A 48940-nucleotide genomic window follows, 5' to 3' on the forward strand; every position below is an offset into this window, starting at 1 on the left:
CGCCGTCTGGATCAATCCGCCCAACAACAAGCTCCAACTCCAAGCTTAATCTATCGCTCCGGCTGTCTCACATTCGTTGACACGCTCCGCCCGTCAGTGAGCGGCGAAGCCGCGAAACTTAAGGACGGGACAGAAAACCGACCCCGCCCTTAAGCTCCTCGCTGGCGGGGGCCCAGAGGGCGGTGAATCGAAGAGAAGCGAAAGAAGGAAGGATCAGTGACGAGGGATGCATAGGCCGGCCGCCAAAGCGGTGCGGGCGATGGCGTGCACCCCTCACCCGGTTCGCTGCGCGAACCACCCTCTCCCCTCAGGGGCGAGGGTGGCGCGCTTCCGCGAGCGCCGCCGAAATGGGCACCGTTCTCCTCCCCACCGGAGGACGCGAGGACGCGACGTTCCATGACGGGCGTCATCCCGGCCTTGAGCCGGGACTCATTCCAAGTCGCTGGAACCGCCAATCCGTTTCCGGAGAGTGTAGAATCGACATTGCGGCATGGATCCCCGGCCTGCGGCCGAGGATGACGAGGCAGGCGGCGTCCGCCGAGTCTCCAGCGCTTCCGCTACCCCCGCCGAACGGCCCGGACCAGCGCCGGGACGCCGTCGATCGCCTCGATCTCGGCCATGGTCAGGCGGACGCCGAATTCGGCCTCCAGCGCGAAGACGATGCGCACCAGGGCAAAGGAATCCCAAGCCGCGATCTCCTCGGCGCGGGTAGCAGGCATGATCGCGCCCGGATCGACGCCGAGGATGTCTGCGACGATCGCGGCGACGCGGGATTCGATGTCGCTGTCGGTCATGGTCGTCATGATTGCCTCGTCTCCGTCATGATGCCTCGCCGTCGCTCGTGTCCGTCATGATCCCGGGCGCCCCGTCGATGATCGTCAGCCCCGTGGGAGCCGCAACGCCGGGCGCCTCGGCCGCCGAGTCGAAATCGAGCACCCAGCACTCGCCCTCCTGGCCGAAACCGGCCTCGGCGAACAGGCCCCGCGCCGGTCGGTTGCGTTCCATCATATCGACTGTCCCGATGATCCACCTCGCGCCCGCCGCCGCCGCGCGCCGGCTGAGCACGGCGAGCATCGCCGTCTCGACGCGCCGCTGCAATGCCCGGCAGGAAAGATAGAGATTGCGGATGACGACCGCGTCGCCGTCCCGATCGGCGAGAAGTAGCCCGACGATGCCGTGGGCGCCGAAGACATCGTCGAGCCGCACCAGAAAATCGAGGGAATTGCTTCGCCGGCTGAGTTCGATCTCGTTGGGCCGCTCGGCGGTGAGCACGAACTGGTTGACCCGCCGCGCCAGTTCCGCCGCGCGCGCCCGGCTGGCGGCATCGAGCGGCAGGATGGTGAGCCGGGTTTCGAGGCGTTCGAGGAACGCCGCCACGTCGGTCTCGGCCGCGCGCAGGCGTTCCACGTCCGCCCGCCGCTGGTAGTGCGTGGCGCGGGTTTCAGAGGCCATCGGGCGTTCTCCGGCGGCCAGCAGCGGATCGGCGAGAAGCATCACCGCGAAGCCATCCGGATCGGCGAAGCGCCGCACGTCCATCGCCGGAAACCGCGCCGCGACCCGCGCGCAATTGACCGGGTCGTCGTCAATCAGGACCGTGTGCTCCGCCGCCAGAGCGAGTTGGTCGAGAAGGCGCGCGACCAGATCCGCCTTGTCGGCCCAGTCGACAGCGAGAGCGGCGAAGCGCGGAACGCCGGACGGCACCGGATTTGCCAGGTCAGCGAGCGCTTCCCGCGCGACCTCGGCCTCGTTGCGGCTCGCCGCCGCGAGCACCAGACCGCGCGCCGCAAGCGCGGCGAGCGCCGCCGCATAGCTTGCGTGCATGGCCAGATCGCCGGTTTCACCGGCGACACCGCGCCACAGCGTGTCGTCAAGGTCGGTGATCAGCAGCTTCGGCGCGCTGCCCATGATCCGGGCGGCAAAGCCGGCCGCGGTGTCGGCGATGGCGTCGGCGCCGCGCTGCGACGGGATGGTGCCAAGGCTGGCGGCAAAACGCGTGTCGAACAGCGGCGAATTATCGACGAGTACGGGTGCGGCCGGACAGGCAAAGACGCCCGCGCCGGCGTCGCCCGTCCCGGCAAAATCAGCCTCGCCGATGATGGCGACCGGGCATTGCAGCGTTTCGGCGAGCCTCGCCGCGACCCGCGCGGTTTCGTCGTGAACGGCCCGGACAACCTGGGCTTCGCCGGTCGCAGCGATGGAGAGGATGGCGCCATCGAAACGCCCCTGCCCGATCTCCTCCCGCGCCCGGCCAGCGGCCTCGGCCAGCCCCTCGACCGTGACGGTCTCGAGGTCGAAGCCGGCGATCGCGAAGGCAAGCCGCAGCGCGTCGTCGATGGCGCGCGGCTGGTAGGAGGTGACGAGGAAGAGCCGCACCGGGCGCAGCGCGGCGCCGACGCCGGCCTCCCGGAGCAGGCTCGCGGCGCGGGCGGTGCCGAGACGATGACGCTCCTCGCGCAGGACCCGCGACAGGGCGCCGCGTCCCGCATCGGCCGCGCGGATGATGGCGCCAGCGTCGGGCGGTTCGGCGGTCGGCGCGAACGACCACCAGCCTTGGCTATCCCTCGGCATCGCGGTGAGCGGTCACGGCTGGAGCGGCTCGATCTGCCGGGTGACGTAGCTGCGCTCGACCAGCCCGTCCGGGCAAAGAAGCCGCGCAATCTCGTCGATCGTCGCGTCCTCGGACATGTCCGGATTGCACAGGAGCACGTCGACCAGCACCATTTTATATTCCGGCCAGGTGGTCAGCATGATGTGCGATTCGGCCAGAAACACCACCAGCGTGATGCCGTGCGGGACATAGCGCTGGGCATGCTCGCCGATGATCGTCGCGCCGCCGGCTTTCGCCCCGGCGAGCGCGGCGTCGCGCAGCGCCAGCTCGTCCTCGATCGCGGCCGAACAGTCGCGCATGTCGGCGAGGACTTGGCGTATTCGCATGATTGCACCTTATGATTGCGAGGACGAATGTCGGCGCTGCCGTCGGCCCTGTTCAATTCGCTCGGCTCGCTATAGTCACGCGCCATGCGGGCCGCAACCCCGCGCCACCACCCGCGCGCGGCCGTCGCGCGGCCCCACTCGACGACCGGAGCGCCCCCGCCATGGCCGACCGTCCCCCCGCCCCAGCCGACCCGAGCGGCCTGGTCCTGCGCGATTTTCGCCTCTCGGATGTCGAGGCGGTCGCCGGCTTCGAGGCCGCGATCGCCGTCAAATCCTTCGCCGACGAGGCGGTGACCGATCCGGCGCATTATCGCAAGAAGCTGACCAAGCTGATCAAATATGGCGGCGACTGGACCAAGGTGGCCGAGCACGGCGGGCATCTCGTTGGCTGGGTCTGGGTGGCGCCGCGCCAGAACTTCATCACCGGCGACACTTACGCCGACTTCCGCTCGATGTATGTCGATGGCGAGCGGGCCGGTCCCACCGCCGCGATCGCGCTCTTGCGCGCCGTCCTCGATCATTGCCGGGAGGCCGGCTACACGCGCATCGTCGGACGCACGGCCAGTTCCAACGACGCGATGCGCGCGCTCTACCGGCTGGCCGGCTTCGAGGAGAAGCACATCGTCTACGAGATGGACATCGCACCGGATTCCGGCCCCGGCACGCCGGGGGGCGCACTGGGCTGAAATGTAACCTAAGGTTGTTATCAGACTGACACCGTGCCATCCTGTCCGGCGACGACGGGAGGCCGGGCATGAAGCGGTTCCTCTACCACGACCTGATTGTCGCCGGGAACTGGTGCAACCTGAAGTGCAGCTATTGCACCAGCGTCGCCGACGCGGGCGATTTCGGCGAGGCCACCTCGGCGTCGGCCAAGCGACGCGGCGCGGCGATCGCAATCCCTAATGTCCTGGCCATGCTCGACGGGCTTCGCCGCCATGTCGACGCGCCGGTGATCAAGGTGAGCGGCGGCGAACTGTTCCTGCTGGCCAATGCCGCCGATCTCGTCGCCGAACTGTCCGCGCGCTACGCCCATGTCCAGGTGCTGACCAACGGCACCGAGCTGACGCCGGCGATCGTCGAGCGCCTGTCCGGCCTCGGCAATGTCGGCTTCAACCTCTCGCTCGACGGCCACACGCCGGAGATGAACGCCATGCGCTGGCGCTCGCCGCGGCTTGGCGAGAGGGTGATGACGGCGCTCGACGCGATCACGGCCACAGGCCGGCCGCTGGAAATCACCATGGTGGTCAGCGATGCCAACGCGGCGCATCTTTGCGACTTCCTGGCGTTCCTCGCGACGCTGCCCTGCCGGGTCGTGCTGATCCCGATTCCGGTGCGCGGCATCCATTCCGAGCGGTTGTTCGGTCTGGAAGCGCGGCGGGCCTTCGCGGAGCTCCTGCGAAGCCTGCCCGGCGCGTTTGCCCCGGTGCTCGGCCCGGCCGCCTACTACCACCGGCTGGCAGATTTTCTCGATGACGCGAACGGCATTCGCCGTCACCGCTGCCATCTGACGGCCGCCGCCGTGCAATTGTTCGACACCGGCGCGATCACCCCCTGCCCGGTCGGCTGGACGGCCGAGATCGCCAATGTCCGCCGCGACGGGATCGACGCCGCGAGCGCGGTGATCGGCGAGCACAAGCTCTACGATCTGATGCAACGGGACCCGCCACGAGTGCCGGTCTGCCGCAACTGCTTCAGCCAGGCGGATGTCCTCAACCTTTATCTCGACGGCGCGGTCGATCTGGAGGAGCTGGCGGTCATGCCGCTCTTCTCCGAGCCGGCTGCATGGCAAAGGCTGGTCGAGCTAAAGACCGCCCGGACGCGAGCACTTCAGGCGGGCGCCGATGCCCGCGCGGGCTTTGCATCGACGGTGGGATCGGGGCCGGCCGGGTCTGGCGCCGCGTCAGCCATGGCCGTCGCGGCCGAGCGATAGACCGCCGGGCTGGCCCCAACGGCCAAAAGCCGCGCCGCCGCGTCGATCGTGTCGCAGGTCGGCAGCAATGTCAGCACCAGGCAATCGGCGAGCCAGGGCGGGTGGGCTCCCTCACCGTCGTCGCGGCCGGTATCGCCCGCGACATGGCGGCAGAGCTCGTCGGCCCGTTGCCAGTCGCCCTCGTCGCAGGCGCGCAGCATCGCCGCGAACAGGGCCGGTCGGCCCGCCAGCGCCATGGCGAAATCGGCCAGCCGCCGCAGCCGCTCGGGCTCAACGTCGAATAGCGCGCGGCCCGCCCCACCGTTCTCGAACAGCGCCACGGCGGCGCCCGTCGCCGCGATCAATCCCTGCACGGTCCGGTTGCGCATCAGCCGATCGGCGAAGAACAGCCGGGTGCGCGGCGACAGGCAGCGATCGGGGTCGGCGCGTCTGGCGACATGGCGCAGGTCGAGCGGCTCGAACACCAGGCTGGCGAAGGTGTCGGGGATCGTGAAGGGCAGATAGACCAGCGCCAGCGCCATGCCGGCCAGCTCCGCCCCGGCGCCCGGCGCCGCTTGGGCAAGCCGTTCCGCGCAGGCATCGAGGCGTATCTCCTCGTCCAGCAGCAGACGCGCCAGGGCGCCGGCATCGAACCGCCCGCTGGCCAGTTCCTCGCAGGCGGCGGCAAGGACGCCGAGTTGCCGGCCGTCGCGCTCCGATATCAGATCCGAAAAGACATGCCCCCGATCGACGATCTGCTGCTTGGCCGCGAATTCGCGCAGCATCGAACGGCCCCAGGCGCGCCGGAGGCGATCGGTCTGAACCGCAATCATCGAACCCTAGGTCTCATGCCGTTACGCTATCTCCGGTTGTATATCGAAGCAACCAGAGATAGTATTTCCCTTGGATGTGTCGGAGAAGTGGGTGAGCGCCATGGAAACCAGTCAGGACGGGATCGCGGCGCGCCAGCTGGAGGATCAACTGGCGCAAATCCTCGAAAGCCTCTGCGCTGCGAACGAGATGGTCCGGCGGGACGCCGATCTGCGCAACGACAGTTTCGGCGCGATCGGGCTGACGTCCGTCGACTATCTGGAGTTCATCCTCAACGTCGAGACCGAGTTGAACATCGACGTGCCGGATGAAGCGCTGATGGACCCCGCGCTCGCCTCCGTGCGGCTCTGGGCCGACTATCTCGCCCGGCACCGCGACGAACTGGCGACGCCGCTGGTCGGCGCTGCGACAGCCTAGATGCCCGGCGCCCCACTTCGGGTTGCGCTGGTGGGACCGCGCGAAGACCCCTTCGCCGACGATCCCGACCGCGAACACCGCGAGCGGATGCTGCGCAGCTTCGAGGAGATCTGCCGGGACATCGTCACCTTCGGCACCGACTACACCCTGTCGCGCGAGTTTCTGGGCATCGAATATCTGGCGGCTACGCTGCGCCGGGAAGGCCGCCAGGTGGCCGTCGTCGGCGCCGGCAATGAAGGGCTCGACGACAAGGCGCTGATCGACCGGCTCACCGCCTTCGCGCCCGATATCGCCGGCTTCTCGCTGCTCTACGATCTGCAATTGAAGAGCGCGCTGACCGCCGCGCGGATCCTGAAACGCGCAAGGCCCGAGACATTCATTGTCTTCGGCGGACCGCTGGCCTCGGCGATTTCGGTGCTGCTGCTGGAAACCTTTCCGTTCATCGACGCTATCGTCGAGGGCGAAGGCGAAACGGCGATCGCGCGGCTAGCCGACGCTGTCGAAGGGCGCTGCGCGCTGGACGCGGTTCCCTCGCTCGTGCGCCGGTCGGACGGCGGCATCGTCAAGCAGCCCCGCGCGATGCCGGCCGACCTCGACACGCTGCCGCATCCCGCCCGCGACATCATCGCCGCGATCCGCCAGCGCGGCCTGCCGGTGCCGAGCGCCTATCTGACGACCTCGCGCGGCTGCAAGGCGTTCTGCACCTTCTGCACGGTTCCGAACATCGTGCGCGGCATGAAGGACGGCGTCTACCGGATGCGCGACCCGCGCGACGTCGTCGACGAGATCGAGGCGGTGACACGCGACCACGGCGTCACGCGCTTCTACATGGCCGACGACAATTTCCTCGGCTATGGCGAGGCCAGTAACCGGCGAATGCTGGCCTTCGCCGACGAAATCCTGGCGCGCGACCTCAAGATCAATTTCCACGCCGAATGCCGGGTCGATTCCCTCGTGCCGGAGACGCTGATCCGGCTGCGCGAGGCCGGATTCGACCAGATCCTCTTCGGCCTGGAATCCGGGTCGGCCAAGACGCTGAAGCGTTGGGCGAAGGGCCAGACCGTCGAGCAGAACGAAGCAGCCGTGGCGCTGGCGCGGGCACTCAAGCTCGACCTGATGCCGAGCATGATCCTGCTCGACTGGGAGTCCTGCCTCGACGAGGTCGAGGAGAGTATCGGCTTCATCGAACGTACGCGCCTGTGGCGCTCGAACCAGCCGCTGTGGCTGGTCAACCGGCTGAAGGTGCATTGCGGCACCGCCGCCGCCAGGCGCCACGACAATGTCCGGGGCAAGCCGGATTTGCCGCCGGTGGACGCCGACGACGCGGTCAGCCTAGCGCGCTGGTGCGCCGCCGCGACCTATCAGCGAACGCCGATCGAAAACCCTCATGTCGCGGCCTTCTGGTCGGCGCTGAACGGTGAGGTGAACCGCTGGTCGGTGCTGACCGACGAAGTGCTGCCGCCGCTGCTCAAGACGCTACGGGAGACATCGCGCGGCGGCGACCGGGTCGACGCCCTCGCCCGCATCAAACGGATCGCCACGTTCCGGCGCTCCGTCGGCGGCGCGCTCGCCGGGCTGATGCGGCGACTGGTCGACGCCGCGCAGGAACAGCAAAACGTAGGTCGCCGCCCCGACGGGCTCGACGGCGTGGCCCGGCGCTTCGTCGAGGAGTTCGAGACCGAACTGTTTTCCGAGGGGCTCGACGCCTGGCTCACGCCGAAGCCGACGGGACTGGTGGCGATGCCGGGCGCGGCCTCGCGGCCGCCAGCGCGACCGGCCGAGGCCATGACGGCGGAGATCGGCTAGGCGAATGAGCGTTCCCGACCTCGCGATGATCGTCCCGACATCAGGCAAGCCGGAGCGGCTCGTGCTGGCGCTGCATTCGCTGATCCCGCAGACGCTTTGTCGGGGTCGCTTCGAGACCATCGTCGTTGCCGACGGACCGGCCCCCAGCACCGAGGCGGCGGTGGCCGTGGCCCGCACGGCGGGGCTGCCGGTCCGCCTCGTCCGGACACCAGCGCTTGGTCAGGCGGCGGCGCGCAATCACGGCGCCGCGCTGGCATGCGCGCCGGTGCTCCTGTTCATGGATGACGACGTGCTGCTGTCGCCGGACTATCTTGCGACCGCCCTCGCCCATCTTGCCGACGAACCGAACCGCGTCGTCCGCGCACCGGTCTATCTGCTGCGCTATCTGGCGCCGTTCCGCGATCCCGAGCGCGGCATTCGCTACGATGGGCGGGTGCTTGCTCCCGGCGCGGCAATGACGCGGCGGCTCGTGTCCCGCCGGACCATCGTCGAGGACTGGCCGTCGATCGCCCGCCAATGCGTCCACCGCAACCGGTTCGAGCGGCTGGTGAGCGACACACTCGCCAACGGTCCAGCGGCCCATCGCTGGCTCGGCTATTCCGGGTCCGGCGTCGCGCTCACAAAGCGGCTGTTCGAGGCGTCGGGCGGTTACGACGAGGGCTTCGGCTTTCGCTGGGGTGCCGAGGCGATCGAACTCGGTTATCGGCTGATGCGGCTCGGCACCGAATTTCGCGACCTGCCCTGCATCGTCTCGGCCCATATGGACCATCCGCGTAGCGCTTCGCTCGGCAGTTTCGCGGCGAGCTTCGACCACTTCTTCGACAAGCACCGCGCCCCGGCGATCCGCGCGGTCGAGCGGCTGAGAGGCCGTTTCGAAACCCCGGAAAGCCGATGTTCGTAGTTTCTCCGCATAACCCCCACGGGCAGGAAACCGGCGAAACTGCATCGCTGACAGCGGCCAAATCTCATTCCGAACTGCGTGGTAGAGAGTTTTGAAACGGACTCTGATTCTCGGAGAAGATCGGCGGCCGGGCGCCCTGTCCGGCTCAGGCGCCATGCCCGCGGTCGAGGAAATCTGAAAGTTTCTCGCAACCCGCCGCGANGATTCTCGGAGAAGATCGGCGGCCGGGCGCCCTGTCCGGCTCAGGCGCCATGCCCGCGGTCGAGGAAATCTGAAAGTTTCTCGCAACCCGCCGCGAAAATCTCCTTCTGGTTCGCCGTCGAAATCCGCACCCAATAATCGCTGGAATCCTCGCGATCGTGATCTACGAAAACGCTCTCGGTGTAGAAGTCGAGGCCGGCGTCGTCGAAGGCCTGCCGCGCGAAGGCCCATTCGTCGAGACCATCGTCGAATTTGACGCAATGGTTGAAGCCGACCGGAGCGGCGATCACCGAGCGCAGCCGGTCGCCGAGCCGGCCCCCGAACGCCCGCCAGTTGGCGGCGCAGATCGCACCGGTCGCGGCCAGATCGGCTTCGTAACGGCGAAACGCTTGCGGCCAGTCGACGGCCGCGTCGAGAAACGCCCAGAGATCGCCGGGCCGGGAAAAATCGTCGGAGTATGGCGAGAACAGCCGCAAGTAGCGCCCGGCCCGCCGCGCCACGCGCGCCACCATGTGATCGATCGCCGCATCGTCTTTCGGATCGCCCAGCACGAACGAAGCATCACGGACCCGGCGCGCGGCGGCCCGCAGCACCATGTCGAGAACGAGGGCGCTCGCCCCGGCGTGGACCGGCGACCAGAGGAGCCGTTCGTTGTGGCGACGGACGAAGTCGACCACCGGCCGGTCGGCGATCAGCCAGCCGGCCCGCAAGCCGGCGAGGCTGCGCGACTTGGAGAACGAGTTGATCCAGATCAGCCGCTTCGGAAAGGCCTCCATATTCTCGGGAAACGGATGCGGCCGCTCGGTCTCGCCGGGATGGGCGAGATCGGGCACCTCGTCGAACACCAGCCAGCTTCCTGTGGTCGCGACCGCCGCGATGACGGTGTTCAGTTCCTCCACGCCGTAGACCTCGCCGGACGGGTTGGTCGGCTGGGTCAGCACGACGATGTCCGGGCAATGCCTGGCGACGAGCGTAACGGCCTCCGTCGCGCTCGGCAGGATGCGGTCGGGTTCCTCGGAACAGCAGGTGCGGTAGGCAATCCGGTGTTCGTCGCAGATGGTCGAGAAGTAGCTGTAGTTCAGCCCGAGAACGAGCGCCGTCCGCGCGCCGGCGATGTCGGCGAGATAACGAAAGGCGAAGGCGAGCGCCCCGGTCGCGCCGGCGGTCATCGCGATATTGGCCGGCCCGATCGCGCCAAAGGCGGAGGCGCCGATCCGCTCGTGGGTCTCGAAGGCGATGGCCGCGACGACGGCGGGCGCGCCGCCGGGCGCGGTATAGTTTTCGACCAGCATCCGCTCTTGCAGCTCGCGGGCGGCGATCTCGAGCAGAACCGACGGAGCCTTCAGATGATTGACCCCGGAGGAGAGGTAGCGGACGCCACCATGGCGCCGCACGGCAGCGGCCCGGCGCGCGGGATCGTAGAAATAGGCGTTCGCCCGCTCCAGCGATCGGTAGGTCACGGCGGAACCCGGCCCGGTTCAGCCGCGGCAGGATGGTTCGGCGATTGCAGCGCCAGCACCTCTTCGAACCGCACCCGGCGGGCGATCAGCCGCTCCTCGTCGCCGTCGACGAGGATCTCCGGCGGCCAGTCGTGGCCGAGGAAGTTCAACGGGCTCGCATGTTTGCCGTAGGCGCCGCAGCCGGAAAAGACGATGAGGTCGCCCGGCGCAAGGGCTGTCGAGAGCAACACCGCGCTGGCCAGCCGGTCGGTCGGCGCACAGAGCGGACCGGTGAGTTCCGTCGGCTCGCTGTCGCCTCCCTTCCTCGGCGGCCCGACGACGGCGACCGGCCGCCGCAAGAAGCGCAAGGTGCCCGACACCACCATCAGATGGTGGATGCCACCGTCGAGCGCCGCAAAACGCCGCCCCGCGGTGCGTTTCACCGCGACGACGCGGGCGAGATAGCGGCCGGCCGGCCCGGTGACGTATCGCCCCATTTCAAAGCCGAGTTGCGGGGGTGGACCGCCGCCGCAGATCGTCTGCATCTCGGGTCCGCGCAGGAAAGCGGTGATCGGATCGAGATCAAGAGCGGAATCGTCGGCATAGAACGGCGCGCCGAAGCCGCCCCCGAAATTGATGAAGCGCGGAGCAAACCCCTTCGACAGACGCCGGACCGCTTCGATGAAGGTCGCGAAGCGCCGAATGAAATCGGCTGCGTTGAGCGATCCCGACGTCGGATGATTGTGAAACCCGACGATCTCGACCGGCGCCAGGCGGTCCCGGGCACCAAGGATCGCGGCGGCGGTCGCCTCATCCATGCCGAAAGACGAGGCGCCCGCCCAGTCGCCGCGCCGCGCGCCGGCATCCTGCGGCAGATCGAGCCGCAAAACCGCTGTGGCCGGGCGCTCCAGCCGCGCCGCGATCGCCGCCAGCCGTTCGATTTCGCCCCGCGACTCGATCTGGATAGCGTAGATGCCAACCTTGACCGCCGCCGCCAGATCGTCGTCGGTCTTGGCCGGTCCCGACCAGACGATCCGTTTCGCCGGGATTCCCGCCGCCATCGCCAATGCCAGCTCGCCCCTGGAGGCGACCTCGGCCCCAAAGCCGAGGCCTGCGAACAGCCCGACGATGGCAGGATTCGGATTGGCCTTGACCGGGTAAAAGAGTGTGGCTCCTTCAGGCAAAGCCGCACGCAACCGCCCGGCGGCTTGCCGCATGACAGCCGCGTCATAGACGAAACAGGGCGTGCCATAGCGCTCGGCGATCTCTTCGAGCCGAGCGTGCGACAGGTTGGCGGCGCCCCCTCCGGCCGCACCGGCGCCGGCATTCGGAATGTCGGGCAACTCGGCCATAGCCGACCTCATGGTTCGCGAACGCTTCACGTTACACAACCATAGGATGCGTCATCAAGACGTCCGTCAACCTTTCGGCCGACGCCTGACCCATGGCCGCGGCGGCGCCCGTCGTTCCTCGCTCAGATCGAGCCGGCCTCGACCATATAGTTGTTGGCGGTGCACATCGCGGCGTCGTCGGAAGCAAGGAACAGGACCATCCGCGCGAGATAGACCGGCTCGATCAGATCCGGCAGGCATTGCCGGGCGCGGTGTTTTTCAATTGCCTCCTCGGTGACCCACAATTGCTTCTGCCGCTCGGTCATCACCCAGCCGGGCACCACGGTGTTGACCCGGATTCGGTGCTTGCCGAGGTCGCGAGCGAAGGAGCGGGTCATGCCGTGGACGGCGGCCTTGGCGGTCGTATAGGCCGGCATGCCACCACCCGCCTCCCACCAGGAATTCGATCCCATATTGACGATCGAGCCCTTGCCGGCCGCGATCATCCCCGGCGCGACCGCCTGGATGGCAAACAGCATGTGGCGCAGATTGGTGGCGATCCGCTCGTCGAAATACTCCGGCGTCAAATCCTCCCAGCCGTGCCGGTCGTCGCGGGCGGCGTTGTTGACGAGGACGCTGGCGGGGCCATGCGCCTCAGCCAGCGCGGCAAAGGCCCGTCTCAGATCGGCGATATCGCGCAGGTCGCAAGCCTGGAAGGCGACGGTCCGGCCATCGGCGACCAGTTCGTCGGCAAGCGCCTCGCCCTTCCCCCGGTCGAGATCGACGAAGCCGATCTTCGAGCCTTGCGCGGCGAAGGCGCGGACCATCTCGGCGCCGATACCGGAGGCGCCGCCGGTGACGATGACGCTGGCGCCCTCAAGGCTCGGATAGCTGGCAAAGCGCATGGAATTCCCCGCTTGGTTTGACGAAAATGAGAGACGCTTCTGGCCGCTTTATCCCCGAAACGGAAGCAGAAATCGAGCCACGACCGGTTTGCGAACGTCCAAAGATAACAGGTGTTCGCCCGGCCCTGCGACGCGGCGTCAGGCGTGCGAAAACGCGCCGGGGTTCCTGCGCCAGACCGAAAGACTGAGGCCAGCGGCGATGCAGACCCAGATGAAATATGGAATCAACAGCAAGCCGGCGACGGCGTCGATGGACCAGAACAGCGCGATGTTCGCCGCGATAGCCATCCCCAGCAGCGTGATATCGACAAATGCGAGATCTGGCCGGTGCAGGCCGAAGAACAGCGGCGACCATGCCGCGTTGAGGACGAGTTGCACGGCGTAGAGGATGAAAGGGAGCGCCGCCAGGCCAACCGTCTCGTAGACCCGCCAGCCGGCGATCGCGATCATCAGGTAAAGTGCCGACCAGACGACCGGAAAAGCCCAGTTCGGCGGCGTCCAGGAAGGCTTGTCGAGACGACGATACCATGCGCCCGGCTTGAAGATCATGCCGCTAAGGCCAGCGGCGCATACCAGCGCCAGAAACCCGGCGAAGCTGACGATGTCTGCGAAACTCATGAAATATTTCCGTTGCGCGCTGGCATTCTGCCTGTCCTATTTAGGCGCCGCTTCAGCTTGGGACACCACCGTCATGCAACGCCTTCTCCTGATCCTTTCGTCGCTCGCGGTCTTGGCGCAGCCGGCATCGGCGCAATCGAAAGACGCCAAGGCCGACCTCGCAACGATCAGGACGTGCCTCTCCGACCAGGTCGACGATCCCCGTTCCTGTATCGGAACCGTCGCCAATCCCTGTCAGGGCGCTCCCGGCGGCGCCTCGACGATCGGCATCGATACCTGCCTCGGGCGCGAAACGGCGGCCTGGGACACCCTTCTGAACAAGAGCTACAAGATCGCGGTCGCCTCCGCCGAAACCATGGATAAGCGGTTAGTGAGCGACGGCATTTACGAGCCGGGTGTCGCCGCCGCCCTGGTGAAGGCGCAGCGCGCCTGGATCGCCTATCGCGACGCCGAGTGCGATCGTCGCTACGAGCTCTTCAAGGAGGGAACGATCCGCACGAACATCGCATCGGATTGCCTGCTGGAGCTCACCGCGCAGCGGGCGATCGAATTTCGTGGGGAGGAATAGCGGGGCCGCTGAACGGCGAATTTCAGCCGTCCGCCTGCGCCGGTGCGCCGGCGCCTCAGTGCGGCGAAACGTCGACCTCGGCCATCATCGCCCGAACCTCGCGCTCGCTTCTTTGAAGAACGCGGAAGGCCTCGTATTTCGCCGCGTGGAAATCCGCCATCGCGCCGTGTGCCGGGTCGATGACGTCGCCGACGCGGCACATGGCGGCGGCGGCCTCCTTCAGGCTCGGCTGCTCGCCGGATGCCACCGCGCCCAGCATGGCGCTACCGAGCAGCACCGGCTCGCCGGTGACCGGAAGCACCACCTTCAGGCCGGTCGCGTCCGCCAGAATGCGCCGCAGCAGCGCCGAACGCGCCGCGCCGCCCGAGACGACGATGGTGCCAAGATCGACGCCCTTCTCCCGATTGGCCGCGACGATCTGGCGGGTGCCGTAGCAAAGTCCGCAAAGCCCGGCGACGAACAGCCGGACCAGACCGTCGGCGCCGCTGTCGAGCGTCAGTCCGGTCAGCACCGCCGTCGCCTTCGGGTCGGCCTCGGGCGAGCGGTTGCCGAGGAATTCGGGGACGATGTGAATCTCGCTCGCCAGCCTGGCCGCATCTTCCAGCGAGCCAGCCATTTGGACCGCGCGGGTTTCGAGATAGTCGAGCACCGGGAGACCCGCGCCGGCGGCGGCTTCCTTGGCTGCCGGAAACGCCGGGTGCATGGCGACGAGATAATCCAGCGCCGCGCCATAGGCCGACTGGCCGCCCTCGAGCAGCCAGTAGCCGGGCAGCAGCGCGCCGTAATAGGGCCCCCAGACCCCGTCGACGAAGGCCGGATCGCGGGTCAGTGCCATGGCGCAGGATGAGGTGCCCATGATCAGCGCCAGTTCCCCGGCGGGGTCCGCGGCGCCATTGGGACCGGTGCCGCCCAGCGTGCCGACGCCGCCGGCATGGGCGTCGATCAGCGGCGCGCCGACCGGCGTGCCGGTCACGAGTCCAAGTTCGGCGGCAGCAGCTTCGGTCAGGCCCGAGCCGAGGGGCGCGGCAATGTCGACGATGGACGCACCGATGCGGGCGAAATCATCCTCGACCAGCTCGCCGAGGCCAATGGTCTTGAAGTAATCCGGGTCCCAGCGCGCTTCGTGGGCGAGATAGGTCCATTTGCAGGTCACCGTGCAGACCGAGCGGTCGCGGCTGCCGGTCGCCCGCCAGGACAGGAAGTCGGCGAGATCGAAGAAGTCGCCGGCAGCGGCGAACACCTCCGGCTTGTTCTCCTTCAGCCAGAGCAGCTTCGGCGTTTCCATTTCCGGCGAGATCGCGCCACCGACATAGCGCAGCACCGGATGTCCCGTCGCGTTGATCCGCGCGGTTTGCTCCATTGCCCGGTGGTCCATCCAGACGATGACGTTGCGGGCCGGATCGTCGGAGGGGCCGACCGGCAACGGCTTGCCGCCCTTGTCGACGACGACCAGCGAGCAGGTGGCGTCGAAGCCGAGGCCCTTGATGTCGTCCGGCGCGGCGCCGGCCTTGTCCATCGCCTCGCGAACGCTGTCGACCACCGCCTGCCAGATGTCCTCGGAGGATTGTTCGACGACGCCGCCATCCTCCTGCCAGATGCGGATGGCGCGCTTGGCCGAACCGAGCAGCGTGCCGGCGGCATCGAAGACACCGGCACGGGCGCTGCCGGTCCCGACATCGACCCCGATGAACACGCTCATGACGATCCCCCCGGACGCTGACAACCTCGCACCCCACCGCGCGAATGGCGTGGAGGGGTGCGAGGCTCAATAGCCCGTTCGGTCCGGGAGGAAAAGGCCGGCGCGGGCTAGGGCGATCCGCCCTGCCAACGATGGCGGTGTTCTACCAGCAGGTGTAACCGCCATCGGCAAGGACGATCGAGCCCGTGAGAAGGCTAGCGGCGTCCGAGGCGAGGAAATGCACGACGGAGGCGATCTCCTCGGGCTGGCCGACCCGCCCCATCGGGGTCATCTCGAGCCAGACCTTGTACATGTCGGGGTTCTCGTCCATGCCGAACTTGGTCAGCGGCGTCTCGATATAGGTCGGCGCAACGGCGTTGACGCGGACGCCGCGGGCGCCCCATTCGGCCGCGAGCGACTTGGTCAGATGATGCACGGCCGCCTTGGAGGCGTTGTAGAATGCCTGCGGCTGCGGCTTGTTGACGATGAAACCGGACATCGATCCGATATTGACGATGGCGCCGGAGCCGCCTTCCAGCATCTTGCGGCCGAACTCGCGGCAGCACCAGAACAGGCCGTCGACATTGACGTCCATGTGGAAGCGCCAGTGCTCGTCTGTCGTGTCCTCGGCGCGCACGTCGGATTTCGCGACACCGGCATTGTTGACGAGGATGTCGATCCGGCCGTGCTCGGCGAAGACCTTGTCGGCGAGTGCGGCGACATCGGGGGATTTAGTGACGTCGAGCGTCGCGCCCTGGGCCTTGATGCCCTTGCCCTTGAGACGGGCGACGCAGGCCTCGACCCGGTCCGCCGCCATATCGGCGACGACCACGGTTGCGCCGGCCTCGCCGAGCGCCGTGGCGCAGGCTTCGCCGATACCCTGTCCGGCGCCGGTGACGACGGCGATCTTGCCGTCGAGCTTGAGTTTTTCCAAATACATCCGATGCACTCCAGGATGATGGTCGGGAATGACCGGTGACGGTCGACGCCTGCCGGTCGGATCATGGGCGACGAGGGTTCTTTCGCAATCGCCTTAGCGAATCGCGAGGCCCTTTTCGTCGAAGCGGTGAATGCGTCCCTCTTCGGGCGTGATCCAGACGGGGTCGCCGTGGCTGACCCGATAATCGCCGCCCGAACGGGCGGTGATGGCCGTGCCGTCATCGAGCTTGACGTGAACGAAGGTGTCGGAGCCGAGATGCTCCGAAACGCCCGCCTTGCCCCTGATGCGGCCGCTATCGGGCGAGATCGTCAGATGCTCCGGCCGAAAGCCCATCGTATGGGCGTTGTGCTCGGCAGCGATCGGACCGGTCAGGAAGTTCATCTTCGGCGACCCGATGAAGCCGGCAACGAACAGGTTTTTCGGATTTTCATAGAGCTCGAGCGGCGAGCCGACCTGCTCGACATTGCCGCGATTGAGGACGACGATCTTGTCGGCCATGGTCATCGCCTCGACCTGATCGTGGGTGACGTAGATCATCGTCGTCTTCAACTGGGCGTGCAGTTCCGACAGCTCCAGCCGCATGTTGACCCGCAGCGCCGCGTCGAGGTTGGACAAAGGCTCGTCGAACAGAAAGCCCTTGGGCGCGCGCACGATGGCGCGGCCGATGGCGACGCGCTGGCGCTGGCCGCCGGACAGTTCGCGCGGCTTGCGCTGCAGATAATCGGTCAAGTTCAGCGTCGCCGCGGCCGCCCTCACCTTTTCGTCGATGACGTCCTTCGTCTCGCCCGCCATCTTCAGCGGAAAGCCGATATTCGCCGCCACGCTCATATGCGGATACAGCGCGTAGGACTGGAACACCATGGCGAGTTCGCGCGCCGCTGGCGGCACGTTGGTGACGTCCTTGCCGTCGATCTCGATCTTGCCGCCGGAGACGTCCTCCAGACCCGCGATGAGACGCAAGAGCGTCGACTTGCCGCAACCGGACGGGCCGACGAAGACGACGAACTTGCCCTCTTCAATCTCGAGATCGAGGCCGGGGATGATGACGGCGTCGCCGAAGCGCTTCTGAACGTTGTGGAGCGTGATGGCACTCATAGCGAAACTCCTGTCGGGGTCCTCGTCATTTCACCGCTCCGAAGGTCAGGCCACGCACCAGCTGCTTCTGCGAGAACCAGCCGACGATGAGGATCGGCGCGATCGCCATGGTCGAGGCGGCCGAAAGCTTGGCGTAGAAATTGCCCTGCGGGCTGGAGAAGGACGCGATGAAGGCGGTGAGCGGCGCCGCGTCGGTGGTCGTCAGGTTCAACGTCCAAAACGCTTCGTTCCAGGCGAGGATGACGTTGAGGAGAACCGTCGAGGCGATGCCCGGCAGCGCCATCGGCGCCAGCACCTGGGTGATCTCCTTGCGCAGCGACGCCCCGTCCATACGCGCCGCCTCGAGGATCTCGCCGGGGATCTCCTTGAAGTAGGTGTAGAGCATCCAGACGATGATCGGCAGGTTGATCAGGAACAGGACGACGATGAGGCCGATGCGGCTGTCGAGCAGGCCGAGATTGAGGAACAGCAGATAGACCGGCACCAGCACGCCGACCGAGGGCAGCATCTTGGTCGACAGCATCCACAGGAGCACGTCCTTGGTGCGCTTAGTCGGGGAGAAGGCCATCGCCCAGGCGGCGGGAATGGCAACCAGCAGGCCGAGGATGGTCGATCCGACCGCCAGGTAGATCGAGTTCATCATGAAGTGGAAATAGTTCGAGCGGGACTGGACCTCGACGTAGTTTTCCGTGGTCCACTCGAAGCCGAGGAAGGTCGGCGGGATCGAGATTGCCGCCAGCTCGGTCTTGAAGGAGGTCAGGAAGGTCCACAGGATCGGGAAGAAGATCAACAGCCCTACCGCCCAGGCAGCGATGGTGACGACGATCTTGCGGCGGGTGGAAACACTCCGTGCCATTGGATCAGGCCTCCAGGTTCTTGCCGATGAGGCGGATGAGGAAGATCGCGACGATATTGGCGAGCACCACGGCGACGATGCCGCCGGCGGACGCCGCGCCGATGTCGGAATTGAGCTGGGCCAGGCGATAGACGAGATAGGTGATATTGGTCGATTGCGACCCCGGCCCGCCGCTGGTCGTCACCAGGATCTCGGCGAAGATCGACAACAGGAAGATCGTCTGGATCAGGATGACAACGGTGATCGCCCGGCTCATATGCGGCAGGGTGATGTAGAAGAAGATCGAGAACGGCCCGGCGCCGTCCATCTCGGCGGCTTCCTTCTGGTCCTCCGACAGCGACTGCAGCGCGGTCAGAAGGATCAGCGTGGCGAAGGGCAGCCACTGCCAGGCCACGATGATGATGATCGAGGTGAGCGGATACTCCGACAGCCAGTCGATGGGCGGCAGGCCGAGGGCACCGAGGAACTGGCCGATCACGCCGTAGACCGGGTTCATCATCATGTTCTTCCACACCAGTGCGGCGACCGTCGGCATGACGAAGAAGGGCGCGATGACCAGCAGGCGGACGATGTTGACGCCGTAGAAGGCCTGGTCGAGTAGCAGCGCGACCAGGATGCCGCCGCCGACGGTGATAACGAGGACGCCGAGCACCAGGATCAGCGTGTTGGCCAGCGCGGTGAAGAATTCGGGGTCGGACAGGAAGTAGGTGTAGTTGGCGAAGCCGACGAAGGGCGTGCTGCCTGGATTGAACAGGCTGTAGTTCAATGTCGAGAAATACAGCGTCATCGCCAGCGGTACGATCATCCACAGGAAGAGGACGATCACCGCCGGGGCCATCATGAGCCGTGCCGCGGATTTCGTGTGCAAGGTCGCCATGAGAATCACCCGAAGACGGCCGGCTCCCAATCGGGAACGCGCGCGGTTTCGACGCAAGGGGCGACGCGACGCGCGGTCCCTCGGTGCGGATCAAGAGCGGCGGTTCCTGCCGCGATTCATGCGCTGCAATACGCGGCCACATTGGCCAAAGGTGCCGGCCGACGCCAGAGCGCCGGCCGACTTTACCCAATAATATTACTTAGGGTAACCCGCACGGGTCATTTCACGCTCGGCCTGGCTCTGCGCCGCGGCGAGCGCCTCGTCGACCGTCTTGGACCCAGAGAGGGCGGCCGCCATCTGCTGGCCGACAGCCGTGCCCAAGCCCTGGAACTCGGGGATCGCCGCGAACTGCAGACCGACATAGGGCTTGCCCTCGCCCATCGATGGATCGGCATTGTTGATCGACTTCAGCGTCTGTTCGGCGAAGGGCGCCGCCTTCAGATATTCCGCGTTCTCATAGAGCGAGGTGCGGGTGCCGGGAGGCACGTTTGCCCAGCCTTCCTTTTCGGCAACGAGTTCCAGATAGGCCTTGGAGGTCGCCCAGCCGATGAAGGTTTCGGCCGCCTCGGTCTTCTGCGAGCCAGCAGGGATCGCCAGTGACCACGCCCACAACCAGTTGGCGCCTTCGTTCGGACAGTTCTCGATGCCGCAGGGCGGCGGCGCGAAGCCGACCTGGTCGGCGACCTGGCTCTGCTTGGGATCGGTGACGAAGGAGGCGGCGACCGTCGCGTCCATCCACATACCGCATTTGCCCTGGCCGAACAGCGACAGCGTCTCGTTGAAGCCGTTCGACGCCACACCCGGAGGTCCCGAATTGGTCAGCATGTCGACATAGAGGCCGACCGCCTTCTTCCAGCCCTCGCTCTCGAATTGCGGCTTCCAATCGGCATCGAAATAGCTTGCGCCGTAGGAGCGGGCCATGTGGCCGAGGAACGCCATGTTCTCGCCCCAGCCCGGCTTGCCGCGCAGGCAGATGCCGTAGACGCCGGCGTCCTTGTCGGTGATCTTCGCCGCCGCGTCGGCGATGAAGTCCCAAGTCGGCTTCTCGGGCATCTCCAGCCCGGCCTTCTCGAACAGGTCCTTACGATAGAGCGTCATCACGCTCTCGGCATAGAACGGCGCGGCATAGAGTTTGTCGTCGGTCGACAGCGCCGCGCGGATCGGCGGAAGCAAGTCGTCGACGTCGTAATCGGCGCCGAGATTTTCCAGTGGAACCAGCCAGTCGTTTTTCGACCAGATCGGAACCTCGTAGGTGCCGATGGTCATCACGTCGAACTGGCCACCCTTGGTGGCGATGTCCGTCGTCACGCGCTGACGCAGGATATTCTCCTCAAGCGTCACCCAGTTCAGCTTGACGTCCGGATGAGCCTTTTCGAACTCGTCCGTCAGACCCTGCATGCGGATCATGTCGCTGTTGTTGACAGTGCCGATCGTCAGGGTCGTCTGCGCCTGCACCGAGGTGGTCGCGAAGGCGAGCAGCGACACCGCGCCCGCCAACATCGTCCGAAAAGTCATGAAAGCCTCCCAGCTTCGAAATTGAGCAATTGACCATTACGCGGGCAATTTCTCACTTCACGTCAAGCGATGTCAAATCAATTGCGTGGTGCGGCGCACCAATTCGACATGCGGCGACGCGCCCGTCCGCTTGGGCCGGCAGGCATCTTGACGCGACATGCGATGAGGAGAGTGAAGCTTCGCCGCGCGCTCAGGAGTCGAGCAGGCGGCGGGCCGTCGCTTCGTCGGTGATGAGTCCGTTGACGAGTTTGCCGTCCGCAGCCGCCCGGATCGCGGCGGCCTTCGCCGGCCCCATGGCCACGCCGATCACCTCGCAATGGGTGGTGGAGGGGATCGGTGCGCTGGCGACACGGGCGTTGAACGGACAATCGAGGATGCGACCCTCGGCATCGAAAACCCAGCCGACGATTTCACCGATGCCGCCGTCGGCGATCAAGCTCTGACGATCTTGCGGGGTAATGAAACCATCGACGACGAGCGGCGCCTCGCGATCGAGCTCTCCGATCCCGACAAAGGCGACAGACGCGCCGGCGGCGAGCGACAGCGTCGATTGCACGACCGTCTGGCCATGCAGCAGGGCCCGCTCCTCGGGCGAGGAGACGACCACGGGTAGCGGCATCGGATAATGCGGCGCCCGCACCCGGTCCGCCATGGAGAAGATGACGTTATAGACCGAGGCCGAGCCGTCCGGTGCCACATTGCCGGTCAGCGAGACGATGCGGTGCTGACGGCAGGTCATGGCCGGGAGGTTCTCGACCGCCGCCTTCAGCGTTCGCCCGGTTCCCATCGCGACGACCAGCGGCTTTTCGCCGCGAAGCCGCCGCTCCATCTCCGCGGCGCACGCCTCGGCAATCCCCAGCGTCGTCGACCCCGACGCCGGATCGGACGGCACCACCTCGACCAGCCCGAAACCGTAACGCGCGCGCAGGGCGGCGGCGAGTTCCAGACAGGCGGCGATCGGATGATCGATGCGCACCCGCACCAGACCGGCGCTGATCGACAGCGACACCAGGCGCTGGGCCGCCTGACGCGAGATCCCGAGCTTGGCGGCGATCTCCTCCTGGGTGTTGCCCGCGACATAATAGAGCCAGCCAGCCCGCGCGGCATCGTCCAACCGTGATCCATCGTCATCGCGCGTCCGCGCCATAGGCCTCGCCTCCCAGCCGCACCTGTTTAAGGCGACAGGCGGGCAATAGGCAAATACAATGAGCAATTGCCCACGGCCTCTCATTGCGGCAGCAGCAGCGGGTGCCCAAGGCCGCGGCATTCTGCCCAAGTCCCGCGCATTTGCCGATCTTCTGGCCGTCAAGGCTTGATTTTCCGGGGTTCCGCTTTCTCTCTAGGGGGAACCCGACTGGAGGATGCCGGTGGAACCGTTCGACGAAATGCTTTTAGGGCCCGACCAGATCCGCGAACCCTACGGCCGGTTCAACCAATGGTTCCGCGAACAGAATGTCGAGGAACTGGTGGCCAAGGCCAACGAGGCGGAGGGCTTCTTCCGCCGCACCGGCATCACCTTCAACGTCTATGGTGAGGACGAGGCAGCCGAGCGCCTGATTCCCTTCGACCTGGTGCCGCGAATTATCGCCCGCGCGGAATGGGAAAAACTGGCGGAGGGAATCGAGCAGCGGGTCCAGGCGTTGAACGCCTTTCTGCACGACATCTATCACGACCAGGAGATCGTGAAGGCCGGTAAGGTGCCGGAGCGGCTGATCGTCGGCAATGCGGCTTATCTGCCGCAGATGGAAGGCTTTAGCCCGCCCGGCGGCGTCTACACCCACATCATCGGTACCGACATCGTGCGGATCGCGGAGAACGAGTTCTACGTCCTGGAGGACAATGCCCGCACCCCGTCCGGCGTTTCCTACATGATCGAGAACCGGGAAACGATGATGCAGATGTTTCCCGAGCTGTTCGCCCAGAACCGGGTGCGCCCGGTCGAAACCTATCCGCATCATCTGCGTCGCTCGCTCGCCGCCGTCGCGCCCGCCGCCTGCGACGGCCCCTGCACGATCGCCATCTTGACGCCGGGCATTCACAATTCGGCCTATTACGAACACGCCTTCCTCGCCGACCAGATGGGCGTCGAGTTGATCGAAGGCTCCGACGTCAAGGAGATCGACGGGCGCATCCAGATGCGCACGACCGAAGGCTACACGCCAATCGACGTCCTCTACCGCCGCGTCGACGACGAATATCTCGATCCCAAAGCGTTTCGGCCTGATTCCATGCTCGGCATCCCCGGCATCATGGAGGTCTACAAGAACGGCGGCATCACCATCGCCAACGCCCCCGGCACCGGCATCGCCGACGACAAGGCAATCTATTCCTACATGCCGGAAATTGTCGAATTCTACACCGGCAAGACCGCGCTGCTGGAGAACGTTCCGACCTGGCGCTGCGCCGAGGCCGATAGCCTCGCCTATGTGCTCGACAATCTCCAGGACCTTGTCGTCAAGGAGGTTCACGGCTCCGGCGGTTACGGCATGCTGGTCGGGCCGGCTGCCTCGAAGGCCGAGTGCGAGGCCTTCGCGGCCAAGCTGCGGGCGCGGCCCGGCAATTACATCGCCCAGCCGACGCTGGCGCTCTCCACCGTCCCGATATTGGCCGACCAGGGGCTGTCGCCACGCCATGTCGACCTTCGCCCCTTCGTCCTCGTCTCCGACAAGGTCCGGATCATCCCCGGCGGGCTCACCCGCGTGGCGCTCAAGCAAGGCTCGCTGGTGGTCAATTCCAGCCAGGGCGGCGGCACCAAGGACACCTGGGTACTGAGGGACTGATCATGGCATTACTCGGACGCACCGCCAACGGCCTGTTCTGGATGTTCCGCTACATCGAACGCGCCGAAAACATGGCTCGCCTCGTCGACGCCGGGCAGCGGCTCTCGCTCACCAACCTGTCGGCGGAACCGGACGAATGGCAATCCGTGCTGGTCTCGGCCGGAGTCGAAGCGGCCTATCGCGCCAAGCACGCCGAATTCGACCCAGACACCATCGTCGATTTTCTCTTACGCGACCGCGACAACCCGTCGAGCGTACGCGCCTCGATCGAAACCGCCCGCACCAACGGCCGAATGGTGCGCACCGCCCTCACCCGCGACCTTTGGGAGACGCTGAACGAGAGCTGGCTGATCATGAAGGCCGAGCTAGAGCGACCGATCGATCCGCGGCGGCTGCAGACGGTCCTCGATCTCGTCAAGCGCCAGACAGCGCTGATCCGCGGCGCCTTCTATGGCACAATGCTGCGCAACGAGAGCTTCGACTTTTGCCATCTCGGCGCGTTCCTGGAGCGCGCCGACAATACCGCCCGCATCCTCGACGTGAAGTACTGGGTGCTGTTGCCCGAGCATTCCTCGGTCGGCTCCTCGCTGGACAATTTCCAGTGGACGTCGATCCTGCGCTCGGTCTCGGCGCACCGTTCCTACGCCTGGGAGTACGATGCCGACTACAAGGCGGTGAACATCATCGACTTCCTGATGCTGAACCGCCGGCTTCCGCGCTCGCTCGCCTATTGCTACGACTGCATCGAGGAGATGCCTGAAATATCTCAACCGTAATTACGAGGTGCAGCACCCCTGCTATCTGACGGCGGGTGCGATCAAGCAGCGTCTGGCCGACAATTCGGTCAAGGAGATCATCGACGGCGGCATGCACGAGTTCCTGGAAGCCTTCATCCTCGACAACAACCGCCTCGCCGGCGAGATCGCCAAGAGCTACCGGTTTTATCCGTAGGAGCCGCAACGGGTATTGTCGAACGACACGAATGCGTAAAGCGTCGGTCGATCGGCGTGCCTTGCGCGTGACTCCCCGTTGATATTTCCGTCTTGCGCTTGCACAAGGCGCGATGCGGGCGATGATTCCGCCGGAGCATCGGCGCCGTCGACGCCATCCTGGAGACCACCCCACCCATGACCTACTGCGTCGGGCTTCTTGTCGATCGCGGCCTCGTCTTCATGTCGGATACCCGTACCAATGCGGGCGTCGACAACATTTCCGTCGTCTCCAAGATGAAGACCTGGGAGGTACCGGGCGATCGTTTTCTCTGCCTGCTGAGCGCCGGCAATCTAGCGACCACACAGGCGGCGATCGCGCTGCTCGACGAGCGCAGCGTCGCTCCCTCGGAGCGCCAGCCGGCGATCCTGACGCAGCCGACGATGTTCCAGACCGCCAAGCTCGTCGGCGAAACGCTGCGCGAGGTGATCTCAGGCGCGGCGACGGGCGGACAGATGGCGGATTCAGTGTTTTCCGGCTCCTTCATTCTCGGCGGCCAGATCAAGGGCAGCCCGCCCCGGCTATTTCTCATCTACCCGGAAGGCAACTTCATCGAGGCCGGCGCCGATACGCCGTTCTTCCAGACCGGCGAGCACAAATACGGCCGGCCGATCATCATTCGCACCTACGACCCCGGAATGTCTCTGGAGAACTGCGCCAAGCTGCTGCTGGTCTCATTCGATTCGACCATTCGCTCCAACCTGTCGGTGGGGCCGCCGATCGACATGCAGTTTTACGAGACCGACAGCCTCGTCGCCGGCTACAGGCAGCGCTTCGACCAGCGCGATCCCTATTATAGCGAGATCTCCGAGGGCTGGTCCGACGCGCTCAAGAGCGCTTTCGACCAGTTGCCGGCCTTCGTTCGATCGTGACGCCGGTGACGGGCCGGCCTTATACCAACCTGCGGTGATAGGAACCCATTCGACCGGGACGATCGCCGATGCGTGGCGAGGAGCGGGACGATGCGCGATGCCGCGCATCGGGCGAGGCCCGCGACGAAGCCAGGCACGGCGAGAGCCCGGCCTTCGGTGGGCTGGACGGGCTTGCCGGACGGCGTCGCACCCGCTTGCCCGATGCGCCGCATCGAACTGCGCGTCGCTCCTGGCCGGACAAGCCCGTTCAGCACCATCGAATAGGTCCCTATCACCGCAGGTTGGTATTACCGCTCGCGCTTCAAGCCCTTGGCCTGCAGCTCGTCGAGATAGACCTGCCAGCGCTCCTCCTTCTCGCGGCCGAGATCTGCGAGATAGGTCCAGGTGAAGATGCCGGAACTGTGCATGTCGTCGAACATGATTCGGATCGCGTAGTTTCCGACCGGCTGGATATCCATGATCTGAACGGCGATCTTGCCGCCGACGGTCTGACGCTGCGACGGCGAATGCCCCTGCACCTCGGCCGACGGCGACATCACCCGCAGCATCTCGGCCGGAAGCTCGATGCGCTCGCCACCCGGCACAACCACGATGAGCGTCCTGCGGTCTGGGGTCACCCGAATCTGCTCGGGTGTCGTCGTTGCGGTCGTCATGGCAAATTCATTCCTTCGTCCAATGGCTTGATCGTCACGAAACGCTTGACCCAGGCCCGTCGGGCTTCCACATTCGGCCACATGGATATGACGAAATTCCCGGCTTCGCCGTCTCGACCGTCTCGGGCGACAGGCGACATAGAACTGCCTTCCACGGCGACGAGCCCGACAGGGGCCCCCGGCGCGGAGATGATCGACCCGTTCGGTCGAGCGATAACCTATCTGCGCGTCTCCGTCACCGACCGCTGCGATTTCCGCTGTGTCTATTGCATGGCCGAGGACATGACCTTCCTGCCGAAGCGCGACCTGCTGACGCTGGAGGAACTCGACCGGCTGGCCAGCGCCTTCGTCGACAAGGGCGTGCGCCGGCTGCGGCTGACCGGCGGCGAGCCGCTGGTGCGCAAGAACATCATGCATCTCGTGCGCTCGCTCTCCCGGCATCTCCAATCCGGTGCGCTGGATGAGCTGACGCTGACCACCAACGGCTCGCAACTCACTCGCTTCGCCGGTGAGCTTGCCGATTGCGGCGTGAAGCGGCTGAATGTCTCGCTGGACACGCTGGATGCGGCGAAGTTCAAGCAGATCACCCGCTGGGGCGAGCTCGACAAGGTCATGGCCGGCATTCGCGCCGCCCAGGCGGCCGGCATCCGCGTCAAGCTCAACGCCGTCGCACTGAAGGGCTTCAACGAGATCGAGATCCCCTCGATGATCGAGTGGGCGCATGGCGAGGGTCTCGATTTCACGCTGATCGAGACCATGCCTATGGGCGAGATCGATGAGGACCGCACCGACCAGTATCTGCCGCTGCGCCAGGTGCGGGAGCAATTGTCCGAGCGCTGGACGCTGTCGGACATTCCTTACAAGACGGGCGGGCCCGCCCGTTACGTGGAAGTCGCCGAGACCGGTGGCCGGCTCGGCTTCATCACGCCGATGACCCACAATTTCTGCGAAAGCTGCAACCGGGTCCGGGTGACCTGTACCGGCACGCTGTTCATGTGCCTTGGCCAGGAAGACGCGGCCGACCTTCGGGAGCCGCTACGCGCCTCCGAGGGCGACGAATTACTATCGAACGCCATCGACGAGGCGATCGGCCGCAAGCCGAAGGGACATGATTTCATTATCGACCGCGCGACGCGAAGACCCTCGGTCTCGCGGCATATGAGCGTGACCGGAGGATAGTTTCATGCGTAACTGGGTGATGTCGCTCGCGGCCGTCGCGACCGCTGCGCTGGTGCTTGCGACCGCGCCGGCAGTGGCCGACCAAGTGACCTATCGCAACGAACGGTTCGGCACCTCGGCGAGTTTTCCGTCGGAAGCGTTCCCGGATCAGCTCCCCGCGCCGACCAATGGCGACGGGTTGGGCTGGACCTCGCCGGAGGGTGCCGAGATCTTCATCTATGCGCGGCCCAATCAGGGCGGCGAGACGCCGAAATCGGTGATCGGGGATCGCGCCGAGGTCGACAAGGTGACCTACGACAAGTCCGGCCGCAGCTGGGCCGTGGTATCGGGCTATCGCGACGGCAGGATTTTCTACGAGCGCTACATCTTTCGCGGCAACCTGATCCACTCGGTGTCGATCCGCTATCCCGAAAGTCTGCGCTCCACCTATGATCCGCTGGTCGGGCCGGTCACGATGACGCTGCGCGGCCCGTCCAGCGGCTGAGTTGAGAGGAAGCGGCGCCGGTCGCGCCGCTTCGATCAGACCAATTCGCCGCGATAGGCTTCCTGGACGGTCTCGTAGCTCGCCTTCGCCGCCGCCAGATCGGTGTCCGGCTGCTCCGCCGCGAAGAGTGCCAACTGCGTCGAGATTTCACCAACACCTTTCACCAGGCTGAGCGTTCTCTGCGTTGTGACATTGTCGATCGCGGCCTGACGCACCTGCTCGACGGACGCCGGCTTCGCCGCCAAATTGACCGAGCCCGGTGCGGTCGCGCCGGTTGTCGGAGCCGAATCACGCGCCGACGATTGTGCGGCTTGCGACTGCGCCGCGGGGCTGGCGGACGTAGCGGCCGAGGCCGTGCTGGAGCCGCTCGGCGCGGCCTGCGAAGACGAACTGGTCGCGGTCGTTCCCGACGATGGGCTTTCGGACGCCGGTGCCGTGTTGGATGCGGACTCTTCGGGGGGCGGCGACTGATAGCTCTGCTGCGGCGACTGCGTGCCGCTGGCCGGCAATAGATTGATCGACAATGACATGCACTATTATCCTCGATGTTACGATGGCGCATGTCTAGCCGTGAGATTATTTCCGCCTGCTTCCGGAAATCCTTAAAGCTCTAGTCAACACTCGGTGAGCGCGGCATTTGGACTGCGACAAGTCGACACATATCCGCTCTCGCTAATCCCCTCCGGGAAGAGTAAGGTCGACTGACGATCCTTCCCGCAACGTCCGGCCTTTTTCCATTGTTCAGCGACAACATCCGCGCCGCGATCTTCATGCTCGTGGCCATGGCCGGTTTCGTGGTCAACGACACGTTCGTGAAGCTCACCTCCGAGGAGCTGTCGCCGCCGCAGATCATGGCGGTACGCGGCGTGGCGGCTTCGCTGCTGCTGTTTCTGCTGGCTTGGCGGATGGGGGCATTGCGCCCGATGCGGCTTGCCCTGCAGCCCCGGCTCCTGCTGCGCACGGGAGCAGATTTCATGGCTACTCTCAGCTATCTAACCGGGCTCAGCCAGATGCCGATCGCCAATGCCTCGGCGATCTTCCAGGCCCTGCCGCTGACGGTGACGCTCGGCGCGGCGGTCTTTCTGCACGAGCCTGTCGGCTGGCGCCGCTGGGCCGCTATCGGCGTCGGATTCGTGGGCGTCATCATCATCGTGCGTCCGGGCACGGACGGCTTCAGCGTCTATTCGCTTTCGGTCCTCGCCGCCGTGGTGTTTTCCGCCATTCGCGATCTGGCCACGCGCCGCATGGACCGTGCAATACCCTCGCTGTTCATCTCGCTGATGGCGGCGGTCGCGGTTTCGCTGCTCGGCTGGATCCTGATCCCGTTCACCGGCGGCTGGCAACCGGTCTCGGCCGCCAATGCCCTGTGGCTATCCTGCGCCGCTGTCAGCATCATCGTCGGCTATATCTTCATCGTCCAGTCCATGCGCACCGGCGATATGGGCTTCGTGGCGCCATTCCGCTATTCGGTGCTGCTCTATGCCCTGGTCATCGGGGTGGTCGTCTTCGATGACTGGCCCTCGACGCCGGTATTGCTCGGCTCGGCCATCGTCGTGGCGAGCGGCCTCTACACCCTCTATCGCGAACGGGTGCGCGGTGTCGCGGCCCCCTTGAAGAGCCAGATCCATTGAGCAAGCAGCCGTTACCGACGATCCTGCCCTCCTCGCCGGCCACGGCACGGGAGGAAGACAGCATGGGCGCGACGATACCGGCCATGGTCGCGCGGCGCCCGATGCTGGCAACGCTGATGATCGCCTCGGCGCTGTCGCCGCTGGCGATCAACATCTTCATCCCCTCGATGACCTCGATCGCGCGCGACCTGCATGCCGACGGCGCGACGGTTGGGTTGGGCCTGTCGCTCTATCTTGTCGCCACGGCGCTCATTCAGCTGATTGCCGGCCCCTTGTCGGATCGGTTCGGGCGCCGGCCTGTCATTCTCGGCGGCATGGTTCTTTTCCTGATCGGTACGGTACTTTGCCTGATGGCGCAGGATGTCAGCCTGTTCCTTGTCGGCCGCGTTGTGCAAGCGGCCAGTGCCACCGGCATCGCCCTGTCCCGGGCGATCGTTCGCGACGTCTACAGCCGCGAGCGCGCGGCGGCGATGATCGGCTATGTCACGATGGGGCTCGCCGTCGCCCCGATGATCGGCCCGGCGATCGGCGGGGCGATGGATACGGCGCTCGGCTGGCGCAGCGTCTTCTGGTTGCTCGCAGCGATGGGCGTCCTCACCCTTGCGCTGCTCGCCTTCGACCTGTCGGAAACCAACCGCGAAAAGGGCAAGCCGGTATTCAGTCAGTTCCAGACCTATGGCGAACTCGTCCGTTCGGGCGCGTTCTGGATCTATGTCGGCACGTCGTCGCTGACCTCGGCGGTGTTCTTCGCCTTTCTGGGCGGCGCCCCGTTCGTGGCCGTCACCATTCTCGGCATGACGCCGGCCGGCTATGGGCTATGGTTCGTCCTCAGCGCGGCAGGCTACATGATCGGAAATTTCGGCACGGCCCGCCTGTCGGAGCGCCTCGGCATCAAGAATTTGATGGTTGTGGGGGCGGCACTGACCGTCGCCGCCACCGCTTTATCGCTGGCGCTGATCGGCGGAGGGTTTCTGTCCCCCTTGACGTTGTTCGGGCCGATGCTTCTGGTCGGAGTGGGCAACGGACTGGCGCTGCCTTCCGCGACGGCCGGCGGGGTCAGCGTTCGGCCCGAGGCGGCCGGGGCAGCAGCGGGCCTTCTCGGCGCCTGCCAGATCGGCCTCGGCGCGATCAGTTCGATCCTCGCCGCCATCCTCGCCACCGGCCCGAGCGGCGCCGTTGGCCTTCTCCTTCTGATGACCGCCTTCGGCGCCGCAGGCGTCGTTTGCGCCCTCGCGGCCCGGCGCGTGCGGCCGGTTTCATAGGGAATCCGCCGGCACGGAACCTGGCCGCCCCGAGCGGACCACGGGCTCAAAGACGCCCATGCGCCGGCGCATCATGATTGACAACGCCTGCCAGAGGCGAAGGTCGCAGTTGCCTAGCGCCTTGAAATAGTGGCAGCATCGCCTCCCTAACCGGCATGCTGCTCAATGGACGACGAACGTCCGGGCCGTGCCGCGCAACACGGAAGAGGTTTTCATGCGTTTCCCCCTCACTTTGGCGCTCGCCGCGTCGATCGTGGCCCTCGCCGCCGCCGGCTCGGCCGTCGCCCAGGAAAGCGATGCCGACAAGGATTGGTCGAAGGTCGTCATCGGCACCGAAGGCGCCTATCCGCCATTCAACTTTCTCGATGCCTCGGGCGAGCTGAAGGGCTTCGACGTCGATATCGCGCAAGCTCTCTGCGACCAGATGAAGGTCGAATGCAGCTTCGTCACCCAGGATTGGGACGGCATCATCCCGGCGCTGCAGAACGGCAATTTCGACGCCATCGTCGCGTCGATGTCGATCACGCCCGAGCGCGAGGAGCAGATCGCCTTCACCAACAAATATTACCAGACGCCGCCGGCAATCGCCGTGCCGAAGGATTCCGCGATCACGGAAGCCACGGCCGAGGCCCTCGCGGGCAAGGCGATCGGCGCCCAGGCTGCAACGACGCACGCCCGCGCCGCCGAGGCACTGTTTCCAGATGCCGACGTGCGCCAGTATCCGACGGCGGAGGAATACAAGCTCGACATCGAGAGCGGCCGGGTCGACGCGGTGATCGACGACGTGGTGGTACTCAACGATTGGATCGGCAGCGACGCCGGTGCCTGCTGCAAGATGTTGGGCACCCTGCCCGCCGATCCGGCGATCTACGGCAAGGGCATCGGCATCGGTCTGCGCCAGGGTAACGACAAGCTCAAGGGCATGTTCAACGACGCCATTGTCGCGATCCGTGAGAACGGCACCTACAAGACCGTCCAGGACAAGTATTTCGACTTTGACGTCTACGGCGAATAAGCCGAGCATCCATCGACGCATGACGAAGGCCGCGGCGGATTTCCCGTCGCGGCCTTCGTCGTTTCAACAGAGCGTGGCGGGCGGTCGGTCAGCCGAAATCGTACTGCCAGGCGGCCGGCTCGAACGCGTAGCCGCCTTCGCCGGCCGCCACCACATGGCCGACGCCGGGAAAGGCGATATGCATCCCGGCGATCCGCGTCCGGTTGGCGCTGGCCTCTTTCAGGATCGCCTTGCGGGTTTCGATCGCTTTGTCAGGCTGAGCATCGAAGCTGATACCCACCTCGGGCTTGGCGAACTGGATCGGACCGACATGGACGATGTCGCCCCAGATTAGCAATCCTTCTTCGCCCTCGCCGACGAGGAAGCCGCAATGGCCGGGGGTGTGACCGAACAGTTCGCGCGCCGCGATCCCTGGTAGCACCTCGCCGTCGCCCTCGAAGGTCTTCACCCGGTCGCCATAGGCGTCCATCGCGGCCTTGGCGCCGTCGAAGAAGCCCTTCGCCCCCTCTGGAGCGCCGTCGCGATTGGCGGCACTGGTCCAGAACTCCAGCTCGGTTTTGTGGACATGGACATCCGCATTGGGAAAGGTCGGCTTGCCGTCGGTCACCAGCCCGCCGATGTGGTCGGGATGCAGATGCGTCATTAGCACCGCGTCGATCGCGTCCGGCGCTATGCCACCGGCTTCAAGGTTCGCAACCAGGCCTCCGAGGTTCGGGAAAGCCCCGGCGCCGCCAGCGTCGATCAGCACGGTCCGCTCCGGCGTATTGACGACATAGGCGTTGACGCCGGTCTTGACCGGCGATGCGCCTCGAAATTCGTTACGGAGGATCTCGGCGGCCTCCTCGGGCGTCACGTTCGACAAGAGCGCGACGTCGAGGTCGAGAAAGCCGTCGGAAATCGCCGTGACGACGGCGTCGCCCACGGTGATCTGCTGGTAGGCGGCGACCTGCGTCGTCGCCATCGGCGCCTTGGCGGCCGCCGGTAGCGTCGCGAAGCGGACCATGACCGGGGCGGCGAGCGCGCCGGCAACGAAGTGGCGTCGGGAAACGGGCATCGGATTCCTCCTGTTGAACCAAAGACGCCTCGCAGATACCGCGCGCTGGAGGGACCGCAATGAAACAGTGTGTCATCGCCGCTTGATGATCCCCGACGTGCCCGCTAACCATCGATCCCCATGGACATTGACTGGACCCTGATCGGCTTCGGCCCGACCGGATGGGGCGACGACATCGCGAGAGGCGTTCTGGTCACCGCGGCGCTGGCGCTCGCCACCTTGCCGATCGGCCTCGTCGCCGGCTTCCTGCTGGCGCTCGCCAAGCAGTCTCAGGATCGCTTCCTGAAGCTCTCCGCCGACATCTACACCACGATCTTCCGCGGCCTGCCCGAGCTGCTGACCCTGTTTCTCGTCTATTTCGGCGTCAACGGCGCGTTGAAGTCGCTCACCGACGCGACAGGATTACCGAGTCTGGCCTTGTCGAGCTTCGTCTCCGGCATGGTCGCCCTCGGCTTCGTCTTCGCCGCCTTCGCCAGCGAGGTGTTCCTGTCGGCCTTTCGGGCGATTCCGCAGGGGCAGCGAGAAGGCGCCGCGGCCCTCGGCCTTCGCCGGTCGCAGACCATGGTGCTGGTCATCCTGCCGCAGCTCATTCGCATCGCCCTGCCCGGCCTTGGGAATCTGTGGATGAACCTGTTGAAGGACACCGCGCTGGTCTCGGTCATCGGTCTTGCCGACATCCTACGACAGTCGCAGATCGCCGCCCGCGTGACCCGCGAACCCTTCCTCTTCTTCGGCGTGGCGATCGTGCTCTATCTGGTCCTGACGATCCTCTCCTCGGCAGCGATCGGCCGGATCGATCGCTGGACCAAACGCGGCGAGCTGGCCAAGTGAGCGCCCCCGCGCTCGCCGCGCCGGCCGCCGCCAAGCCGAAGCGCGGCGTCGGCGGCATCGTTGCGCTCGGCGTGTGGATCGCCGTCGCCGCCGGGCTCGTCGCCTATATCGCCAGCGTCTGGAACCCGAGCCTGTTTACCCGCTTCGGCCCCTCCTACCTGTCGGGCTTGTGGATCACCGTCTCGCTGGTCCTGATCTCCTTCGTCTGCGGCGCCATCGTTTCGCTGCCGGTCGCGCTCGGCCGCATGGCGACGAATCCCGTCGCGCGGACGCTTGCCTTCGTCTTCGTCTATTTCTTCCGTGGCACGCCGCTGATCGCCCAGATCTTCCTGGTCTATTACGGCTTCGGCCAGTTCCGCGGCGCCTTCGAGGCGGTGGGACTGTGGTGGTTCTTCCGCGAGGCCTGGTACTGCGCGCCGTTCGCCCTGTCGCTCAACACCGCCGCCTATCAGGCCGAAATCCTGCGCGGCGGCATCGAGAGCGTGCCGAAGGGCCAGTTGGAAGGTGCGCGCTCGCTCGGCCTGCACCGGTTGGTGATCTTCTGGAAGATCGTCATGCCGCAGGCGATGATCGTCGCGCTGCGCCCCTACGCCAACGAGATCATCCTGATGATCAAGGCCTCGGCGATCGTCGCGATCATCACCGTCTACGACCTCTTCGGCGAGACTAGGCAGGCCTATTCGCGCACCTTCGACTTCCAGACCTATGTCTGGGCAGCGCTCCTGTATCTGTCCATCGTCGAGGCGCTGCGCCACGCCACCAATTTCGTCGAGCGGCGGCTGACCCGGCATCTCAAGCGGTAGGAAAGCCAAGGTTGAATTATATCATATATGCGATATATTCATGACTTGGTCTGTCGTTCTGACGGATGAGGCCAAGGCCGAGATTCGAAAGCTCTCCCCCGATCTGCGAGCCCGCTTCGCGGCGGTCTCGGACCTGTTGCTTGAGAATGGTCCGATGAGCGTTGGCATGCCTTATGTCCGCCCGATCGAGTCGAAGCTCTGGGAAATGCGGTTGAAGGGCAAGGACGGCATTGCGAGGGCGATATATTTCGCCGCCTCCGGACGGCGAATCGTCGTGCTGACCGCCTTCGTCAAGAAGACCGAGACGACGCCTCGCCGGATCATCGACGTGGCGCTGCGACGAATGAGGATGTTCGATGTCTGAGCTGACGAGCTACGAGGAGTTCCGCGAGGAGTTGATGGCCGACCCTGAGGTCAAGGCCGCCTATGATGCGATGGCCAACGAGTTGGCACTGGCCAAGGCTCTGATCAAGGCCCGCGCCAAGGCAGACTTGTCGCAGCAGGATGTCGCCGAGCGAATGAAGACCACGCAATCGGCCGTGGCCCGCATGGAAAGCGGACGTCACGCACCATCCATGGCTTCGCTGGCGCGTTACGCGACCGCTGTCGGCCAGACCATCACCATCGAGATTCATCCCGAGCCGCAAAAGCCGGCCTCGTAGCGCGGCAGCGCCAAGTCACGACCGACCGAGCTTCCGGCGCCTCTCAGGATTGAAACGGCGCCTCTCTCATGTAACTCCTGCTCCCAACAAATTCGATCACAAGGAACACGGCATGGCGAAGGTTGCATTCATCGGATTGGGCGTGATGGGGTATCCGATGGCGGGCCACCTCAAGGCCAAGGGCGGGCACGACGTCACCGTGTTCAACCGCTCGGCCGCAAAGGCCGAGAAATGGGCGGCCGAGCATGGCGGCGCCCATGCGGCAACGCCGCGCGAAGCGGCCACGGGTGCGGAGTTCGTGTTCTCCTGCGTCGGCAATGACGACGACGTGCGCTCGGTCATCCTTGGCAAGGACGGCGCCTTCGCCGGCATGAAGCCGGGCGCGACGCTGATCGACAACACCACCGCTTCGGCGGAGCTTGCCCGCGAGCTCGACGCGGCAGCGCGGGAAAAGGGCGTTAAATTCATCGACGCCCCGGTGTCGGGCGGCCAAGCCGGCGCCGAGAACGGCGCGCTCACGGTGATGTGCGGCGGCGAGCAAGCCGATTTCGACGCCGCCAAGCCGGTGATCGAGGCCTATGCCAAGATGGTCGGGCTGATGGGTCCGGCCGGGTCCGGCCAACTCACCAAGATGATGAACCAGATCTGCATCGCCGGCCTCGTCCAGGGCCTGTCGGAAGCCATCGCCTTCGGCCAGAACGCCGGGCTCGACATCGAGACCGTGGTCGGCGTCATTTCCAAGGGCGCCGCCGGCTCCTGGCAGATGGAGAACCGCCACAAGACCATGAATCAAGGCCATTACGAGCACGGCTTCGCGGTCGAATGGATGCGCAAGGATCTCGGCATCTGCCTCGACGAGGCCAAGCACAACGGCTCGACCCTGCCCGTCACCGCGCTGATCGACCAGTTCTACGCCGACGTCGAAAAGATGGGCGGCAAGCGCTGGGACACGTCGTCGCTGCTGGCGCGGCTCAAGCGCTGATCAACGCGGCGGCGGCTTCCCGGCGGTAGCAGCCGTCAATCCCCCCGCGGCTCCTTGTCCAGCACCATGTAGTCGAGCGGCATCTCGGTCGTGTATTTGATCTGCTCCATGGCGAAGGACGAGGAGACGTCGCGGATCTCGATCTTGGCGATCATCCGCTTGTAGAAGGCGTCATAGGCGGCGATGTCCGGCACCACGACGCGCAGGAGATAATCGACGTCGCCGCTCATGCGGTAGAACTCGACCACCTCGGGAAACTCGCCGACCACCTCGGAGAACCGCCTTAGCCATTCGTTGGAGTGGGAACTGGTGCGGATCGAAACAAAGACGGTGACCCGTGCGTTGACCTTGACCGGGTCAAGGATCGCCACCCGCCGCTTGATCACGCCCTCTTCCTCGAGCTTCTGGATGCGCCGCCAGCACGGCGTCGTCGACAGGCCGACGCGCTTGGCGACGTCGGCGACCGCCAGCGTCGCGTTTTCCTGCAGCAGCCTCAGTATCTTCTTGTCCAGCCGGTCCATCGACGCCTTACTCCCTGTCCTGCGCCCAGAGGATTACAGGAGGCGCGCCAAAACCGGTAGGGTCGCCAAGCGCGGTTCACACAAGTTCCGCCACCCGCCGCTTCAGTTCCGGCAGAAGCTCCGCGGCGAACCAGGGATGGCGCTTCAGCCAGACATTGTTGCGCCAGGACGGATGCGGCAACGGCAATACCTGCGCGAAGCGCCCCTGCCCGGCGAGGATGTTGCGCCAGTCGGAGACCGTCTCGGTCAGCGTTCGCGCGCCACCGCCGGCGATATGGAAACGCTGGGCATACATGCCGATCGCCAGCACCAGCTCGACCTGCGGCATCGCGCGCATCACCCGCTCGTGCCAGGTCGCCCGGCATTCCTTGCGCGGCGGTAGATCGCCGCCCTTGCCGTCATATCCCGGGAAGCAAAAGCCCATCGGCACGATCGCGACCCGCGTCGGATCGTAGAAGACTTCCGGTCCGATCCCCAGCCAATCCCGCAGCCGCACGCCCGACGGATCGTTGAACGGCTTGGTCGTCTTGTCAGCGAGGTTGCCGGGCGCCTGCCCGGCGATGACGAGGCGCGCGGTCGGCGAGATCACCAGCACCGGGTTCGGCTCGATCGGAAGCGGTGGGCCGACGGGCGCCTCGCGGCAGATCCGGCAGGCGCGGATCGTACGATAGAGCGCTGTCGGATCGTCTCTCACCGCTCTAATGCTCAGGCCTTGGCGCTCGGCCGCGCGGAGACCTCGGCGTACCAACGACGGACATTCTCCAGATCCTCTGGCGGCGTGATCTTCGCAGGCTTCATGAAATCCATCGCGATCAGGCCGGTGATGTCGGCGACGCTGTAGGCATCGCCCGCCGCGAATCGGTTGTCCGCCAGATGCGCGTCGAACAGCTTGAGAAATTCCAGCGCCTTCGGCCGGTTCGCCTCGCCCCATTCTGCGACCTGCGGCACTTCCCATGTGGCCATCGCCGGATGGGTGTGACGGAACGCCGCGGCCACCGGCTGGAGGAGGCCGAGCTCGAGCCGGCGGTTCCACATCTCCACCTTGGCCCTCCCGAGCGCGCCGGTTCCGAACAGCGGCGGTTCGGGATGTTCTTCCTCGAAATAGCGGCAGATGGCGATCGATTCGGTCAGGCAGGTGCCGTCGTCGAGTTCGAGAACAGGAAGTCGTTGCAAGGGGTTACGGCTGGTAATCTCATCCGATTTGTGACCCAATCCGCCCATGTCGACGGGCTCGATCGGGACGTCGATGCCCTTTTCGGCCAGATAGACCCGCACCCGGCGCGGATTGGGCGCGCGCCCGCCATCGAACAGTCTCATTCCGTCATCTCCCGACCCCGTTTCACCGGCAATGGTTTAGGCAGGCGCGGCCCCGCTGCCAAGCCGGCGCGGCACCGGCGTTCGTGGTCCGAAAGGACACACAACCCTGGAACGGGTGACCCGCCGCGCGGTTTCCACAGAACAATCGGCTTTTTCGTTCTTTCTTAAGGCATTTTTTTAAGCTTCTCGAAACAGGATGGCCTGGTCATCAAGCGTATCCAGGCGATCGATCGAGTTTCATGTCAGTCGCAGCACCGCCCAGTTATCATCATGCCGTCGTCGAGCGGCCGCGCGCCGCACGCAGTGGCGATATCGCCAAGACGCTCAAGGCAACGCGCGAGCGGTTGTCGTCACGCGGCGGTCTTGCGCCGGGGTTCGACCGCGAGCTCCTGACCCAGCATGCCGCCGCGCTGCAGGCGGCGGCCATCGTGCTGCCGCTACCGGTCATTTTGACCGGACTGGGGCTGTCGGTCTTCACCGGTCCGCTGCCCGCGGTGGTGTGGACCGGCTTCGCGCTTCTCGGCTACCTGGCTCTGGTGCTCGCCTCACGGCGTTTTGCAACCGATGTCTCGGCACGGTTCGATGTCTCACGCTGGGCCAAGCTCTTCGTTGTCGGCCATGTCGTCGCCGGGCTTTCATGGGCGTATCTCGCGACGCTGTCCTGCGCCGATTGCGCGCCGCTTCGCTTCGAGATTTTTCAGTTCACGGTGCTGTTCCTGGCGATCGCGATGATCGCGATGATCTCATCGACCCTGAAAGCGGTGGTCCCGCTCACCTTCCTGCCGACGGTGCTGGTCCTCGGCTACGGCATCGTCGCGGCCCCGCAACCGGTTCTCGGCGCCATGCACGCCGTGCTGATCGGCGCCGTGCCGTTCTTCGCCGTGGTCGCCGAGACATTGCGCCGCGCCGCGATCGCGCAATTGAAGCATCAAAGTGAAAAAGACGAGCTGATCACCGAACTCGACATCGCCCGCGTCATGTCCGACGAAGCGCGATTGCGTGCCGAGGAAGCCAATCTGGCCAAATCCCGCTTTCTGGCGACGATGAGCCACGAGTTGCGTACACCCCTCAACGCCATCCTCGGCTTTTCGGAAGTCATGAGTAACGAGATCCTCGGGCCGGTCGGCAATGATTCCTACAAGGAATATGTCGCCGACATCCATGCGTCCGGCCAACATCTCCTCGGCCTGATCAACGAGATCCTCGATCTCTCGCGCGTCGAGGCAGGACGATACAATCTCGACGAGGAAGCCATCGACCTCGTGCCGATCGCCCGCGCCTGCCTCGGCTATATCAAGGTCAAGGCCGAGGCGAAGAACCTCGTGGTGCGCTCGGAGTTCGAGAAGGACCTGCCGGCGATGTGGGCGGACGAGCGCTCGCTGCGCCAGATCATCATCAACCTTCTGTCGAACGCGGTGAAATTCACCCCACGCGGCGGCGAAATCGTGCTGCGCGTCGGCTGGACGGCCGGTGGTGGCCAGTATGTTTCCGTCAAGGACAATGGTCCCGGCATCCCCGAGGAGGAAATCCCGATCGTGCTATCGTCCTTCGGCCAGGGATCGATCGCCATCAAGAGCGCCGAACAGGGCACCGGTCTTGGACTGCCGATCGTCCAGGCGCTGGTCAAGATGCACGATGGCAGCTTTGAACTGCTGTCGCGCCTGCGCGAAGGCACCGAGGCGATCGCGATCTTCCCCAATTCCCGCGTTCTCGAGGTGATGCCGGCACTCGACGAGCAGGACTGAACGGGCGCCCGGTGCCCGGTCGTTGGATTTTTCTTGTTCCGTCTCCCGACGCTCGCCATATCAATGCCTGTGAACGACGATGGCTGTCACCAGACCCGTTGAGGACCATGAGCATCGAAAGCCCCTGCATCCTCGTCTGCGTGCTCGACCCGAAGACCGGCTATTGCTTCGGCTGCGGCCGGACCGGCGAGGAGATCGCCGGTTGGACCGCCATCTCGTCTACGGACCGTCGGGCGGTCATGGACATGCTGCCTGCCCGGCTGGCGGGCGTCGAGCGGCCGGCCCGGCGGGAGACCGCCCGCTCCCGGCGCACCCGCGAGCGGCGGGAAGCGGACGCCGGCGGCGATGCGTAGCGGCTCGCTCCTATGGATGATCCTCGGCGTCCTGGCCGCCGCCGGTCTCGTACTGGTGCTCAACACCGACGGCCAGATCGTCGGGCTGGATGACAACCAGTTCGCCAGCCTTGCCTATTATGGCGCCTGGGGCCTGGCGCTGGCCTCGACGGCGGTGCTGATGCTGCGCACCCGGCTTGGCGAGGCCTTGCGGGGTGCCGCGATCTGGTTTCTCGCTTTCGTCGCCCTGATCGGACTCTACACCTTTCTGCCAGACCTCGCCGGCTTGAAGAACCGTCTGATGGCCGCATTGGTCCCAGGAACGCTGGTCGCGGTCGGAGCGCCGGAGGGCAAGCGGTTCATGGCGCTGCGCGGGATCGACGACCATTTCCGACTCGACGGTTCGATCGACGGCAAGCCGATCTCCTTCATCGTCGACACCGGCGCCTCGATCGTGGCCATGGACCGCGCCACCGCCGAGAGCATAGGCATCGACACGGCACGCCTGCGCTATTCCCAGGAGGTGATGACGGCGAACGGCATCGCCCGTGCGGCGCCGATCCGGCTGGATGCCGTTCGCGTCGGCGACATTGTCCGCCACGACGTGCCAGGGGCGGTAACCGACAGCAATGGTCTCGGGTCGGCGCTGCTCGGCATGAGCTTCCTCAACACCCTCACCTCCTTCGACTTCCGCGGCGACCGGCTGATCCTCACCGATTAGGTCGTGTGATGGACGCTCACAGCAGGCTGTAGGCGAAGCGCGCCGCGACGATCAGCAGGAATGTGCCGAAGCCGAGTTCAAGCTGTCGGCGGGTTAGCCGGTGCGCCAGCGCCACGCCGAGCGGCACTGCGAGGATCGAGGCCGGTGCGACGAGGCCGACGGCAGCGAGGCTGACGAAACCGAGGCTGAACGACGGCAGCAACGGATTGCCCCAGCCGCCGGCGATATAGGCGAGGACGCCAGGGATCGAGATCAAGACGCCGACTCCGGCGCTGGTCGCCACCGCCTGGATCATCGGCCGACCGTAGAGCGTCATGAAGGTGTTATTGAGAATACCGCCGCCGATACCCATCAGCGACGACATCAATCCAATGACGAAGCCGGCGACCGAGCGTCCGGCAAGGCCTGGCAGGTCCGAGCCCAGCAAAAACCCGACACGCCCGAAGATCAGCTTCAATCCGAGCGTGAAGGCGAGTGCCGCGAAGATCGCCCGGAGTTCCGCCGACGTGGCTGACGCGGCAATATAAGCGCCGGCCACGGCGCCGAGCGGTATGGCGATCGTCCAGCCCTTTAGCAGCGTCCAGTCGACCGCGTCCCGCTTCCAGTGCGAAGCCAGCGAGCGCAGCGACGTCGGAATGATGATCGCGACGGAAGAGCCGATCGCCAGATGCATCGAGACGGCGTGACTGACGCCGAGTCCCTCGAAGGTCTGGTAGAGCACGGGGACAAAGATCGCCCCGCCGCCGACGCCAAACAGACCGGCGAGGAAGCCGGCGGCCGCCGCGGCCGCGACGATCGGTAAGGCCAGGGCGGCAAGGGAAGCAACATCGATCGGAATCATGGCGCGTCATAGGCCGTCGGCGCGCTGTTTGCATCCCTGATTCGGCGCATCGGGAGGCGAAAATCGGTCGGGGCCGTGGGGCTCAGGCGGCGGCGCGCCCGACAGCATCGATCCGCACGGCGGCAAATGCCTCATGGAGCAGCTGCGGCCCGGCATCGGGGCGGCTTGCGCCCTCGGACAGAATCTGCCGCCAACGCCGCGCGCCCGGCATACCGTGGAACAGCCCGATCATGTGCCGCGTAACCTGGCCGAGCCGGCCGCCTTGCGCGATGTGCCGGGCGGCATAGGCAGCCATGGTATCGATCAGCGCGGCAAAGTCGATCACCCGGGGCGCTTCGCCGAAGATGCGGGCGTCGACCGCGGCGAGCTGGTCCGGCGTCTGATAGGCGGCACGTCCCATCATCACGCCGTCGACGTGGGGCCGCTGCGCCTCGGCCTCGCAAAGGGTTTTCACGCCGCCGTTCAGCCCCACGAAGATATCGGGAAGCCGCTGCTTCAGGCGATGCACCCGATCATAGTCGAGCGGCGGGATGTCGCGATTCTGCTTCGGGCTGAGACCCTCCAGCCAGGCCTTGCGCGCATGGACCCAGATACCCGCAACGCCAGCCGCTACGGCTGCGTCGGCGAGCCGGTCGAGCGCCTCTTCGGGGTCCTGATCGTCGACGCCCAGCCGACACTTGACCGTCACCGGGACGGCGCTGGCGCCTGCCATCGCCGCCAGACATTCGCCGACGAGGCCTGGCTCGCGCATCAGACAGGCGCCGAAGGTGCCGGACTGGACCCGATCCGACGGGCAGCCGACATTCAGGTTGATCTCGTCGTAGCCGTATGAGGCAGCGATCCGGGTGGCACGCGCCAGTTTGTCCGGATCCGAGCCGCCGATCTGTAGCGCCACCGGATGCTCCGCCGCATCGAAGCCCAGGAGCCGCTCGGTATCGCCATGCAGGATCGCATCGGCGACGATCATCTCGGTGTAGAGCAACGCACGCCGCGTCAACTGACGGTGAAAGAACCGGCAGTGGCGATCGGTCCAGTCGATCATGGGAGCGACGGCGAAGCGCCGCGCCCCGGAAACGCTGGGCTTTAGCAATATCTTCAATGCTCTAACGCCATTTTTGTCTGTCCAGTCATATCCTCAAATGTTGTACTTTTTCCCGCTCTTGCAGCGTTTTTCATATCGAAGTACGACAATGTCGTACCTAGACAGGAAGGATGTTGTACCGATGGGCACGATCACGGCACGCAAACGCAAGAACGGCACCACCGGATTTACCGCTCAGATCGTGCGAAAGAAAGGCGGCGTGATCGTGTGGCGGGAGGCGAAGACCTTCAACAAGAAGCGGGAGGCGGTAGCCTGGGCCGCAGGGAGAGAGGGCGAGCTAGACAGGCCTGGCGCAATTGACCAGTTGAACAGGCCAGCCGCAACTCTCGCGGACGCAATCGAAAAGTACCTATCCGACAAGCGCACGATCGGCCGCACGAAAGAACAGGTGCTGCGGACAATCAGCGCACATTCCATCGCCTCGAAGACGGACGTGACGATCCGCGCTAAGGACATCGTATCTTTCGCTGACGATCTGCTAGCCGGGGGGCGGAAGCCTCAGACTGTCGGGAACTATATCAGCCACCTTGCCGCAGTGTTCCGCGACGCGAAGGTGGCTTGGGGCATCGACCTTGACTATGCGGAGATGCAGGCCGCGCAGCGGACCCTCGCCCGCCTTGAGAAGATTGCAAAGTCGGATGAGCGGGATAGGCGCCCTACCCTCACCGAACTTGATAGCATCATGCAGCACTTTGTTGATCGCCAGGCACGCGCTCCTCAATCGTCGCCGATGCACAAGATTGTCGCCTTTGCGATTTTCTCGACCCGACGACAGGAAGAGATCACCCGCATCACGTGGGCAGACTTGGATGAGCAGCACAGCAGAATCCTTGTTCGAGATATGAAGCACCCAGGGCAGAAAAAGGGAAACGACGTTTGGGTTGAGCTTCCCCCCGAAGCCCTACGGATCATCCGATCAATGCCGAAAACGGTCGATCGCATATTTCCGTTTGGGACTGACGCAATCAGCGCTGCGTTCACGCGGGCATGTCAGTTTCTTGGGATTGACGATTTACGCTTCCACGACATGCGGCACGAGGGCGTCTCCCGGCTCTTTGAGATGGGGCGCACAATCCCGCTAACCGCGAGCGTGAGCGGCCACCGCTCATGGAACAGTCTCAAGCGATACACGAGCATTAAGGAGAAAGGCGACAAATACGCCGGATGGCCATGGCTAGACAGTATCTGTGGCTGACCTGAGATTCAGCTTGACAAATTGGGTAAATTTGTCTTATAAGATCGCGCTCGACAAAAATATGGCATCATCCAGAAGATGTCAACGTAAACTACAGTCGGGCGGGATTGGTGTCAAGCGAAAAAAATCGAAGGGATCAAAAAAAATGCTCAGCACGAACGATGCCGCTGAATTTCTCGGAATGTCTGCAAGCTGGCTCAATAAGACCAGAATGTCGGGAAACGGCCCCATCTATCTCAAGGTTGGCGGGCGCGTGCGCTATCGTCAGAATGACCTGACGACATGGCTCGAAAGCACTCGCCGCACCGCCGTCTACGACCACGCGAATGACAACGCCAAGATCGCCGGCCGCGTGTCGGTGGCGTCGGCATGACCCTTCCTCACCGCTTGCGTTCGTTACGTAACTAACCCACCCGCCGGCCAACCCGCCACCAACCGAAAGTTACACCATGCGAATCTTGTCAATCCGCCCGGCACCGCCCGGCGCGGGCACGCGTACCATTGCGCACTTTGATGTCGAAGCCGGCCCGCACTTACGCCTTTACAACCTGACCCTGCGCCGATTGGCGGACGGTCGCTATCGCATCGTCGCGCCGAATGCCTGCGGAAAGCATGCCGCGTCATTCCACCCCGAGCTGGCGGCCGAGCTATCGAGCGCCGCCGCACAAGCCCTTTCCGAATTGGAGGCCGCAAAGCCCTATGAACGCCCTTCCCAAAGAAACTAAGCCACTCGCCGATCTGCGCCGCCAATTGACCGTAAACGGGTACGTCCCGATACCAGTTGCCGGCAAGTCGCCCCGCATTCGTGGCTGGCAGAACCTCAAGCCGAACGCCGAGCACGTCGAGGGATTGATACGGGCGCACCCCGATCACACTAACACCGGGCTCCTGACCGGGGATTTGGTAGCAATCGACATCGATGCGCTGGACAGCGCAACCTCGACCGCATTGGTGGAAATGGTTCTGGACCTGCCGGGCGGCGCATCCGCCCCGTGCCGCGTCGGCAAGGCGCCTAAGTGCCTCTTTATATTCCGCGCCACCGCGCCGAGGAAGAAAGCGACGACGGGCAAGTTCCTGATCAATGGCACGAGGTGCGAGGTCGAGGTGCTCGGCATCGGAAACCAATTCGTTGCCTACGGAATCCACCCCGACACCGAGGCGCCCTATGAGTGGAGCAACGGCTCGCCGGCGGATATTGCCTTCGCGGATCTCCCGGAAATCACGCCGGACACGCTCGACACCTTCCTCACCGCCGCACGCGAATTGCTGGCAGCACGTGGCGAGCCCGAGCGGAAGGCGAAGGCGGCCAACGACAGGCGCCCCCCTGCCGTGGCCGGTGATGGACCTTGGGCCGTCATCAAGACGCGCGCTCTCGCCGATCTCGACGCATGGGTTCCGGCCTTGGGCCTAGCTAGGCTGAAGCGGTATCAATCCGGCTACCTCGCCGTCGCGTCCTTCCGCCCTTCCCGCCGTGCAGGACTGGCGACGGCGAAGCGGGGGCAGGCGTTGGAAATCGCGCCGGCCAGTATCTGCGACCATTCGGACGGAAACAAGGGGTATTCGCCGATTGATCTCGTCGCCGTCTGCCTCGGCATGGCGCCCGCCGCAGCCGCCGATTGGCTACGTGACCGCGTTGGGGGCGGTGCGCGTGTGGATACCACCCCGCCCGTCGCGCACGTTGCGTTGCTTGCCAAGCACAACGCCAAGGTGCCGCCCGTGGCCGCCAACGACAACCAACCTGACGCCTATCCCGGAATCATCTCAAGCGGCGAGCTTGTGACCGGTTTCGTCCCGCCCGATTACCATATCGACGGCATAGCTCAGGCGTCATTCATTTACAGCGTCACGGCGCAGACCGGCGCGGGCAAGACGGCGATCTTGCTCCTGACCACCGCGCTGACGGCGCTGGGCGAGCCGCTTGGCAACCGCGAGGTGCGCAAGGGCCGGACCCTGTATTTCGCGGGCGAGAATCCCGACGACGTAACTATGCGATGGATCGCAATGGCGCACCACATGGAGTTTGACCCGGCGACGATCGATGCGCATTTCATCAAGGGCACGTTCAGCATCCCCGCCATGTCCAAGCGCATCGAGGATGACGTGCGAAAACTTGGCGGCGTCGATCTCATTGTTATCGATACTTCGACGGCTTACTTTCGCGGCAAGGATGAAAACGCGAACACTGAATTGGGCGCCCACGCCCGCGACCTGCGGGCACTGACGACACTGCCGGGCCGGCCCTGCGTGTTGGTTGCCGCGCATCCAACCAAGAGCGCGGATCAGTTTAATTTGCTTCCGCGCGGCGGCGGCGCGTTCCTGAATGAGGTGGACGGCAACCTTGTTTGTATCAAAACGAGCGACGGCTCTGTGAAATTGCATTGGCATGGGAAGCACCGGGGGCCGGACTTTGATCCGATAAACTTCGAGCTCCGGCCCGTGACAGCACCTACGCTCAAAAACAGCCGCGGGCGCGACGTTCCGACCGTCATGGCGGCCGTGCTTTCCGCAAGCGATGTTGTCGGCCGCAAGGAGCGGACGCGCGAAGACAATGACGACGTGCTCTTGGAAATAGAGCGTGATCCGACCCAAACCTTGGCGACCATCGCCGAGCGGCTGGAGTGGCTGGGCGACGATGGCAAGTGGCAGAAGCGGCGCGTCCAATCGGCTTGGGAAAGACTGGCGACGGCGAAGCTGGTTGACATGAAGCGCGGCAAGCGCCGGCTCACCGAAAAGGGCGGTGCCGAGGCCGTAGACATCAAGGGCGAGCGCCATCGCAAGCGGGCGGCGGCGGCTTCATCGGCATCAATCCTTGCACGGCGAACCGATGTGGCGTGACGCGGCAGCGTACGCCGTGCGTACACCCGATTTGCAGCCGTACGGTGCGGCATCTAAACCTTGTGCCATAAGGGTTTCAGGCCGTACGGCACAGCTTAATCGCACCAACTTAAACAGGGACCGGGGGGGGCGTGGGGGGATTTATCCCCACACCCCTACACCCTGGCGTACGTACGGACTTTTTCTCTAGGGTACGCTTCCCGTACGATTTGGCATTTTATGCAATACAATCAATGTGTTACAGCCGTACCGTTCTCGTAAGGCCGGCGTACGGGCGTACGCCAAAAACACCGCCCGCATGGGCACCCTGAAACGAGGAGAAACAACCGTGGAAAACCAAAGTATGATTCCCATCGAACCGCGCCCCGGCCTTCACCCTGACACTGGGAAGCCCGTCACGCTGGTCGGCATTGACGCCACCAGCCTCTTTCCTCGTCTCATTGTCTTGATAGCGGACGAGGACGGAACGCACGCTGCCAGCGTGGATTTCATTCGGAATCTCCGGCAATGATTGTCACCCTACAACCCCGCCCCGTCGATCAGTGGCGGCGCTCGATCACCACGCCGCCCGCCCGACTTGCCACGCTGACGGCTGCGGCGCCCAGCACCCCGGGGGTACCTCACATCTCCAGGGCGTCGCCGGCCCGTACCCGCGTCCCCAAAGAGAATTTTATACTTCCAAAATCGGAAATCTGAATTGATATGGAATGGCGGCGAGCGTGGCTCAGCGGCTACCATAATAATAGGCCGGGACGCGGGAGATTGCAAGTGGCTCGACCAAGGAAACCGACTGCTGCCCTGGAGCTAAACGGCACTATGAAGGCGCACCCGGAGCGCAAGAGAGCAAGGGCCAATGAGCCGGTAGTTACCACGCCGGTTGGCGCGCCACCGAACGGGATGCCGGCTACTGCGTGCGCGATCTGGAACGAACTTGCCCACCACGGATTCTGGCTCACCGCGGCCGACCGCTTGATGCTCGAAATAGCGTGCCGGCTGTTTGCGGATTTTCGCTCCGGGGCGCTTGACGGCGGCGGAATTTCGAAGCTGATCACCGCGCTTTCAAAGCTCGGCTTTACGCCTACCGACAGGTCCAAGGTCGGCGCTCCTGGCGCCAAAGAGGAAGAGGCTGACGAGTTCGCGGATTTCAGAGTGTAGCGAACAGGGAAACCGACAATCGGGATTGTAACATGATCAAAATCAATGGCCGGCTCTTCGCAAGCCGATATACTGCACCCGGTGAAATCTGGCAGCGGCCGCCATACCTTCCTGTGGCCGCGCAACCGTCACCACCTCCGAAGGCCGCCAACAGCAACCTGAAGGCCGCAAGCGGCAAGGCTGCCCACCAATGGCCAGCGATGGCGCGTGCAACGGCGGGAACGCTGCTGGACGACCCGAAGTCCAACCGCGTCGCCGCTGCCGTCCTGGCGGGCTTTGCGGCGCTCTATGCCGATGTTTCGATTGATCCAAGCGCCATCCCTTCGCCGGCCGGACGGATTGCAGAACTGAGCCTGGCCGACGTGCGCGAGGGTGACGATGGCGATCGGCCAATGCGTCGAGGCCGCCCGCACGGCCGGCGAGGATCAGCGATGCACGATCACGGTGGCAGCGCCGCGCCAGTAACCGGCGGCTGCTTCATCCGGCACTTCGCATATTCCAAGGCAGCGCAAATTTCTTGATGAGGCCGGGCGACTCTGCAACCCTGCATTGTCTTCGATATGCATGAATTTAGTTTTTGGCCGATAGCTTGAAAGCTGCGATTAACGCGGCCACCGATTGAACAGCCATAACCGTAATTCCTGCATCGAAGGAATCGCCGTTGGTAAAGGGCAGGACTAGGGCCATCAGCCAAATTATACCGATGAATATTGCAAAGGCCCATGCAATGGGGCGGAGCCGGACCGATGGCAACAGCTTTTCGATCAGAGTAAAGCCCGCAACCACCCCTATCGGGCCAGCAAAAGCGGCGATGAAGTAAGGGAGCACATATTCCCGAACCCATCCGGTGGAGTGCACCCCGTTTTGACCGGACAGTCGGCATAGCCGATAAGGCATAGGCATCCGCCTATGAGTACGACTATGTCGAAAGCTTCAGACGGCTCGTTTTCACGGGTCGAAGTCATCACTTCGGTGCAGCGCAGACGCCGTTGGCAACAGCGGAAAAAGTTCGCCTCGTCGAGGCGGCAATGCAGCCTGGCATGAGCGTTTGTAAAATCGCTTGCAAGAATGGGACTGACTCATTCCCGATGCAGTTGAGAGGCCATGTGGCGGTTTTCCGAAGAGGAGAACGATCTTATGCCCACCGCCATTTC

51 protein-coding genes and 1 pseudogene are annotated in these 48940 nt (G+C 65.0%); 28 read left to right on the forward strand and 24 right to left on the reverse strand.

The features are described from left to right. Positions 1–557 precede the first annotated feature (557 nt). Genes VQ044_RS13030 through VQ044_RS13040 form a run of 3 tightly spaced genes read right to left on the reverse strand, consistent with a single transcriptional unit; the run spans position 558 to position 2934 of the window. Entirely contained in the window at positions 558–803 is a 246-nt protein-coding gene (locus VQ044_RS13030; RefSeq protein ID WP_327647707.1) for an acyl carrier protein, read from the reverse strand. A 16-nt stretch (positions 804–819) separates the two neighbouring features. After that, on the reverse strand, positions 820–2568 hold the full coding sequence (locus VQ044_RS13035) for a hypothetical protein (RefSeq protein WP_327647706.1): 1749 nt from the start codon (positions 2566–2568) through the stop codon (positions 820–822). Between the two features lie 12 nt (positions 2569–2580). Continuing rightward, positions 2581–2934: an S-adenosylmethionine decarboxylase family protein gene (locus VQ044_RS13040; protein WP_327623988.1), complete on the reverse strand. Its 354-nt coding sequence runs from the start codon at positions 2932–2934 to the stop codon at positions 2581–2583. Positions 2935–3095: 161 nt separating this feature from the next. On the opposite strand from VQ044_RS13040, the gene VQ044_RS13045 reads away from it, so the two are divergent. Both VQ044_RS13045 and VQ044_RS13050 read left to right on the forward strand, forming a co-directional pair. Beyond that, on the forward strand, positions 3096–3620 hold the full coding sequence (locus tag VQ044_RS13045) for a GNAT family N-acetyltransferase (RefSeq protein WP_327647705.1): 525 nt from the start codon (positions 3096–3098) through the stop codon (positions 3618–3620). A 68-nt stretch (positions 3621–3688) separates the two neighbouring features. Next, positions 3689–4867 (forward strand): radical SAM protein, encoded by a 1179-nt coding sequence (locus VQ044_RS13050; RefSeq protein ID WP_327647704.1) that lies wholly within the window; start codon positions 3689–3691, stop codon positions 4865–4867. On the opposite strand, the gene VQ044_RS13055 is transcribed toward VQ044_RS13050, so the two are convergent. Then, positions 4765–5679 carry a hypothetical protein gene (locus VQ044_RS13055; RefSeq protein WP_327647703.1) on the reverse strand — a complete coding sequence of 305 codons (915 nt, stop codon included), beginning with the start codon at positions 5677–5679 and terminating at the stop codon, positions 4765–4767. The two genes, VQ044_RS13050 and VQ044_RS13055, sit on opposite strands and share 103 nt — an antisense overlap. 100 nt (positions 5680–5779) lie before the next feature. On the opposite strand from VQ044_RS13055, the gene VQ044_RS13060 reads away from it, so the two are divergent. The 3 genes from VQ044_RS13060 to VQ044_RS13070 are packed head-to-tail and all read left to right on the forward strand — an operon-like array spanning position 5780 to position 8801. Continuing rightward, entirely contained in the window at positions 5780–6094 is a 315-nt protein-coding gene (locus VQ044_RS13060; RefSeq protein ID WP_327647712.1) for an acyl carrier protein, read from the forward strand. Continuing rightward, entirely contained in the window at positions 6095–7900 is a 1806-nt protein-coding gene (locus VQ044_RS13065) for a B12-binding domain-containing radical SAM protein (RefSeq protein ID WP_327647702.1), read from the forward strand. Between the two features lie 4 nt (positions 7901–7904). After that, positions 7905–8801, forward strand: a complete 897-nt coding sequence (locus VQ044_RS13070; protein WP_327651019.1) for a glycosyltransferase family 2 protein — start codon at positions 7905–7907, stop codon at positions 8799–8801. A 242-nt stretch (positions 8802–9043) separates the two neighbouring features. Here the strand turns inward: VQ044_RS13070 and VQ044_RS13075 are convergent, their stop codons facing one another. The 4 genes from VQ044_RS13075 to VQ044_RS13090 form a co-directional block, all read right to left on the reverse strand. Continuing rightward, positions 9044–10462, reverse strand: a complete 1419-nt coding sequence (locus tag VQ044_RS13075; protein ID WP_327623994.1) for a pyridoxal phosphate-dependent aminotransferase — start codon at positions 10460–10462, stop codon at positions 9044–9046. Further along, positions 10459–11793, reverse strand: coding sequence for a hypothetical protein (locus VQ044_RS13080; protein WP_327647700.1), 1335 nt, complete (start codon positions 11791–11793; stop codon positions 10459–10461). Before VQ044_RS13080 ends, VQ044_RS13075 begins: the two co-directional genes overlap by 4 nt. A gap of 122 nt (positions 11794–11915) precedes the next feature. Further along, positions 11916–12677, reverse strand: coding sequence for an SDR family NAD(P)-dependent oxidoreductase (locus tag VQ044_RS13085; RefSeq protein WP_327623996.1), 762 nt, complete (start codon positions 12675–12677; stop codon positions 11916–11918). Positions 12678–12815: 138 nt separating this feature from the next. Then, positions 12816–13295, reverse strand: coding sequence for a TspO/MBR family protein (locus VQ044_RS13090; RefSeq protein ID WP_327647699.1), 480 nt, complete (start codon positions 13293–13295; stop codon positions 12816–12818). A gap of 73 nt (positions 13296–13368) precedes the next feature. On the opposite strand from VQ044_RS13090, the gene VQ044_RS13095 reads away from it, so the two are divergent. Then, positions 13369–13863: a lysozyme inhibitor LprI family protein gene (locus VQ044_RS13095; RefSeq protein WP_327647698.1), complete on the forward strand. Its 495-nt coding sequence runs from the start codon at positions 13369–13371 to the stop codon at positions 13861–13863. Positions 13864–13918: 55 nt separating this feature from the next. Here VQ044_RS13095 and VQ044_RS13100 read toward each other — a convergent pair whose 3' ends face one another. The 7 genes from VQ044_RS13100 to VQ044_RS13130 all read right to left on the reverse strand — a co-directional run bounded on the left by VQ044_RS13100 (position 13919) and on the right by VQ044_RS13130 (position 21971). Next, positions 13919–15562 (reverse strand): FGGY-family carbohydrate kinase, encoded by a 1644-nt coding sequence (locus VQ044_RS13100; RefSeq protein ID WP_327647697.1) that lies wholly within the window; start codon positions 15560–15562, stop codon positions 13919–13921. 142 nt (positions 15563–15704) lie between these two features. Continuing rightward, entirely contained in the window at positions 15705–16481 is a 777-nt protein-coding gene (locus VQ044_RS13105) for an SDR family NAD(P)-dependent oxidoreductase (RefSeq protein ID WP_327647696.1), read from the reverse strand. A gap of 93 nt (positions 16482–16574) precedes the next feature. Then, on the reverse strand, positions 16575–17576 hold the full coding sequence (locus VQ044_RS13110) for an ABC transporter ATP-binding protein (protein WP_327647695.1): 1002 nt from the start codon (positions 17574–17576) through the stop codon (positions 16575–16577). A 25-nt stretch (positions 17577–17601) separates the two neighbouring features. Next, the gene (locus VQ044_RS13115; protein ID WP_327647694.1) at positions 17602–18432 is read right to left on the reverse strand and encodes a carbohydrate ABC transporter permease; all 831 of its coding nucleotides are present in this window, start codon (positions 18430–18432) and stop codon (positions 17602–17604) included. A gap of 4 nt (positions 18433–18436) precedes the next feature. Further along, positions 18437–19309, reverse strand: coding sequence for a carbohydrate ABC transporter permease (locus VQ044_RS13120; protein ID WP_327647692.1), 873 nt, complete (start codon positions 19307–19309; stop codon positions 18437–18439). 195 nt (positions 19310–19504) lie between these two features. After that, positions 19505–20824: an ABC transporter substrate-binding protein gene (locus tag VQ044_RS13125; protein ID WP_327624004.1), complete on the reverse strand. Its 1320-nt coding sequence runs from the start codon at positions 20822–20824 to the stop codon at positions 19505–19507. A gap of 190 nt (positions 20825–21014) precedes the next feature. Then, complete coding sequence (locus tag VQ044_RS13130) at positions 21015–21971, reverse strand: sugar-binding transcriptional regulator (protein ID WP_327624005.1); 957 nt, start codon at positions 21969–21971, stop codon at positions 21015–21017. Positions 21972–22209: 238 nt separating this feature from the next. On the opposite strand from VQ044_RS13130, the gene VQ044_RS13135 reads away from it, so the two are divergent. The 3 genes and pseudogenes from VQ044_RS13135 (at position 22210) to VQ044_RS13145 (ending at position 25466) form a co-directional block, all read left to right on the forward strand. Next, on the forward strand, positions 22210–23604 hold the full coding sequence (locus VQ044_RS13135; RefSeq protein WP_327624033.1) for a circularly permuted type 2 ATP-grasp protein: 1395 nt from the start codon (positions 22210–22212) through the stop codon (positions 23602–23604). Positions 23605–23606: 2 nt separating this feature from the next. Continuing rightward, positions 23607–24555: pseudogene (locus VQ044_RS13140) on the forward strand (alpha-E domain-containing protein). A 176-nt stretch (positions 24556–24731) separates the two neighbouring features. Continuing rightward, positions 24732–25466 carry a peptidase gene (locus tag VQ044_RS13145; protein WP_327647690.1) on the forward strand — a complete coding sequence of 245 codons (735 nt, stop codon included), beginning with the start codon at positions 24732–24734 and terminating at the stop codon, positions 25464–25466. A gap of 287 nt (positions 25467–25753) precedes the next feature. Here the strand turns inward: VQ044_RS13145 and VQ044_RS13150 are convergent, their stop codons facing one another. Then, a complete protein-coding gene (locus VQ044_RS13150) occupies positions 25754–26119 on the reverse strand; it encodes a DUF971 domain-containing protein (protein ID WP_327647689.1) in 366 nt (121 codons plus the stop codon). 189 nt (positions 26120–26308) lie between these two features. On the opposite strand from VQ044_RS13150, the gene moaA reads away from it, so the two are divergent. Both moaA and VQ044_RS13160 read left to right on the forward strand, forming a co-directional pair. Next, the gene (gene moaA / locus VQ044_RS13155) at positions 26309–27298 is read left to right on the forward strand and encodes a GTP 3',8-cyclase MoaA (RefSeq protein WP_327647687.1); all 990 of its coding nucleotides are present in this window, start codon (positions 26309–26311) and stop codon (positions 27296–27298) included. A 4-nt stretch (positions 27299–27302) separates the two neighbouring features. Continuing rightward, positions 27303–27782: a hypothetical protein gene (locus tag VQ044_RS13160; RefSeq protein ID WP_327647685.1), complete on the forward strand. Its 480-nt coding sequence runs from the start codon at positions 27303–27305 to the stop codon at positions 27780–27782. 35 nt (positions 27783–27817) lie between these two features. Here VQ044_RS13160 and VQ044_RS13165 read toward each other — a convergent pair whose 3' ends face one another. Then, entirely contained in the window at positions 27818–28312 is a 495-nt protein-coding gene (locus VQ044_RS13165; RefSeq protein ID WP_327624013.1) for a hypothetical protein, read from the reverse strand. Between the two features lie 207 nt (positions 28313–28519). Here VQ044_RS13165 and VQ044_RS13170 point away from each other — a divergent pair, with 207 nt between their 5' ends. The 3 genes from VQ044_RS13170 (at position 28520) to VQ044_RS13180 (ending at position 31690) form a co-directional block, all read left to right on the forward strand. After that, positions 28520–29413, forward strand: a complete 894-nt coding sequence (locus tag VQ044_RS13170) for a DMT family transporter (RefSeq protein ID WP_327647683.1) — start codon at positions 28520–28522, stop codon at positions 29411–29413. Beyond that, positions 29410–30675, forward strand: coding sequence for a multidrug effflux MFS transporter (locus VQ044_RS13175; RefSeq protein WP_327624015.1), 1266 nt, complete (start codon positions 29410–29412; stop codon positions 30673–30675). The genes VQ044_RS13170 and VQ044_RS13175 overlap by 4 nt, the downstream gene beginning before the upstream one ends. Positions 30676–30889: 214 nt before the next feature. After that, positions 30890–31690 (forward strand): transporter substrate-binding domain-containing protein, encoded by an 801-nt coding sequence (locus VQ044_RS13180; protein ID WP_327624016.1) that lies wholly within the window; start codon positions 30890–30892, stop codon positions 31688–31690. A gap of 88 nt (positions 31691–31778) precedes the next feature. Here the strand turns inward: VQ044_RS13180 and VQ044_RS13185 are convergent, their stop codons facing one another. Beyond that, entirely contained in the window at positions 31779–32744 is a 966-nt protein-coding gene (locus VQ044_RS13185; protein ID WP_327647682.1) for an MBL fold metallo-hydrolase, read from the reverse strand. A gap of 120 nt (positions 32745–32864) precedes the next feature. Between VQ044_RS13185 and VQ044_RS13190 the strand changes: the two genes are divergently transcribed. From VQ044_RS13190 to VQ044_RS13210, 5 genes are read left to right on the forward strand one after another with little or no spacing between them, the layout of a single operon-like run. Further along, entirely contained in the window at positions 32865–33575 is a 711-nt protein-coding gene (locus VQ044_RS13190) for an ABC transporter permease (RefSeq protein WP_327647681.1), read from the forward strand. Continuing rightward, positions 33572–34378 (forward strand): ABC transporter permease, encoded by an 807-nt coding sequence (locus VQ044_RS13195; protein ID WP_327647679.1) that lies wholly within the window; start codon positions 33572–33574, stop codon positions 34376–34378. Before VQ044_RS13190 ends, VQ044_RS13195 begins: the two co-directional genes overlap by 4 nt. 40 nt (positions 34379–34418) lie before the next feature. Next, positions 34419–34742: a type II toxin-antitoxin system RelE/ParE family toxin gene (locus tag VQ044_RS13200; protein ID WP_327647678.1), complete on the forward strand. Its 324-nt coding sequence runs from the start codon at positions 34419–34421 to the stop codon at positions 34740–34742. Continuing rightward, positions 34735–35040 (forward strand): helix-turn-helix domain-containing protein, encoded by a 306-nt coding sequence (locus tag VQ044_RS13205; protein WP_327624022.1) that lies wholly within the window; start codon positions 34735–34737, stop codon positions 35038–35040. The genes VQ044_RS13200 and VQ044_RS13205 overlap by 8 nt, the downstream gene beginning before the upstream one ends. Positions 35041–35089: 49 nt before the next feature. After that, entirely contained in the window at positions 35090–36022 is a 933-nt protein-coding gene (locus VQ044_RS13210) for an NAD(P)-dependent oxidoreductase (protein WP_327647676.1), read from the forward strand. A 35-nt stretch (positions 36023–36057) separates the two neighbouring features. Here VQ044_RS13210 and VQ044_RS13215 read toward each other — a convergent pair whose 3' ends face one another. The 3 genes from VQ044_RS13215 to VQ044_RS13225 all read right to left on the reverse strand — a co-directional run bounded on the left by VQ044_RS13215 (position 36058) and on the right by VQ044_RS13225 (position 37860). Beyond that, positions 36058–36543 (reverse strand): Lrp/AsnC family transcriptional regulator, encoded by a 486-nt coding sequence (locus VQ044_RS13215; protein ID WP_327647675.1) that lies wholly within the window; start codon positions 36541–36543, stop codon positions 36058–36060. Positions 36544–36619: 76 nt separating this feature from the next. Beyond that, positions 36620–37237, reverse strand: a complete 618-nt coding sequence (locus VQ044_RS13220) for a uracil-DNA glycosylase family protein (protein ID WP_327647674.1) — start codon at positions 37235–37237, stop codon at positions 36620–36622. A gap of 11 nt (positions 37238–37248) precedes the next feature. Next, positions 37249–37860: a glutathione S-transferase gene (locus VQ044_RS13225; RefSeq protein WP_327647672.1), complete on the reverse strand. Its 612-nt coding sequence runs from the start codon at positions 37858–37860 to the stop codon at positions 37249–37251. A gap of 239 nt (positions 37861–38099) precedes the next feature. Between VQ044_RS13225 and VQ044_RS13230 the strand changes: the two genes are divergently transcribed. The 3 genes from VQ044_RS13230 (at position 38100) to VQ044_RS13240 (ending at position 40658) form a co-directional block, all read left to right on the forward strand. Further along, positions 38100–39605 carry a sensor histidine kinase gene (locus tag VQ044_RS13230; RefSeq protein WP_327647670.1) on the forward strand — a complete coding sequence of 502 codons (1506 nt, stop codon included), beginning with the start codon at positions 38100–38102 and terminating at the stop codon, positions 39603–39605. A gap of 113 nt (positions 39606–39718) precedes the next feature. After that, positions 39719–39958 (forward strand): DUF1289 domain-containing protein, encoded by a 240-nt coding sequence (locus VQ044_RS13235; RefSeq protein ID WP_327647710.1) that lies wholly within the window; start codon positions 39719–39721, stop codon positions 39956–39958. Further along, positions 39951–40658 carry a retropepsin-like aspartic protease family protein gene (locus tag VQ044_RS13240; protein ID WP_327647669.1) on the forward strand — a complete coding sequence of 236 codons (708 nt, stop codon included), beginning with the start codon at positions 39951–39953 and terminating at the stop codon, positions 40656–40658. The genes VQ044_RS13235 and VQ044_RS13240 overlap by 8 nt, the downstream gene beginning before the upstream one ends. 16 nt (positions 40659–40674) lie before the next feature. Here VQ044_RS13240 and VQ044_RS13245 read toward each other — a convergent pair whose 3' ends face one another. Beyond that, positions 40675–41499, reverse strand: coding sequence for a sulfite exporter TauE/SafE family protein (locus VQ044_RS13245; RefSeq protein WP_327625884.1), 825 nt, complete (start codon positions 41497–41499; stop codon positions 40675–40677). Positions 41500–41581: 82 nt separating this feature from the next. Further along, positions 41582–42592 carry a tRNA dihydrouridine(20/20a) synthase DusA gene (gene dusA / locus VQ044_RS13250; RefSeq protein WP_442872917.1) on the reverse strand — a complete coding sequence of 337 codons (1011 nt, stop codon included), beginning with the start codon at positions 42590–42592 and terminating at the stop codon, positions 41582–41584. Between the two features lie 130 nt (positions 42593–42722). Here dusA and VQ044_RS13255 point away from each other — a divergent pair, with 130 nt between their 5' ends. From VQ044_RS13255 to VQ044_RS25675, 6 genes are all read left to right on the forward strand, one after another. Next, positions 42723–43796: a tyrosine-type recombinase/integrase gene (locus VQ044_RS13255; RefSeq protein ID WP_327647666.1), complete on the forward strand. Its 1074-nt coding sequence runs from the start codon at positions 42723–42725 to the stop codon at positions 43794–43796. A 145-nt stretch (positions 43797–43941) separates the two neighbouring features. After that, positions 43942–44169 carry a helix-turn-helix transcriptional regulator gene (locus VQ044_RS13260; RefSeq protein ID WP_327647665.1) on the forward strand — a complete coding sequence of 76 codons (228 nt, stop codon included), beginning with the start codon at positions 43942–43944 and terminating at the stop codon, positions 44167–44169. 76 nt (positions 44170–44245) lie between these two features. After that, on the forward strand, positions 44246–44521 hold the full coding sequence (locus VQ044_RS13265) for a hypothetical protein (RefSeq protein WP_327647664.1): 276 nt from the start codon (positions 44246–44248) through the stop codon (positions 44519–44521). After that, positions 44496–46631, forward strand: coding sequence for an AAA family ATPase (locus VQ044_RS13270; RefSeq protein ID WP_327647663.1), 2136 nt, complete (start codon positions 44496–44498; stop codon positions 46629–46631). The genes VQ044_RS13265 and VQ044_RS13270 overlap by 26 nt, the downstream gene beginning before the upstream one ends. An 816-nt stretch (positions 46632–47447) precedes the next feature. Continuing rightward, positions 47448–47786 carry a hypothetical protein gene (locus VQ044_RS13275; RefSeq protein WP_327647661.1) on the forward strand — a complete coding sequence of 113 codons (339 nt, stop codon included), beginning with the start codon at positions 47448–47450 and terminating at the stop codon, positions 47784–47786. Positions 47787–47818: 32 nt separating this feature from the next. Further along, positions 47819–48307, forward strand: coding sequence for a hypothetical protein (locus tag VQ044_RS25675; protein WP_442872916.1), 489 nt, complete (start codon positions 47819–47821; stop codon positions 48305–48307). Positions 48308–48356: 49 nt separating this feature from the next. On the opposite strand, the gene VQ044_RS13285 is transcribed toward VQ044_RS25675, so the two are convergent. Further along, positions 48357–48614: a hypothetical protein gene (locus VQ044_RS13285; protein ID WP_331827678.1), complete on the reverse strand. Its 258-nt coding sequence runs from the start codon at positions 48612–48614 to the stop codon at positions 48357–48359. Positions 48615–48940 lie beyond the last annotated feature (326 nt).

It is taken from the genome of Aurantimonas sp. C2-5-R2 (genome assembly GCF_036549495.1).
In the GTDB taxonomy this organism is placed as follows: Bacteria; Pseudomonadota; Alphaproteobacteria; order Rhizobiales; family Rhizobiaceae; genus Aurantimonas; species Aurantimonas coralicida_A.

Bases quoted from the DNA above. Each gene is read 5' to 3' on its own strand.
- VQ044_RS13030 (WP_327647707.1), bottom strand. From the start codon at position 803: ATGACGACCATGACCGACAGCGACATCGAATCCCGCGTCGCCGCGATC.
- VQ044_RS13035 (WP_327647706.1), bottom strand. From the start codon at position 2,568: ATGCCGAGGGATAGCCAAGGCTGGTGGTCGTTCGCGCCGACCGCCGAA.
- VQ044_RS13040 (WP_327623988.1), bottom strand. From the start codon at position 2,934: ATGCGAATACGCCAAGTCCTCGCCGACATGCGCGACTGTTCGGCCGCG.
- VQ044_RS13045 (WP_327647705.1), top strand. From the start codon at position 3,096: ATGGCCGACCGTCCCCCCGCCCCAGCCGACCCGAGCGGCCTGGTCCTG.
- VQ044_RS13050 (WP_327647704.1), top strand. From the start codon at position 3,689: ATGAAGCGGTTCCTCTACCACGACCTGATTGTCGCCGGGAACTGGTGC.
- VQ044_RS13055 (WP_327647703.1), bottom strand. From the start codon at position 5,679: ATGATTGCGGTTCAGACCGATCGCCTCCGGCGCGCCTGGGGCCGTTCG.
- VQ044_RS13060 (WP_327647712.1), top strand. From the start codon at position 5,780: ATGGAAACCAGTCAGGACGGGATCGCGGCGCGCCAGCTGGAGGATCAA.
- VQ044_RS13065 (WP_327647702.1), top strand. From the start codon at position 6,095: ATGCCCGGCGCCCCACTTCGGGTTGCGCTGGTGGGACCGCGCGAAGAC.
- VQ044_RS13070 (WP_327651019.1), top strand. From the start codon at position 7,905: ATGAGCGTTCCCGACCTCGCGATGATCGTCCCGACATCAGGCAAGCCG.
- VQ044_RS13080 (WP_327647700.1), bottom strand. From the start codon at position 11,793: ATGGCCGAGTTGCCCGACATTCCGAATGCCGGCGCCGGTGCGGCCGGA.
- VQ044_RS13085 (WP_327623996.1), bottom strand. From the start codon at position 12,677: ATGCGCTTTGCCAGCTATCCGAGCCTTGAGGGCGCCAGCGTCATCGTC.
- VQ044_RS13090 (WP_327647699.1), bottom strand. From the start codon at position 13,295: ATGAGTTTCGCAGACATCGTCAGCTTCGCCGGGTTTCTGGCGCTGGTA.
- VQ044_RS13095 (WP_327647698.1), top strand. From the start codon at position 13,369: ATGCAACGCCTTCTCCTGATCCTTTCGTCGCTCGCGGTCTTGGCGCAG.
- VQ044_RS13100 (WP_327647697.1), bottom strand. From the start codon at position 15,562: ATGAGCGTGTTCATCGGGGTCGATGTCGGGACCGGCAGCGCCCGTGCC.
- VQ044_RS13105 (WP_327647696.1), bottom strand. From the start codon at position 16,481: ATGTATTTGGAAAAACTCAAGCTCGACGGCAAGATCGCCGTCGTCACC.
- VQ044_RS13110 (WP_327647695.1), bottom strand. From the start codon at position 17,576: ATGAGTGCCATCACGCTCCACAACGTTCAGAAGCGCTTCGGCGACGCC.
- VQ044_RS13115 (WP_327647694.1), bottom strand. From the start codon at position 18,432: ATGGCACGGAGTGTTTCCACCCGCCGCAAGATCGTCGTCACCATCGCT.
- VQ044_RS13120 (WP_327647692.1), bottom strand. From the start codon at position 19,309: ATGGCGACCTTGCACACGAAATCCGCGGCACGGCTCATGATGGCCCCG.
- VQ044_RS13125 (WP_327624004.1), bottom strand. From the start codon at position 20,824: ATGACTTTTCGGACGATGTTGGCGGGCGCGGTGTCGCTGCTCGCCTTC.
- VQ044_RS13130 (WP_327624005.1), bottom strand. From the start codon at position 21,971: ATGGCGCGGACGCGCGATGACGATGGATCACGGTTGGACGATGCCGCG.
- VQ044_RS13135 (WP_327624033.1), top strand. From the start codon at position 22,210: ATGCTTTTAGGGCCCGACCAGATCCGCGAACCCTACGGCCGGTTCAAC.
- VQ044_RS13145 (WP_327647690.1), top strand. From the start codon at position 24,732: ATGACCTACTGCGTCGGGCTTCTTGTCGATCGCGGCCTCGTCTTCATG.
- VQ044_RS13150 (WP_327647689.1), bottom strand. From the start codon at position 26,119: ATGACGACCGCAACGACGACACCCGAGCAGATTCGGGTGACCCCAGAC.
- moaA (WP_327647687.1), top strand. From the start codon at position 26,309: ATGATCGACCCGTTCGGTCGAGCGATAACCTATCTGCGCGTCTCCGTC.
- VQ044_RS13160 (WP_327647685.1), top strand. From the start codon at position 27,303: ATGCGTAACTGGGTGATGTCGCTCGCGGCCGTCGCGACCGCTGCGCTG.
- VQ044_RS13165 (WP_327624013.1), bottom strand. From the start codon at position 28,312: ATGTCATTGTCGATCAATCTATTGCCGGCCAGCGGCACGCAGTCGCCG.
- VQ044_RS13180 (WP_327624016.1), top strand. From the start codon at position 30,890: ATGCGTTTCCCCCTCACTTTGGCGCTCGCCGCGTCGATCGTGGCCCTC.
- VQ044_RS13185 (WP_327647682.1), bottom strand. From the start codon at position 32,744: ATGCCCGTTTCCCGACGCCACTTCGTTGCCGGCGCGCTCGCCGCCCCG.
- VQ044_RS13190 (WP_327647681.1), top strand. From the start codon at position 32,865: ATGGACATTGACTGGACCCTGATCGGCTTCGGCCCGACCGGATGGGGC.
- VQ044_RS13200 (WP_327647678.1), top strand. From the start codon at position 34,419: ATGACTTGGTCTGTCGTTCTGACGGATGAGGCCAAGGCCGAGATTCGA.
- VQ044_RS13205 (WP_327624022.1), top strand. From the start codon at position 34,735: ATGTCTGAGCTGACGAGCTACGAGGAGTTCCGCGAGGAGTTGATGGCC.
- VQ044_RS13215 (WP_327647675.1), bottom strand. From the start codon at position 36,543: ATGGACCGGCTGGACAAGAAGATACTGAGGCTGCTGCAGGAAAACGCG.
- VQ044_RS13225 (WP_327647672.1), bottom strand. From the start codon at position 37,860: ATGAGACTGTTCGATGGCGGGCGCGCGCCCAATCCGCGCCGGGTGCGG.
- VQ044_RS13230 (WP_327647670.1), top strand. From the start codon at position 38,100: ATGTCAGTCGCAGCACCGCCCAGTTATCATCATGCCGTCGTCGAGCGG.
- VQ044_RS13240 (WP_327647669.1), top strand. From the start codon at position 39,951: ATGCGTAGCGGCTCGCTCCTATGGATGATCCTCGGCGTCCTGGCCGCC.
- VQ044_RS13245 (WP_327625884.1), bottom strand. From the start codon at position 41,499: ATGATTCCGATCGATGTTGCTTCCCTTGCCGCCCTGGCCTTACCGATC.
- VQ044_RS13255 (WP_327647666.1), top strand. From the start codon at position 42,723: ATGGGCACGATCACGGCACGCAAACGCAAGAACGGCACCACCGGATTT.
- VQ044_RS13260 (WP_327647665.1), top strand. From the start codon at position 43,942: ATGCTCAGCACGAACGATGCCGCTGAATTTCTCGGAATGTCTGCAAGC.
- VQ044_RS13265 (WP_327647664.1), top strand. From the start codon at position 44,246: ATGCGAATCTTGTCAATCCGCCCGGCACCGCCCGGCGCGGGCACGCGT.
- VQ044_RS13270 (WP_327647663.1), top strand. From the start codon at position 44,496: ATGAACGCCCTTCCCAAAGAAACTAAGCCACTCGCCGATCTGCGCCGC.
- VQ044_RS13275 (WP_327647661.1), top strand. From the start codon at position 47,448: ATGAAGGCGCACCCGGAGCGCAAGAGAGCAAGGGCCAATGAGCCGGTA.
- VQ044_RS25675 (WP_442872916.1), top strand. From the start codon at position 47,819: ATGATCAAAATCAATGGCCGGCTCTTCGCAAGCCGATATACTGCACCC.